The organism is Bifidobacterium tibiigranuli (genome assembly GCF_009371885.1).
GTDB lineage: Bacteria > Actinomycetota > Actinomycetes > Actinomycetales > Bifidobacteriaceae > Bifidobacterium > Bifidobacterium tibiigranuli.
The window spans coordinates 115,343-173,013 of sequence record NZ_QLZA01000006.1 but is presented as its reverse complement, the minus strand read 5'-3'; the positions used below and the strand labels follow the sequence as shown (position 1 = coordinate 173,013).

Here is a 57,671-nt window from a genome sequence, read left to right as displayed (position 1 = left end):
TGTGCAGGTGCTTGCGCCGATAAGCGACAATCTGGCAGCTCCTTTCCGCAAGGACATGGGCAAGTACACGGTTCAGGCGGGCGACGGCACGGACAAGTTCGTGCTGGCCTTCAACTCCAAGGGCGCGAAGACCTCGGACAAGCGCGTGCGCCAGGCCATACGCTACGCGATCGACCATCAGGCGATCATCGCCTCGCGCGGCGGTGCCGACAAGCCGCTCGGCGGCCCCATCCCCAGTCTCGACCCCGGCTACGGGGACCTGACCGGCCTGTACCCGCATGACGTTGCCAAGGCGAAAAGCCTGCTCGCGCAGGCCGGATACAGCCCGTCCAAGCCGCTGCAGCTGAGCCTGACCTATGCGAACGTCTACGGCACCGAGCTGGGCGACCAGCTGCGCTCGCAGCTCAAAGCCGTCGGCATCGATCTGAAGGTCAACGTCGTCGAATTTTCCACCTGGCTGCAGGATGTCTACACCAACAAGAACTACGATCTGTCGCTGGTCGACCACAACGAAAGCCACGATTTCTACCAGTGGGCCACGCCGGACTACTACTACAACTATGACAGCAAGGACGTGCAGGCGCTGTACGCGAAATCCCTCGCGGCCACGAGCGACAAGGAACGCGACGGGTATCTGGCGCAGGCCGCGCGCCAGGTGAGCCAGGACGCGCCGGCCGACTGGCTGTTCAACTACCGCGTCACCACGGCCTGGGCGAAAGGCGTTGAGGGCTTCCCCGTGAACCTGAACCAGACGCTGCTGCCGCTAGCCGGCGTGGTCTACCGGTCGTAACGGTGGCATGCTTGGGTTTGAGGGCATAGGGCGCGGCATATGAGCATGGCATCCATGCGGTTTCTTCTTCGCCGACTGGCGTTGTTTGCGGTGGCGCTTGTCGTCATCTCCGTGCTGGTCTTCGTGGCGCTGCGCATTCTTCCCGGCGACGTGGCTTCGGTTATGGCTGGTCACGATTCCCCGCCGGAGCGGGTCGCCGCGCTACGCATGCAGCTCGGACTCGACCGGCCGCTGACCCAGCAGTATGTCGACTGGGCTGTGGCGCTGTTGCACGGCAATTTCGGCGTGTCGATGCTCACTGGGCGCACGATTTCCGAGCAGGTCGGCGCGCGGGCATTGGTGACTTTCCCGCTTATTGTCATGGGGCTGGCGGTTGCGCTGCTGATTGGGATTCCGCTCGGCTGCGCCTCCTGCCTGGCGAAAAGCGAGCGTGTGCGCGGGCTGTTTCATCTGGTCGCCATCATCGGAGGCTCGATTCCTGCGCTATGGGGTGGGCTGCTGCTTATTCTGCTGCTGGGCAAAGGCATCGGGCTGGTTGGGCTGTTTCCCTCTCAGGGTTTTCCGCAGGATGGTTGGGCGGCGTTTCCGCAGGCCGTAGCTTCACTGGCGCTTCCGGCGCTGGCGGTCGGCATCATCGTCGGCGCTGGTCTGATGCGCTATACGCGCGCGGCGTTGGAGGAGCTGATGACAAGCAGCGCCATCGATATGGCGATGTCCTGCGGCATGACCCGCACACGGGCCATGCTTACCGTGGGGCTGCGGTTGGCGATGCCGCAGCTCGTCTCCGTGATCGGGCTGACCTTCGCCGAGATGATAACCGGCGTGATGGTCATCGAGAACCTCTTCGACTTGCCCGGCCTTGGCGAAGGACTGATAACCGACGTGGGCAATCGCGATTTGATCGCTGTGCAGGGCGAGCTGTTCATGCTCGCCGCATTCTTCCTGACCATCGGGCTGGCGGTTGATCTGCTACACCGCGCGCTCGATCCGAGGCTTAACGATGGCGAAGGGCGGGGGCTATGACCGAAGGCTTCGACTATCACAGGGCAGGCGAGGAGCGAGACGATTGCGAAAGGGGGCGGCTATGACTGTGCTGAAATCCATCTGGGCGCATGCGCAGGGCCGCTACGCGCTGATCGTGCTCAGCGCGTGGGTGTTGATTGCGTTCGTATCGCTGCTGTGGACGCCGCATTCGCTCTGGGCTACCGACGGCTATCATGTCTGGGCCGCGCCTTCGGCGGATCATTGGCTTGGCACCGACGGCACCGGGGCCGATGTGTTCAGCTGGCTGATGGCCGGCTCGCGCACGAATCTGCTGATTGTCGTGCTGACCATCGGCGTCTCCGCCGTGATCGGGCTGCTGCTCATAGCCGCTATGGTATCGAGCGCCGCAATGCTGTCGGGCGTGACAGTGGTCGCCGTGGACGCGCTGATTTCGATTCCCACCGTGTTGATCGCCCTGATTCTGGCGGTGCCGATGGACGCGTCCATCGCCGTTATTGTCATCGCATGCGGGCTGGGCTATGGCCTCAATCTTGCTAGGGTCGCGCGGCCCCAGGCCTTGCTCGCGGCGCGTTCCGACTACGCCGAGGCGGCCCGAGCCGCTGGCGTTTCGCCGTTGCGTGTGCTCGTAAGCCATATTGTGCCCAATGCCTTACCCACCATGTCAGTGCAGCTTTCGCTGTCCGCAGGCACTGCGGTACTGGCAGAGTCCGGGCTGACCTACTTGGGCATCGGCGTGCCCTCCGGCGTGCCGAGCTGGGGGCATTCCTTGGCGACTTCAGTCAAATTCATCAATGTGTACCCGCTCACCGTGCTGTGGCCGGGATTGATAGTCACCTGCGTGGTCGTGGCGCTGAACCTGTTTGGCGACGCGCTACGTGAGGCCGCCGATCCGGTGGCGAATCCGCTCTTGAGACAGGCGCAGGTGCGGCAGGCGCAGCCGATGGAAGCGGCGGTGGTGCAGCCGCAATCGGAGCAGGTGGTTTCGCAGCCGCCGCAACCTAAGCAGGTGCGCCCATGAGCGTAGACATTCAGGGACTTTCGATTGCGATAGGCGGCGTACCGATCGTCAGCGACGTGAACCTCCATATCGGCGACCGCAGCCGCGTTGGTCTGATAGGCGCTTCCGGCTCAGGCAAATCGATGATCGCCCGGGCGATGATGGGCCTGCTGCCGCCGACCGCAACGTGTTCCGGCTCGATTCGCTACGAAGGTGAGGAAATCATCGGCATGGGTGAACGCGGGCTTGCCGACCTGCGCGGCCGGTATGTCTCGATGGTGTTCCAGAATCCCGGCAGCGCGCTCAACCCGGTCTTGACCGTCATGCAGCAGGTGATGCTGCCGCTGACCTTGCATTTCGAGCTTTCACAGGCGCAGCGCAAGGCGCGCGCGATTGCGATGCTCGCCAAAGTGGGGCTTGATGCATCGGTCGGCAGCCGGTTCCCGCACCAGCTTTCCGGCGGGCAGCAGCAGCGCGTCGGCATCGCCACTGCGCTGGTGGGTGCGCCGAAGCTCATACTCGCCGACGAGCCGACCACTGCACTGGATTCCATCACCCAACGCCAGATTGTGCGGCTGCTCGTGTCGCTGGTTGACGAAGCAGGCGCTTCGATGCTGTTCATCACGCATGACTTTTCGGTGCTCGCGCACGCCACCGACGACTGCTATGTGCTCGATGCGGGCCGCATCATCGAATCCGGTTCGACGCGCGCTCTGCTCGACCAGCCGCGCACGCCGCAGGCCCGGCAGCTCGTGCATGCCGCCCGCGAGCTGACATTGCACACTGCTCCGGATGAAGCGACAGCGTCGAGTCATAAGAAGGAGCGCCGATGAACGCGAATATCGATTCTGGATTTTCGGCTGATGCGATGTCCTCGGAGGAAATCGCTACTGGTGATGTTGCCAATAGTGCTGCCCGCGATGAGATTGCCATGATTCACGCCGAGCATATCAACAAGCGCTTTGGACGCGATGCTGCAGGTCGTCAGGCCCTTTCCGATGTGTCATTGCAGATTCGTCGGGGCGAATCTGTGGCGATTATCGGCGGATCGGGATCCGGCAAATCGACGCTTATCAGAATTCTGCTCGGGTTGGATAGCGCTGACTCAGGAGCGGTGGAGTATCGCGGACAGCCGGTTCGTGGCAAGCGCTCGCCCGGCTGGCGGCTACTGCGCCGCGAATCCGGCCTCGTGCTGCAGAATCCCTTCACCTCGCTCGACCCGCGTTGGACAGTTGCGCGTTCAATCGCCGAACCGCTGCGCAGTGCCGGGGTGCGCGGCCGTACTGACGTAACAGCCGCAGTTGAATCGGCGCTGCAGCAGGTCGGGCTGAAACCTAGTCACTTTATACCGCGCTATCCGATCGACCTTTCCGGCGGCCAAGCACAGCGCGTCGCCATCGCCCGCGCCATCGTGGCTGGCCCGTCGCTGCTGGTCGCCGACGAGCCGATGAGCGCCATCGATGTGGCCGCCCGACTGCAGATTCTTGAGTCCTTCAAAGCATTGCGTCGCGCACACCCGAGTATGGCGTTGATTATGGTTTCCCATGACCTCGGGGTAGTGCGCCGCATCGCCGAGCGCATCATCGTGCTGCACGAGGGCGTGGTGGTCGAGTCTGGCTCGACCACCGCCATCCTCGAACGTCCGCAGCACGACTACACCAAACGTCTCATCGATGCCGCCTCGCTGTAGGAGATTTCCGCACCGATTGTGTTGTACCGGGACGCTGCAACGAGAGTTTTGTAGCAACCACCGTCATTTACTAAGCACATTGTGCGCAAAACGACCCGCACACAGCCTTTTCGTTTCGCGTCGTGTCTTCGAGATTGGCGGAATTCCAAGGATTGTGTGAGCGCTGCAGCAGCCGTATACTTTCGCATCTGCCTAATAGACGAATAAAGTGCTTAATAGATGACAATTTTGATTTGTCGAATCAGATGTTGCTGCGTCTGGTGGAATTAGCCTGTTGGAATCACGTATTAAGCACTTTTTTCGTCTATTAGGCACTTCGCAAAGTAGACCTCGAATATATCTCGAAGGTTTTTGGCGTCATTTCGCCATTTCCACGTTTTGGCGCTGAGACGAAAATGGCGGAATGTAACGGAATTTTCCCAAATCTGCTGAGTAAATCGATGCTGAGCCCCAGAACGCATGTTCCGAGTCATACGGAGCCTGAATCAGACTTCAGTTCGCGACGTTGAAGGACTCGCCTGTGAAGTACGCGGCAATCGACTGCGTGACCTGCTTGGTAAGGCTCTCATATGCCGCCTCGGCGCGCCACGCGACGTGCGGGGTGAGCACCACATTCGGCAGCGCGCGCAGCGGGTCGTCGTCCGGCAGCGGCTCGACGTCGAAAACGTCCAGCCCTGCGCTGATGTCGCCGCGCTGCAGACGACTCGTCAATGCGCCCGGCTCGATGACTTCGGCCCGTGCCGTGTTGACGAATATGGTTCCGGGCTGCAAATGGTCCAGTTGCTCCGACGTGATCACTCCGGCGGTGTCCGGCAGCAGCGGCAGGTGTAGGCTGACGATGTCGGCGCGTTCAAAGAGCTCGCCCATATCGTCCACAGGCGTGGCTTCCAGATCGTGTACGGCCTGAGCATCGAGATGCGAATTCCAGACAAGGATGTGCATGCCGAATCCGCGCGCGATGCGGGCCACATGCTGCCCGATGCCGCCGAATCCAACCAGTGCGATGGTCTTGTTCTCAAGCGAGATGCCGTCCTCGCCATGCCAGCCGCCGATGTGCATCGCAGCATCCATCCGCCCGGTGCGCCGCGCCAGCTCCATGATGAGGGCGACAGCGTGCTCAGCCACCGCACCGTTGCCGTAATGCACGACATTGCACACCCGGATGCCGCGCTCGCGGGTCGCGATGAGATTGATGTAGCTGGCGACGCCGGTGCCGCCGAACGCGAAGCACTCGACATGGTCGCTGACGCGGTCCAGCATCGCATCGCTCACATGGAAACCGATGACGATGACGGCCTGCGCGTCGTCCATACGCTCGACCAGCGTGTCTTCGTCCAACGTGGGCTCGGTGTAGATGCGCACGCGCGCGATGTCGTGTAGGAGATCCAGCGTACTGGTGAACGGCTCCACCATGGAATCGACGATATTGGGGACCGAAAGAAGCGGCAGATCGGTGCGCTCCGGCTGTGTTTCGATGATGCTCATGTCAATACCCTAAGCGATGCCCTGCACGAGCGGCGCATGCGCCCACTCTCTTTTCGCGTTCCAGTGAATTGCGGAGTGTTCCGAGATGCCCTGCGTAGTGGCGATCCTCGTAGTATTGTCACGCAAACCGACTGTTTTACGTGACGACACTACGAGAAGCGGACGATTCCAGTACGACCACGAATGCTTGGCGAGTAAGGTGGGCAGTTATGTACCACGAGGACGCGTTGATGGGGAATAGGGCTTCGCGGGCTTTCGTGCGCGGCGTCATGATCGACTGGTCGCAGGTCGACGCGGATTCGTACCTGCGCCGTATTCCGGCGCTTGCGGCACTCGATGAGTTGCGTTTCGATTCCCCGGTGACGATGTTCTGTGGCGAGAACGGCACCGGCAAATCCACACTGCTTGAGGCCATCGCTGTGGCCTACGGCTTCAACCCGGAGGGCGGCACGCTCAATTACCGTTTCTCGACCTACGACGATGTGTCGCAGCTGGGGTCCGCGCTGACCTTGGTGCGCGACCGGGCGCGCACCAAGTCAAGCTATTTCCTGCGTGCCGAAAGCTTCTTCAACGTCGCCACGAAAGCCATCGAATACGATGCGCACTACGGCAATCGCGACCTGCACGAGCAGTCCCACGGCGAAAGCTTCCTGTCGTTTTTCAACGCATTCGATAGCGCTGGGCTGTACCTGATGGACGAGCCCGAGGCCGCGCTTTCGCCGCAGCGTCAGCTCGCCCTGCTAGTCAAAATCCACGAGCTCGCTGCCAAAGGAGCGCAGTTCATCATCGTCACCCATTCCCCGATTCTGCTTGGGCTGCCCGGAGCGCGGATTCTTGAGTTTGGCGAGCATGGCTTGCAGCCCTGCGATTGGGAGGATACCGACAGCTACCGCGTGACCGAGCTGTTCGTGAACCGGCGTGAGACCCTGTTGCGCAGGCTGTTTGAGTGAGTCAGGAAAGTGATCTCGTCTATTCGGCGCTGTCTGTTCGTTTCATCTCTGTTTGCTTCATATCTGCCCGTTTCACCATCGAGAGGATGATATCGGCGGTATCCTCGATCACGATTTCCCTGTCGTAATCCACCTCGGGCAGCTGCGGCCACGACAGCTCATTCTGCACGGCGTCGACCAGCATGCTCGCCAGCATCGATTGCTCTCTGGGATGCCGCAGGACATAACCGTGGGCTTTGAGCTTGTCGAGAATCGCTTCCGTGAGCACAGCGATGGTGGAATCGAGGAACGCTCCGATTTCGGCGTCGCTGTATTTGAGCGACATGAGATCGTCATGGTATTTTCTGCTGTACTGGTCGTGTGCGTCCACAAGGATGCCCAGAATGTCGCGCACGGTCTGCCGCAGATCGTTGGTAGTTTCCAGTTGATGCAGTTTTTCGGTGAAGTCAGCTAGCCGCTCATCGCGGAACTGCTGCATGCATATGAGCAGAATGTCGCGCTTGTCGTGGAAATAGGCATACACCGTCCCGGTCGAGATGCCTGCGCGCTTCGCGATCTGGGGTATGGTGACGGGGAAGTAGCCGGATTGCGCGAAGGCGGTGCTCGCGGCCTTGACGATGCGGTGCTTCTTCTCGATCGAGCGTTTCTGCACGGGAACGCGGATCTTGGTGTGCGGCATCGCAAAACCTCCCTATGTTGGCGCAGCTCGAAGCGCTTATTTTTCTATCTAGGGCAATATCGTACCCGCAGCTCGGCCAATCACAATTATATGAAATAAGTTTCATATTCACTTTACAAACAGCAAAACCATCGCTAATATACAAATATGAATTCAGTTTCATATATAGCAGTATATGAAACTACGCAAACGCGGCTGCATGCCGCACGCCTCTACAGGAGGAGCATGATGACGAACAAGAACAGCGCTGAAAGCAGGTCGATAGTCGACACGATGCCGTTAAACACGACGGCGTTAGGCGCGACGGCTTCGAAAACGACGTCAATCAGCGCGGAATGCCACACCGCCAACGAAGAAACGGGTGCGGCGTCCAGCACAGGCGGCCGAATGCGGCGCGTCTTCGGTTTCATCGCGATTTGTCTGGCGATGTTCGTGGTGATGCTTGACACCACCATCACCAACATTGCGCTGCCTGACATCATGGATTCCTTCCGATCGACGCTGAATGACGCGAGCTGGATCAGCACGGTGTATGTGCTCGGCGTCAGCGTGCTCATCATCCCTATGGCCCGCATCGCGGACCAGTTCGGGCGCAAGAAAGTGCTGACCGTCGGATTCGTCCTTTTCGGCGCGGGCTCGGCGTTATGCGGTGCCGCAGGATCGCTGCCGTTCCTTATCGCGATGCGGGCGCTGCAAAGTATCGGCGGGGCTATCGTGCTGCCGCTGGCCGTGCCGATGGGCCTGGCCATGTTCGGCATGAAGCGCATGCAGGCGATCTCCGGCGTGGTCGGCGCGACGACTGCCGTAGCCGCTGCGGGTGGTCCGGCGATTGGCGGACTGCTGATTCAGTGGTTCGGCTGGCGCAGCATCTTCTACGTGAACGTGCCGTTCGTGCTGCTCGCCGTCGTGCTGTGCATACTGTGCGTCGACGAATCATATGACGACACCGCCTCGAAACGCGTCGACGTGCTCGGCATGGCGTTCCTGGCTGCGACCCTGTTCCTGCTCACCTTCGCCCTGCTCAAGGGCAAGGACTACGGCTGGGGGTCGGCCACTATCATCACGATGTTCGCTGGTTCGGCAATTTGCCTCGCTGCGTTCATCGTCACTGAGCTGCATGTTTCGGCTCCGATGATGGAGTTCTCGCTGTTCCGTGAGCTCACGTTCACTGCTTCGACCATCTCGTATTTCATCGGCGGCTTCGCCATAGTCTGCCCGGCGCTGATTCTGAATTTCTTCCTGCAGAACGTGCTCGGCTACACGGTGCTGCATGCCGCGCTCATCACCATGTGGATGTCCGCTACTGTGGTTATCGCCATGCCGCTGGGCAATGTGGTCGCCAGCAAGGTCGGCGACGCGCGTGCAGTCAATCTGCTCGGCCTGCTGCTGCTCAGCCTTGGCTGCTTCCTCATGGCGCGAATCGGCGTGGATACGTCCAAAACGGTCATGATTGCGGATATGGTCGTGTTCGGCTTCGGGCTTGGTCTTTCCGCCCAGTCGATTATCACCGCCGTTAAGCATCTTCCCATCGAGAAGAGCGGCATGGCCTCCGGCATTGTCAACTCGATGCGGCAGATCGGCACCTGCCTTGGCATCGCGATTCTCGTCACCTTGCTCGATGCGAATATCACCACCGCGCATAGCGCTATTGAAAGCACGGCCTTGCAGACGGTGTCGCAATCCAGTCTTGCGCCATCGGTCAAAAGCGTGGCGTCGAAGGATATCCGCACGCTGTTGGTGGATGGCACGGATTCCGGCGCTGGTTCTGGCGGTGGTGCGAGCGCGACCTCATCAACCGACAAGCTCAAGCGAGACCTGACCGGCAGCATCAATGCGCTGCAATCTACTCCGACCCCGGAGGATGCTCCGCTGCGCACGTTGTATCACGGCTCCCAAGCTCTCGGGTCATCGGCATCGAAACTGGCTGGCGGGCAGGACAAGCTCGCCGCAGGATCATCAACGCTGGCGAATGGGATATCCGGACTTGCAACCGGTTCGGTGACATTGTCGGGCAAACTCAATCAAGCGGCCGACGGCTCGGCCAAACTCAGCAGCGGCATCGACGCATATACAGCAGGCGTGGCCAGTGCGGCATTGGGAGCGGCGACATTGAATGCGAAGTCCGGCGAAGCGTTGAATTCGCTGGCATCGGGCGCTTCGACGTTGGACGCCGGCGCGCAGCAGTTGTTGGCGCAGATGAGCGCGGGTTCCGCAACGAACGGTGCTGCGGGTAGCAGTGCGACGAGCGGCGCCTCGAACGGTTCGAACGCGATAGCAGGCAGCGCGTCAGGCACCACCATTCGAGACGGAGCCGATGCTCTGGCCTCCGGAGCATCCCAGCTCTCGCAGCGCATGGCTGAATACACGAACGCTTCGGTGGCGATGTATTACACCATGATCAGCGCCAACCCGAACTCTGCGCAGCTGCTCAAGGCCTATACGGCCCAGCTCACCGCCTTGCAAACCTCGTGCACGAAAACCGCGACCAAAGCTGTGGCGAGCAACTGCGAGCAGCAGATTCCTATGTTGTCAAATCTTGTCGCGCTGTACACGGCCGGCACCAGCAGCGGCGTCACGAATGAGTCCGATTTCGTCAAAGCCTTGCAATCGCAAGCATCGGCTTCTGGGCAGGGCAACATCGTTGCCGCTGGCAGCTCGATCACCGCGGCCACGGCGGAGCTGTCCAAAGGAGCCGACAGCCTTTCGAGCCAGTTCCAGCCTGACGGCAAGTTTTCCCAAGGAATCGCGGCACTCGCGCAGGGAGCCCAAACCCTTGACGCTGGCGCGGCTCAGGCCCGAGACCAGCTGCACGGCGGCATCGGTCAGCTTTCCAATGGTCTAGATAGGCTCAACCAGTCCGGAAGCGCACTGCAATCGGCGTCATCGTCGCTTTCTGCGGGACTCACCACGCTCGCACAAGGTTCCAGCACGCTCGGAGCCGGCCTGGCGTCTGCGCAGCAGGGCAGTAGTTCGCTCGCCGAAGGAAGCAAAACTGCCGCACGGGGCGGCCAAGCCCTTGCCGAGGGCACTGGAAAACTGACCAGCGGCATCGGCAAAGTTGACCAGGGCAAAACCCTGAGCGCCGTGTTCGATTCCATCAGCGACACCAAAAACAACGAGATCTCACACGCTTTCGGCAAAGTGTTCACCGTAGCAGGCATCGTCCTAGGCCTGACCAGTATCATCGGTATCTTCACCGATCGCAAGGCAGCAGAGTCGCCCGAGTCGGCTGGCGCGGCATCGGCCAGCACATCAAATTGAGGTACCTAAGCCAGAATCTGGAACAACTGCCACTGGTGCTGGGTCGTGGCAAAGGTTGCGCTGGCCTTATATACAGAGCAGACAAAATAAAATGTATTTTTAACTTGTGACGTTTTTCAACATAAATAAAATACATTTTATTTATGTTGAAGTATGGGCTGTTTTCTCTGCAGACGGTGCGCGACAATTATCCGAAAACGCTGATCACGCTTGATGATGAGCGGCCTTCCTTCCATGAAGGCATACGACAGGTGTATGCCTTGGATTGGCTGCTGGGCCAAGGCGCTGGGGAATCCCAGTAGAATCTAGGAGACACGCGGGAGCGCGGGGCTGTGCTATGGTATGAGACATGAGTTATATCTTATGTTGTTGTTGTCTCTGACCGACGCCACTGAAGGCGGACGGGCAACGATGCATAATTGAAGAGACGATGACTCAAGTCACATACCTGCCAGAGTGAAGCATTTCTGGATTGAAGCACATGATTCTTGATTAATGGTTCGTAATTTGAACGAATCACAATCATCGAATGAGCGTTTTCGCGGTGTTGTAGATAGCTGACATTGTAGAGTACGGCGATATAGAGAATTCTGTTGTTTTGGATTCGTAATACTTACATTCCGCGGTATTAGACTCGCAGTGTTTTGCCCATATGCTGCATGTGCCGAGGTTGTGCAATGGCATGAGCTGGAATCCAAACGGCGGACGACACGGCTTAGATTGCTGCGATTCGCTGGTTATGGCATGCGAAGCATAATCGACTGCACATGGCATTGCCGCGGAATTGCGGCACTGTTTTGGTTGTTGTGCTGCTATTGATATCATCTACTTTTGTCATTGTCTCGACTCGTATATCGTTTGCCTATCGTCTTCCCTCGATGCTGATATCGCACAATCTCCGTCCATCGCCCTCGCATCTGCGGGCCACGGACAGCACAGAACCCCAAGACTGCAAGACTTGAAATATCAAGCGATGAGCACCAAGCGCATCGCGGAAAACGAGACGATGATGACCATTCCTGCCACAATCGATTTCACTATCCATTCCGTTGCTGATGAGCCTGCTGACGACTCTTCCGATACCTCTGTCTCAGCCGCGCACTCTGACGACACCCGCTCTGCTGGCATTGCCTTCTCGGTGACCGAACTCATCGGCGACACGCCGCTGGTGCGGCTGAATCGCATCGCAAGCGACGTCGACGCGACCATCGCGGTGAAAGTCGAATACCTCAATCCCGGAGGGTCGAGCAAGGACCGCATCGCGCAGCGCATCATCGAGGCTGCGGAGCGTTCCGGGCAGCTGGGGCCCGGCGGCGTCATCGTCGAGCCGACCAGCGGCAACACCGGCGTGGGGCTGGCGCTGGTGGCCCAGCAGCGCGGATACCGGACCATATTCGTCCTGCCCGACAAGGTCTCGGAATCCAAGCGGGCCGTGCTGCGCGCCTACGGTGCCGAAGTCGTGGTGACCCCGACGAACGTGGAGCCGCAGGATCCGCGATCGTACTATCAGGTTTCCGACCGGCTCGCGCGCACGATCCCCGGCGCATTCAAGCCGAATCAGTATTCCAACGAGAACGGCCCGTTGAGCCATTACGAGACCACCGGACCCGAGATCTGGCGCGACAGCGAGCATCACGTCACCCATTTCGTCGCTGGCATCGGCACGGGCGGCACGATTTCCGGCACTGGTCGCTACCTCAAAGAGATCTCCGACGGTGCGGTGACAGTCGTCGGTGCCGACCCGGAAGGCTCGATCTACTCCGACCCCACAAACGTGCATGTCTATGACATCGAAGGCGTGGGCGAGGACTTCTATCCCAAGGCTTTCGACCAGTCCATCCCTGACAGCATCGTGCAGATCAGCGACGAGCAGGCCTTCCTGATGACTCGGCGGCTGGCTCGCGAAGAGGGCCTGCTGGTCGGCGGGAGTTCCGGCATGGCGGTCGCGGCGGCCGTGCAGTACGCTCGCGAGCATCATCTCGCCGCAGACGACCTCGTGGTCGTGCTGCTGCCCGATTCGGGCCGTGGCTACCTCGACAAGATCTTCGACGACGAATGGATGCGGGCGCACGGCTACGCGGATGTCGTCGAGGCGACCACGCCCGAGCCGTTGGTCGGTGCGGATGGTGAGGCGCGCGTGCCGGCGGGTGTTGCAGGCGGTGCAAAGGAGGCATCGTCTGTGAACTCATAGATTCCAACGCAAACTTTTAACCTACATAATTAATCGTTCCAATAACCGCAATTACCAATACTTACAAGCGTTCCAACATAACCATCACAAGGAGCAATTCATAATGACCACCGAGAACATCGCCACCGCCGCATCCGCCGCCCTCTCCACCCGCGCCATCCACGCAGGCCAGGAGCCAGACCCGACGACGGGCGCAGTCTCCACGCCAATCTACATGACCTCGACCTTCAAGCAGGATGGGGTCGGCGGCCTGCGCGGCGGCTACGACTACAGCCGGTCCGTCAACCCCACAAGGACCTCCTTCGACGAGCAATTGGCGGCAGTGGAGGGCGCGAAGCATGCGATTTCCTTCGCCTCCGGACTGGCCGCCATCGATGTGCTGCTGCGTGCCACGCTCAAGCCCGGCGACGCGATCCTGCTCGGCAACGACGTCTACGGCGGCACCTATCGGCTGCTGTCCAAGGTGTTCGTGCCGTGGGGCATCACGCTCGACGTCGTCGACATTACCGACCCCACGGCGGTCAGCGCGGCGCTGGCGCAGCGCCAGTACGCCTACGTGTGGGTCGAGACGCCCAGCAACCCGCTGCTGAGCATCACCGACATCGCGGCCACGGCGGCGCTCGCACATGCGCACGGCACCAAGGTCGCGGTCGACAACACCTTCGCCTCGCCGGTCCTGCAGCACCCGCTGCAGGATGGTGCCGACGTGGTGGTGTATTCGACCACGAAGTACATCGGCGGCCACTCCGACGTGGTCGGCGGCGCGGTGCTCGTGGACGACGACGAGACGGCCGAGAAGGTCACCTTCCTGCAGAATGCGGCAGGCGCAGTGCCTTCGCCCTTCGATGCATGGCTTGAGATTCGCGGACTCAAGACGCTTGAGCTGCGCGTCAAGCAGCACAGCAAGAACGCGCTCGCCATCGCGCAGTGGCTTGAGCAGCACAGCGAGGTGGAACATGTGTGGTACCCGGGTCTGGAAAGCCATCCGGGCCACGACATCGCGGTGCGCCAGATGCACGGCGGCTTCGGTGGCATGATCTCCATCCAGCTCGCCGCCGGGGGAGAGGCCGCGCGCGCCTTTGCCGCCGCGACGAAGATCTTCACGCTCGCCGAGTCCTTGGGCGGGGTCGAATCGCTCGTCGAGCACCCTGCCGCCATGACGCACGCCTCGGTTTCCGGCACGACCTTGGAAGTGTCCGACAATCTGGTGCGCCTGTCGGTCGGCATCGAAGGCGTGGACGATCTCATCGCCGACCTCGATCAGGCCTTCGCGGCGATTGCGCAGTAGCGCTATAAGTTCAGCAGAACACTGCGCTGCCTCACGCTCAGCGTACGTTTTCCATATCGAAAAGGCTTCGGATGTCGGAAAACGTACGCTGACGCATGGGCATCGTACGTTTTCCAATACGTCCTTGGTGAACGTGCCAAATAACGTACGCTGAGAGTTGCTGATTGCTGGAACCTGCAATCCGCATGAGATTTGTGCTTGATGCGACAAGGCTGCTCGTGGCGAAATAAGGACGCGGCTATAGACTCGAAGGCATGACACCGTCGCATTCAACTGAGTCGCTTGTAGCCGAGCCGCAGCAGATCGAATCGCCCCGTGCTGAATCGCGCGAGGCCGAGCCGTATAGCGCTCAATCGCAGCAGGCCGCGCTTGATGCGCTGCATCGGTATTTCGGCTACGACTCGTTCCGTACTGGGCAGGCGGGGCTTGTCGATGCGATTCTCGCTGGGCGCGATGTGCTGGGCGTCATGCCTACCGGCGCGGGCAAGTCGATCTGCTACCAGATTCCCGCTACGCTGCTGCCTGACCTGACCATCGTCATTTCGCCGCTCATTTCCCTGATGCGAGATCAGGTCGATGCTCTGAACGACCTCGGCATTCCGGCGGCGTACATCAACACCACGCAGGATATGGACGAGCAGGGCATGGTGCTCGCCCAGGCGGCGCGCGGCGACGTGAAGCTGCTTTACGTTGCGCCGGAACGCCTGGAAACCGAGCGGATGCGCTCCTTCGCGGCACGAGTGCCGATTTCGCTTATCACTGTGGATGAGGCGCATTGCGTCTCGCAATGGGGCCAGGATTTCCGCTCGTCGTATCTGGGCATCGGCGAATTCATCGCAGCCTTGCCGAGCTGTCCGACCGTGGCCGCGTTCACCGCGACCGCCACGCAGCATGTGCGGCGTGATATCGTCGCGCTGCTGAATTTGCAGCACCCGCAGGTGACGGTGACCGGCTTCGACCGGCCGAACTTGTTCTTTGATATTCTGCGCATGCCGACGAACACCAAGAACGTCTGGATCGCGAACTACGTCATCGACCACGCCGACGAGTCCGGCATCGTCTACTGCGCCACGCGCAAGGAGACTGAGGCGCTCGCGGGGCTGCTGTCCGAGCGCGGCGTGCCAGCGGTCGCCTACCACGGCGGCATGTCGGCGCAGAACCGCAATGACGCCCAGCGCGCCTTCGTCACCGATGCCGCGCCAGTCGTCGTGGCCACAAACGCGTTCGGCATGGGCATCGACAAATCCAATGTGCGTTACGTCATCCACCACAACATGCCCGAAAGCATCGAGGCCTACTATCAGGAGGCTGGCCGCGCCGGGAGAGACGGCGAACCGAGCCGCTGCACACTGCTATGGAACGATAGCGATATCGTCACGCGCCGCCGCCTGCTCGACATGGATTCGCAAAACGACCGCATGAGCGAAGACGAGCGCGAAGTCGTGCGGCTGAGCCATCGCCGGCTGCTTGATGCGATGATCGGCTACTGCCGCACGACCGAATGCCTGCACGCCTATATGACGCGGTATTTCGCCGATCCCGATGCGGCGCAATCCGCGCCTCCCCAAGACGAATCATCGCATGCCGCTGCTGACAACCAAACGAGCAACGACCCGGCACCAGCCAAACCAAACGGTTGCGGCAATTGCGCCAACTGCCTGAGCACCTTCGCCACCATTGACGTCACCGACATCGCGCGCTCAATCAGCCGATGTGTGCATGACCTCAATCAGAGCTTCGGCATGGGCAAGATCGTGGCCGTGCTGCGAGGCTCGAAAACCCAAGATCTGCTCGCTCGTCACCTCGACTCCTGCCCGAGTTATGGGGTGCTCGAGCAGGTGCCGCAGGCCCGCGTGCGCGATGTGCTCAATCAGATGACCACCGACGGCTTCCTGACCGTGTCCGAAGGGCGGCTGCCCGTCGTGCATTTCGGACCGCGAGCCGCAGCGACGGCCAGTAGCGATTTTCATTATGAAATCAAGCGCGTCGAACGGCCTGCTGCGGTTGGCGGACGAACCGGTCAGGTGAAGCAGTCCGGACAGACGCTTGGCTCGGATGCCGGCATGGATACCGAAGTCGACGAGCCGCTGTTCGAACGGCTGCGGGTTCTACGCCGCGATATCGCACGCGAAATCGGCAAGCCGCCCTACATCGTCTTCTCCGACAAGACTCTGCGCGATATGACCCGCATTCGCCCGGTGACCAATGCGCAGTTCCTCGCAGTCAACGGCGTGGGGGAGAACAAGCTCAACCTCTACGGCAAGCGCTTCATGGAAGCCATCCGCTCGTTCGAGGAGTAGTAAATGGCACTGCATAGATGGCACTGCGTAAATGGCACTGCGTAAATGGCGCTGCGCGGATGGACGCTGCGTAAATGACACCGCGCAGCTCGAACGTTGCGCGGTCGGAACACTGCGCGGGGCAAACACATCAAGTCCGGCATTACTTCCACATATAGCCAGTCATAACATTTGCTGTCCTTGCTGAGCGAAAACTTGGCTGCACGCCAAACCATGCACGGCGTAGGATGCTCATAGTGACGAATTCTCCGTGCGGGATATGCCGGGGAGCCGAATGTCGCTTATGCACGAACGGAGGAATCATGCCAACGGATACCGCAACCAAAACAGCCGAGACGGAGGGCACCAAGCCGCAGCCGGAAAGCTTCCAGCTCGACCACACCAAGGTGAAGGCGCCTTACGTGCGCTACATCGACACCGAAACCGGCCCGAATGGCGACGTGATCTCCAACTACGACCTGCGCCTCGTGCAGCCGAACGAGAACGCCATACCGACCGCCGGCCTGCACACCATCGAGCACACCATCGCCGTGCTGCTGCGCGAGCGCATTCCGGGCTACATCGACTGCTCGCCCTTCGGCTGCCGCACCGGATTCCACCTGCTGACCTGGGGCGAGCATTCCACCGTGGACGTAGCCAAGGCACTCAAGGAATCCTTGGAATTCATCGCCTTCGAGGCCACATGGGACGATGTGCCGGCCACCACGATCGAGAGCTGCGGCAACTACCGCGACCACAGTCTGTTCACCGCCAAGGAATGGTGCAAGGACATCCTCGCCAAGGGCATCAGCTCCGACGCCTTCGAGCGCAAGGTTGTTTGAGGGCACCGTGGTCTAAGGGTGCCATATTTGAATATGCCGTGGTCTGAGGGCGCTGGAATCTGAAAATATTGTGATTTAGTCGACTCGATGGGAGCCTGCACTAGGAAATGGCTTGCTGCTGAGTCGTATCTCGCTTATGTGAGGCGTTATTCCAAGCCCGCGGAGGTCTTTCTGCGTTATGTGGGGCGTTAATTCCACGGCACCCCAAGTATCAATGGCCCAAAACGGCGGTTCTGATACTCGGCCCTCTAAGAAATAGCGCCTCACATAACGCAGAAAGACCTCCGCAGCACGCCCATAGCGCCTCACATAAGTGAGATAGCTGGCGATAACATGCTGAAAACGGAGCTCTGGGATCTCTGGGGCCAATACCCGTTGGGGAACAGGCCTAAACACCCTTGTGACAGCATGCTGGGAGGGTGGCGTGATAGCCTAGCGGCCGATTCTTTCCATTGTTCTGTTTGGCTCAAGGTGGTTGTGGTTGTATGGGCAGTATTGCGTCCTCTCGTCGGTTCCGTCATGCGACTATGCGCGATTACGAGCGCATCCAGCGCATCTATGCGTACGCTCGCGCGATAATGGCGGCGAATGGCAATCCGACTCAGTGGGGTGATTCCTTCCCGCGCGAAAGCACTGTTCGCGCCGATATCGCCGAAGGCCGCACGATGCTGCTGATTGATGACGGAATCGATGACGGAATTGATGACGGTGCCGAAGGCGACGGCGAGCGCATTCTGGCCCAATTCGCCCTATGCCCAGGCGAGGACCCGACCTACCGCGATATCGACGGCAGCTGGCTCGACGACGACCCCTATGTGACCATCCACCGCATCGCCTCCTCGGGGCAGGCGGGGCATGTGGCCTACGACTGCATCGACTGGGCAGCGGAGCACTACGGCAACGTGCGCGCCGACACGCACCCCAACAACAAAGCCATGCAGCATGTTTTCGAACGCAGCGGCTTCGTCCGGTGCGGCCTTATCGCCCTGCTCGACCGCGACACCGATAAGACGCGCATCGCCTATCAGCGGCACGAGTAGTAGGGCGCGGGCGGTGGCGGGAACACGGATCGTTGCTTCATGGGCCGAATTGGGCGGTTTGTGGCATCGTCGTCAATGATGCGAGTCACAATGAAGCCATGACTGCGAATGCATGCGAACCATGGCCCTTCTCCTCGCCCCAAGGCATAGCGAATTACGAAGCCGCGCTGCGGCAATACCCCGGCCAGGCGATTATCGATCTGGCCGCGCTGCGCGACAATATGCGCCACTTGGTCGAGGTGGTGGGCGGGCCGAAATCCGGCACGGCGGTGATGGGCGTGGTCAAGGCCGACGCTTACGGGCATGGGCTGGTTCCTGCGGCGCTCGCGGCGCTGGCAGGAGGTGCCACATGGCTGGGCGCGGCGCAATCGCATGAGGCGCTGGCCCTGCGCAAGGCCGGCATCGGGCTGGATCGCTGCCATATTCTCACCTGGGTCTACAACGGCTTGGCGGTGCCGTTTGACGAGCTTATCGCCAACGACATCGATATCTCGCTCGGCTCGCTGGCCGGCATCGATGCGCTGGCTGATGCGGCTCGGCAGTTGGGCCGCCCCGCTCGCGTGCATATCAAGGTGGATACGGGCTTTGGGCGCAACGGTTTCACCGAGCAGGGCTTTGACACGTCTTTGCGCAAACTCGTCCCATTGGCCAAGGAAGGTGCGTTACATATCGTCGGGCTGTGGAGCCATCTCGCCGTGGCTGATGCGCCGGACGTCCCCGAATTCGTGGACTCCACCGACCGTCAGATCGAGCATTTCCATGATTTTGAGCGCCGTATGCGCGCCGCCGGCATCGAACCGGAGATCCGGCATCTGGCGAACACCGCCGCCACGTTGACACGCCCCGAGATTCATTTCGAATTGACCCGGCCCGGCATCGGGCTGTACGGCTACGAAGCCGACCCGGCGATGGGCACGCCGCAGGATTACGCATTGACGCCCGCCATGACCCTGCAGGCCCAGCTGGGCACCGTCAAGGATGTGGAGGATGGGCACGGCATCTCCTACGGCCGCACCTATATCACCGAAGGCGAGACAAGCACCGCCATCGTGCCGCTGGGCTACGCGGATGGCATTCACCGCTCGGCCTCGGGATTCGACGAGCGCGGAGCCAAGCATGCCGTCAAGCCCGGAGGCCCCGTGCGCGTCATGACTGCCGCAGGACCGGAGCTCATGCACGTTTCGGGGCGCGTGTGCATGGACCAGTTCATTCTTGATCTGCATGGTTCGGCCGCGCATCTTGGCATCCACGAAGGCGATACGGTCAAGCTCTTCGGCCCCGGGCGTGGCGAGGAATTCGCCGAGCCGACGGCTGACGACTGGGCGCGCGCCGCCGACACCATCAGCTACGAGATTTTCACCTGCCTGCGCAACCGCATCCCGCGGCTCTACCTGCATGCGAACGAGGTGCTGGGTGCCGATGACCTTGCCAAGCTCGACCCCGCGAGTGTGCTGTAGGGATTGGTTGTAAGGCTCGCACTTTTTTGACCGGCCTCGAAAAAGTGTGAGCAGAACGCACATTTCATGTGCGTTTATTTCGGGTGACAAACGTTGAAGCTACGCCATTTGCAGTGCGGGAAACTAACATTTCCATTGTTCATTTGACTCGCACTTTTTCAAGGCCGGTCAAAAAGTGTGAGCCGTAAACGCGGCGAAAGTCCCATGCTCTCCCCAAACGCGGGGTGTGGCCCTATGCTGGTGCTATGGGAACAACGCGAGATGGCGAGCAGGTGCTGGGCGATGAGGGCTACGATGCCTTCGATGAAGAGCGGTGGGCGGTCGAACCGCCGAAATCGCGCTCTCGTACCGCTTTTGAACGCGATCGGGCACGCCTGATTCATTCCTCCGCATTGCGCCGGCTCGGCGCGAAAAGCCAGATTCTGGTGGCTGGAACAGACGATTTCGCCCGAACCCGGCTTACTCATACGCTCGAGGTGGCGCAGATCGGCCGGCAGATCGGCATGATGCTCGGCTGCGACCCCGACGTGGTGGACTGCGCCTGCCTGGCGCATGACCTCGGCCACCCGCCCTTCGGACACAACGGCGAGAAGGCGCTGGCCGCCATCGCCGCTGATATCGGCGGCTTCGAGGGCAACGCGCAAACCCTGCGACTGCTTACGCGCTTGGAGCCCAAGGTCTTCCACGCCGACGGCCGCTCGGCCGGCGTCAATCTGACCCGCGCCTCGCTGGATGCCGCCGTGAAATACCCGTGGACGCTGGCCGAGGCCGCGCAGCACCCCAAGGGCGAGCGTAGTGCCAAGTACTGCGTGTACCCCGACGACGTCGACGTGTTCAACTGGCTCAAACAGGGTGCGCCGAAGGCCACGAAACCGATGGAATGCCAGGTGATGGACCTGAGCGACGATATCGCCTACAGCGTGCATGACGTCGAGGACGCAATCGCGACGGGGGCCTTCAACCCGATGGCGCTGGCCGACGCGCGCATCATCGACGCGCTCATCGAGGACGCGCGGGCCTGGTATGGCGCGAAATGGGATGCCGACAAGCTGCTCGCGGCCTTGCAACGGCTGCAAGGCGAGCATATGTTCCCCACGCATTTCAACGGTTCGCGCGGGGCCTTGGCGCAGCTCAAGAACATCACGAGCGCCCTAATCGGCCGCTTTGCCGGGTCGGTGGAAGCCGCCACGCGCGAGCGCTACGGCGACGGCCCGCTGACGCGGTACAGTGCCTCGGTCGTCATCCCTGAACAGACCGAGTACGAAATCGTGATCCTCAAAGGCATCGCCGTCTACTTCGTGATGGAGCCGCGCGAGCGCGAGCCCATGCACCAGCAGGAGCAGGCCATTGTCGAAGATCTGGTCGATGTGCTCATGGCTGACTCCCCACGGCCCAGCGACGCGCTGGAAGCCGTGTTCCTGCAGGACTGGAACGAGGCCAGTAATGACGACGAGCGCCTGCGCGTGGCCGTCGATCAGGTCGCCAATCTCACCGACGGCTCGGCGCTGGCGATGCATTCCATCCTGTGCTAGGCGCGTTTCGGTTGCGAGTTCCGGCGAGCCGCCCGCTTCACTGGGGTGGGGTATTGTAGGGCGCTATGGCTGGAATGATTCTGAAGGAAGATGTGGAGAAGGTGCGCGCTGCGGCGGACCTGTACGACATCGTGTCTGCGTCCGTGACGCTCAAGCCTTCGGGAACCGGCACCTACGTAGGGCTGTGCCCCTTCCATGACGAGAAGACGCCAAGCTTCTCGGTGCGGCCGTCACTGGGCGTCTGGCATTGCTTCGGCTGTGGTCTGGGCGGCGACGTGTTCGGCTACGTCGAGCAGCAGGAGAACATCGACTTTCGCGAGGCCGTGGAGCTGCTGGCCGACAAATACCATATCGAGCTGCATTACGAAGCCGGGTCGGGCCGCGAGGAGCACTCCGGCTCGAAGCGCACGCGGCTGCTGGATGCGAACGAGGAGGCGCAGCGCTTCTTCGTCTCGCAGATCATGAGCAAGGAGGCGCTCGCGGCCCGCAAGCTGCTCGGCGGGCGCAACTTCAGCCAGGCCGACTGCGAGCGCTTCGGCTGCGGATATGCGCCGCAGGGCTGGGACAATCTCGTGCGCTACTTGGCCGCCAAGGGCTTCACCCAGCAGGAGATGCTGGACGCCGGGCTTGCGCGCCAAGGCCAGCGCGGCGTCTACGACTACTTCCGCGGGCGGGCGACCTGGCCCATCCGCGACTCCACCGGGCGCACGCTGGGCTTCGGCGCGCGAAAGCTCTACGACGACGATACGATCGGCGCGAAATACATCAACACCCCGGACACGCAGCTCTACCGCAAAACGCAGGTGCTCTACGGCATCGACCTGGCCAAATCCGCCATCGTGAAGAAGCGCCAGGCGGTTATCGTCGAAGGCTACACGGATGTGATGGCCTGCCATTTGGCCGGCATCGACACCGCCGTGGCGACCTGCGGCACCGCCTTCGGCGCGGAGCACGCCAAAATCGTGCGTCGGCTCATTTCCGACGATTCGCTTGGGGCCGTGCAGCTCATCGGGCCGCTCAATGTGGAAGGGCAGTCGCTCAGCTCGCGCATCGTATTCACCTTCGACGGCGACGCGGCGGGGCAGAAGGCGGCGCTGCACGCCTTCGCGCTTGATTCCGCATTCCTCTCGCAGACCTTCGTGGCGGTCGCCGACGGCAATCTCGATCCCTGCGATCTGCGCCTGGAGCAGGGCAACGAGGCGGTGAGCTCGCTCATCGAGCATGCGAAGCCGCTGTATGATTTCGTGATTGAGGCCGCTATCGCGCGCTTCGACACGTCATATACGACCGGTCAGATGGGCGCGGTGAAGGCTGCGGCCCCGCTGATTGCGCAGATACGCGACCGCTCGCTGCTGGACATTTACACGCGCAAGGCGACGCGTCGCATCGGCGTGGACCTCGACATCATGCGCCGTGAAGTCAACGCCGCACGTCGGCAGCTCAACGTGCGAGACGACGATGCCTATGCGCCGAAACGGCGCTTCGGTGGGGCGGCTTCGGGCAGCGGCATGGGCGGCTCAGGCGCTTCCGGCGGTTTTGCGGGTCGGGGCGAGCGTGGGGAGCGCGGCGAGGATCCGTATGCGAATCCGGCCCGGCGCAAGGCGCTCGAGCGCCGCGATGCCAATGAGCAGACCTACTATCGTATCGATGACGCCGTGTTCATCTGCGAGCAGCAGTTCATGGCTACGCTTATTCAGGTGCCGCGCGCCATCGACCGCGCGTGGTTCGCACAATTGAGCCTGTCGAACTTCATGACCTCGGTGTTCCGTTCGCTCTTCCAGGCGGTGGCTGCCGCAGGCGGTTTGCCAAGCGATGACACGCCGCAGGGATTGTGGATTCACAACCTCACCAAAGCCGGCGGGCCGCTGCTCGAACAGGTCATCAACGAGCTGGCCGTCATGCCGCTGCCGTTGCCGCCCAATCCGCGCGACAGCTCCAATTCGACAGCGAATTCATCGGCCCAGAACGGCCAGAATATGCAGAACGGTCAGGCCGCGCCTGTGCAGCTGCGCGCGCCCAGCCCAGCCGAGCAGCGCTACGCCTCCGAGCTTTTGGCGCGGCTGCTCGATATGGGCTTCATGCGCCGCATCGGCGCCGCCAAGCGCAAGATGTCACAGCTGCCTGACGGCAAGGAGAAAATCACGCTGCTGGGCGACATCACCACGATGGAAACCGCCCGTAAGGACCTGCAAACCCAGGTCTACGGCAACGTGGCCTGAATGGCTCTTCAGGCTTTTGGCAACGCTGCCTGATTTGCGGCTTCGGCGCGTGGCTCTCGATCTACTCCTCGTAGGCTCCCAGCGGCCCGATCGACAGCGCGTCGTCGTGGGTGCGGCCGGAGTGGATGGCGTCGTTGATGCCGGCGATCTGGGCTTCGTCGACGTCGTAGGTGCGCCCGTCAAGCGCGGATACGGGGATGACCCAGCCACCGTGCGTGATGAACAGCCGGTCGGCCTCGCGCAGCTGGTCGATGGGCAGCTTGGCATACTTGATATCCAAGCCTTCCTGCCGCGCCCAGGCGAACATCTCGCGCTGCGAGGTGCCGTTCAAAATACCAATGCGCGGGTCGGGGGTGATGAGGCCGTCGCCGTACTGCGCCACGACCGACGAATTCGGGCATTCGAGCGTGAAGCCGTCGGCGGTATAGGTCACCGCGTCATCGACGCCGCGCCGCCGGCATTCGCGGTGCATCGCCTGATTGACCGCGTAGCTCAGGGTCTTCGCGCCGTTGAGCAGCCACGGCGCGCGGGCGGTGATATCGCTGGCATACCCTCGGTTGAGGGAAGTCAGGGTAATCGGTGCGGTATCGTGCAACGTGCCGCGTCCGTCCAGGAACATCCACACGCTGGGCGTGCCGTAGTCCGTTTTGCCGATGCCGGTGTCAGGGTCCATGCCGCGCGACACGAGGATGCGCAGCAGGGGAGCCGGCTCAGGGTCGTCGTACTGCGCGATGACTTCGTTGATTGCCGCGATGAACGCCTGATGATTCGGCTGGGGCATGTCCATCAGCCGCGCCGAATTCGACATCCGCTTGAGATGGTTCTCCAAGGAAATCGGGTAGCCGTGCCACACCGTGGTCGCCTCGAACACGCCGTCGCCGCGCAGCACGCTCAGGTCGAAGGGCGATACGCAACGGTAATACGGGTCGACGATGCGCACCAGGTCCTCGCCGAAATCCTTCGGTGAGGTACCTGCTGGCGCGAATAGGCCACTGCCGCCCACACCCAGAATGATCGAGTTCATGACGCTCCTTCTCCTTCAGATTCACACATAAGGTAACGCATTGACATTACCGGTGCGCTCCTTGGCGTGTGTCGACGCGTAACCGGCACAGTCGAGATATAGCATCTGTAGCGGGAGAGCTACAGGACTGCTGCCGCACGACACAGTTAACACATGTTTCGATAATGGTAATCCGTGTTTAATCTTTCGTGCTTACCGTGAAGTGTAGCGCGACGCAGAAGGGACCGCCTGTCGCTTGCGCATGAATTCTCGACTCGAAGGACAGATAATTCGTATGGAACACATTTTGCTCGACGCTTCCGCTTCACCCGCTCAGGCACGGCGTGCTTTTAGGAATGGGGAAGCATGCCCGACCTGCGGCATCGCACGGGGATATGCCCAGGCGAATATGATCAGTCTGCCGAAGGAATACGCCTTTGATTTTCTGCTGTTCGCCCAGCGCAATCCGAAGCCTTGCCCGATTTTGGAGGTGCTCGACCCGGGATCATATGAGCCAAAAATTGCTCCGGGAGCCGACATTCGCACGGATATCGGGCGCTATCGTATATGGCGCGACGGCGAGCTGGCCGGCACTTGTGATGATATCCGCGATGTTTGGGGCGAACATAGCGATCTGGTCACCTTCCTGATCGGATGCAGCTTCACCTTCGAATTCCCGCTGATGGATGCTGGCATACCGGTACGCCATATCCTTGCTGGCTCCAATGTGCCGATGTACGACACCTCGATTCGCTGTGCGGACGCGGGACGGTTCAGCTCCACCATGGTCGTCTCGATGCGCGGCATCCAGCCCAGCCAAGTAGCCGAGGCATCGCGCATATCCGGCCGTTATCCGGGCGTCCACGGGGCCCCGGTATGGGTGGGCGACCCTGCGGGCATTGGCATTGACGATATCGCCCATCCCGATTACGGCGACGCGCCCGTTCTTGAACAGGGCGACATCCCCATGTTCTGGGCGTGCGGCGTCACCCCGCAGGCTGCGGTCATGGCTTCACGTCCGCCCTTTGCCATCACCCATGCGCCGGGATATATGTTCATCACCGACGTTCCCGACCGCCAGTACATGGCGTAGTAAGTACACGACACAGACACATGCTCCGGATAGTCAGAGCGAATGAGCATCGTGTGCAGCAATGCTTGTGAAAGGGGAAAACCAAGTGAATAATGACGAGAGCGGGGCTGTTTTCGGCTCAGAGCGCCTAGCATACAGCGATAACAACAGCAGTGCTCTTAACAGCATTGATTTGAATAGCGATATGGGGGAGAGCTTCGGCCGTTGGACGCTGGGCGATGACAAGGCCTTGCTTGATGTGGTGACCAGTGCGAACATCGCCTGCGGATTTCATGCGGGCGACCCCGCAGGAATCCTACGCACAGCGTCTCAGGCTGCTGCCAACCATGTGTGTATCGGCGCCCATGTGGCTTACCGTGACCTTTCCGGGTTCGGGCGGCGCTTCCTTGACGAGCAGCCGGAAGATCTCAAGGCCGACATCATCTACCAGATCGCGGCGCTCGCAGGCATCGCCGCAAGTGTGGGAACCAGCGTGTCGTATGTCAAGCCGCATGGGGCACTCTACAACCGCATCGCTGTGGACGAAACGCAGGCTCGCGCCGTCGTTGATGCCATCGCGGCCGTCGATTCGTCACTGGGATTGCTCACGTTGCCTGGCTCGGTCGTTGGTCGTATCGCCGTCGATGCTGGGCTGCACGTCTTTAGCGAGGCCTTCGCCGACCGCGCCTACATGCCCGACGGTCGACTGGTCCCGCGCTCGCAGCCTGGCGCAGTCATCCATGACGTAGACGAGGTAGCTGATCGCATCGCAACGCTTGTATTAACTGGCACTATCGAAGCCGTCGACGGGACGATGATTCGTATCGACGCCGACTCCATCTGTGTGCACGGCGACAGTCCCAGCGCCGTGGACATGGCACGGGCGGTGCGTAGCCGCTTGGAATCGGATGGCATCACCGTGGCATCGTTTACAAGTAGCGGGCAACCATGCGTTTCCTGAACGTCGGCACTTCGGCGCTGCTCGTAGAACTTGACGACAGGGACGCGCATGATGCGATGAGTCTGTTCGATGCTATCGTCCAACAACAGCGCAACGGAGATTCCAGCTTGTCGCAGCTTATCGAAATCGTGCCGGCCGCGTGCACGCTGCTTGTGCGTTTCGATCCGCTGGAAGTCTCGCGCAGATCGATCGAATGTGCAATTCGCGATCTTCGCAGCAAGGAGTCGCGGGCGACTCGTGTGAGCCGCACTATCGAGGTTCCGGTTATTTACGATGGCGAGGATTCGGACGCAGTCGCAGCCATGCTGGGCATTTCCTCGCAGCAGCTGATTGAGCGACATGTGGCATGTTCGTGGACGGCGGCTTTTGTCGGCTTCGCGCCGGGGTTTGCGTATTTGACAGGCGACGATCCATTGTTCAACGTGCCACGCCGCCAAGAACCACGGCTGCGCGTACCGGCGGGTTCCGTCGGTCTCGCCGGAGCGTACAGCGGCGTCTACCCGCGTGCAAGTTCAGGCGGCTGGCAGCTGATCGGCTTCACGCCAGCCCTGATGTGGGACGAGCAGCATGACCCGCCAGCGCTGATACAGCCGGGAGACAGCGTCCGATTCTGCGTATCCCATGAGCACATCAGTGCCGTCAACGGCAGTGTTGCCGAGCAACAGACTCGACAGTCGCCTGGGTTTGCGGCTAAGCCGTCTAAGTCAGCGCCAGCGCCGATACAGGCACGCGGTCTGCACGTAGATAGACCAGGTGCTTTCGCCATATTCGAGGATGACGGCCGCATAGCTGCGAATATGGGCGTGACAGCCTCCGGCGCAGCCGACCCGGCCTCGTTGCATCGGTCCAATATCCTCGCGGGCAATCCTGCTGGCACACCGGCAATCGAAATCACCGGTGGCGGGGCACGCTTCACCGCCGTAGGGGAAGTGGTGGTCGCTCTTGCTGGCGCTCAGGCACCGATTGCCGTCCATGGGAAGGACGGCTCCTACACTGGCATAGCGCGTCAGGAGGCATTCCTCTTGAATGATGGTGACACGGTGGAACTCGGGGTGCTGTACGACGGCTTGCGCGACTATCTCGCTGTGCAAGGTGGCTTCGTGGCTGATGAGGTGATCGGCAGCGCTTCAGGCGACACAATGTCACATATCGGCCCTGCACCGCTTTGCGCTGGTGACTTCCTGGCCTGTGCCGACGGGCCCCATACAGTGACTGGGCACGCCGTCGACTGGTCGCGGCTGCCGGTACGCGGTTCCCTCACCGAGCTGACAGTGGTGCTTGGGCCACGCGACGACTGGTTCACCACGCAGGCCATCGATGATCTGATTGGTCAGAGCTGGACGGTGACGCCGCGCTCTGACCGCGTCGGTCTGCGGCTGAGTGCCGCTCGGCCGTTGGAACGGGTCGTGGCAAGGGAGCTGAACAGCGAAGGCACGGTGACCGGGGCTATCGAGGTTCCCAGTAATGGTCAGCCGGTGCTATTTCTGCGCGACCATCCGGTGACCGGCGGCTACCCGGTGATTGCCGTGCTTGACCCGGAGTCGCTGGCGCTCGCAGGCCAGCTGCCAACAGGTGCTTTGGTGCGGTTTCGTACGGTTTATAGTGATGCGCCGGCCGAAACAGCGCAAGTGGTGAATGACAAGAACTATGGCGAGAACGATAGCGAGAAGCATGACATCAGCTATGACTCTGCGCGCAACGAACACGCCTTACGAATGCAAAGGGGATAAGGGAATGCAGCGGATTCTGATAGCCAATCGCGGGGAGATAGCCGTGCGTATCATCCACGCCTGTCATGACGACGGTCGCACGGCGATTGCCGTATACGCCGATGATGATGCGGATGCACTATTCGTCAATCTGGCCGACGAGGCCTACGCCCTGCACGGCCGCAGCATGCAGCAGACCTACCTGGGCATCGACGCGATCATGCGCGCCGCCCGCGCCGCCAAGGCCGACGCGGTGCATCCGGGCTACGGCTTCCTGTCGGAGAACGCCGATTTCGCGCAGGCGGTAATCGATGCCGGCATGATATGGATAGGCCCGAGCCCTGACGCGATTCGCGCGTTGGGCGACAAGGTGCAGGCCCGCGCTATCGCCGCCGAGGTCGGAGCGCCTATGGCTCCCGGCACCACGGCGCCGGTGCAGGACCCTACCGAAGTCGTGGCTTTCGCCAAGGAATACGGGCTGCCGCTGGCGATCAAGGCCGTGCATGGCGGCGGCGGTCGCGGACTTAAAGTCGTGCGCCGGCTCGATGAGGTGCGCGAGGCGTTTGCGACAGCGACTCATGAAGCCGAACTCGCCTTTGGCAATGGCGACTGCTTCATCGAGCGTTTCCTGGACCGGCCACGACATGTGGAGGTGCAGGTGCTTGGCGACTCCTCCGGTAAGGTAATTGCCGTCGGCACAAGGGACTGCTCGCTGCAGCGGCGCAACCAGAAGCTTATCGAGGAAGCTCCTGCGCCATTCTTAGATGACGAAACAACCACGCGCCTCGAAGATGCCGCCGTGGCGATCTGCTCGCAAGTTGGCTACGTGGGCGCCGGTACGGTGGAATTCCTCGTCGCCGACGACGGGACGATGTCCTTCATGGAGGTGAACACACGCATTCAGGTCGAGCATCCGGTCACCGAACTGGTCAGCGGCATTGATCTGGTTCGCGAGCAGCTGCACATCGCCGAAGGCGGGTCGCTCGCCAGATTGCGACCGGAACAACGCGGGCATGCAATCGAATGCCGCATCAACGCGGAGGACCCCGCCCGAGGCTTTGTACCGTTCCCCGGCGTCATTAGCGTGCTGCGCTCGCCGAGCGGACCCGGCGTGCGTTTCGATACCGGCATCGCGGCCGGTTCGAGCGTGCCCGACCAGTTTGATTCGATGCTGGCCAAGCTCATCGTCCACGCCGATACCCGCGCGGAATGCATCAGACGGTTGCGGCACGCGCTCGACGAGCTGCGCATCGAAGGCGTGCCCACGGTCGTGCCATTCGACAAGGCCGTGCTGAACGAGCCTGATTTCGTCGCTGACGACGGGCGCTTGGGAATCTACACCCGATGGATCGAAGAGGTGTTCCTGCCGCGCACGGATCCCGAGTCGCTTGATGGCGGGACTGCAGGGATGCGCGCAGGCAGCGAAGCTGTGACACGAACCTGGATTGAACTCGATGGCAGGCGCGTCGAACTTGGTCTGCCTGCGCAGCTAGGTGCCCGACCGAATAGTACACAGTCAGGCACGCTTACAGCATCGGCTGGCGGGCAGGCAAGCGATGCGGCGCAGAGCAGCCAATCAGACCATGCAGTAGTCTCCCTGCTTGCCGGCACAGTGGTCCGCTGGCTTGTTGAGGATGGCGCGAGCGTGAACAAAGACGATCCTGTCGTCGTCATCGAAGCCATGAAGATGGAGACACAGGTTGCTGCTTCTCGTGCCGGGGTGCTGCGCAGTCAGGCGGCGGTAGGAGATTTCGTCGAATTTGGCCAGCAGCTGGGCGAAGTGTTATGACCGAGAATCGTAATGAGAGGGAAAACAGTGTCCGCGAGGGCAATGTCCGCAAAGACAGTGCCCTCAAAAACAGTGCAGCCCAAAACTGTGCAGCCCCAAACGATGCCATCATAAACGGAGTCCTCGCAAGTGCAGTGCACGCTGGCACAGGGAATGGCATACGCCCCTTGTGGGCGTCGCTGGGCGTGTGGCGGCATTACCGCAATGTGACCGGCATCCAGACTATGGCCGCTCACGATGTAGGCCGCGGCAGCGAAACACTCATGACCTTCGTGAAGGGCGATCTGTTCCGGGCTGCACGCTGGCTTTCTTCAGGGGCCAGACGGAAGGCTCTAGTCGTGACTGGCTTCTACATTCCGCATGCCCAGCACCCGGCCGCCGAATCCGACGGTCCCGCAGGTGCTGTGGAACTGTGCTCCGCACTACGCTCCATAGGAGGCGATGCGTGGCTGGTGAGCGACGTGTGGTGCGAACCAGTGGTCGCTGCAGCAGCGCAGAACACCCTGCCCGATGATCATGTGCTTATTGCACCCGGAGGCGACCATTTCGCCGCGTGGCTGGAGTCCGTTCGGACACTGGTGCGAGCGCGGTCTATTGACACGGTCATATTCATTGAACGCGTCGGCCCGGCGCTCGACGGTATACCGAGGAACATGCGCGGCATGGACATCCTCGAATGGACGGCCCCGCTCAGTCGTTTGGCCACGCTTGGCCTGCACACCATCGGCATCGGTGACGGCGGCAATGAGATCGGCATGGGGCGTATCGCACGATTCGCCATCGAAGGGGCCGTCGTGGACGGTACCCATATCGCCTGCAGCGTCGCCACGCGCGAGCTCATCGTGGCGGGCACCTCGAATTGGGGAGGGCATGCGCTGGTGTGCGCGATGTACGCTCTGGGCTGCCGCAGCCTCGAGGCGATGCTCGACGAAACGTGGCACCGCGATCAGCTCGCGCGAATCGCTGCGGCCGGTGGTTTAGACGGGGTGACGCTGCGCAACACCCCCACCGTTGATGGCCTGAACGAGGAGCACTACTACGCCCAGATACGGGCCATGTCGCATCATGCTCGGATTCGCCTGCGGTCCTTGAGATTCTAGACAAACTCGCACATGCTGCGGATGTATGCCGTGTACCATGTGCGAGTTTACTATCAGAACCCCGCTGTGCAGCCCGATGTGTCTGACCGACTCACTCAGTTCACGCAATACCGCGTGGCCCGTGCGCGGCCGATCCTGCGAATCTTGCCCTGCGCAGTCAGGTTGCGCAGCAGATAGGAGGCTTGGCCGTGAATGAGGCCTAGCTGATTTTCGATGTCCTTGCGCGACAAGGCAACGCCCGCGTCCGCCATGACATGCAGCGTCACCTGTTCGAGCAATTGCACATCGTAGGTATGGGGCTGCTCAAGCGGCTGCTGCTGGGGCACTGCTCCGGGCGCGCCGAGCACCAGCGTCGCAAGCGGCGCGCAGCCAATCACTCTGGCTCCGACCAAGGCCTGCGCGTAATCCTGCGTGATGTAGGGCCGAAGTTCGGGGAAGACGTAGCGCTTGGCTGCGGGCTCCGACTTGTCGGCGCCGTTGCCACTGCCATGCGGCGTATCTGCGTCATTCGCGCCATTCACGGCATGCTCGTCGTCCATATCATCCCAGGACTCGTCATCGAGCACCGGCACCGGCAGAATCATTGCCACTGAGGACGGTCCCACGCGCAACTGCGGGCTGGCCGAGCTGGTGGCGTAAGAGTCCATGATGCGCGGAATGCCAGTGCCGTAGTTCTCGCTGATTCCCAGCGCCGTGGCGGTCAGCACGAGCCAGGCATTGCGCGGCTGGCAGATGCCGTTGAGCAGATCGTTGATCTGCAGGCCGCGGACGAGGCCACCCAGCGAGACGATTTCGACGCGATTGGAAAAGATATTGACGAGAATCGGCCCCGAATACTCATAGTCGCGGTGCAGCACGGCGTTGATAAGCGATTCGTGGAGCGCCGTCTCGGGCCACTGGCCATCGGTGTTGTGCTGGTTGAGAAAGAGCGCGGCTTCATTGAGCTGGCGCAGCACCGAGCCGTGAATCTCGGCGCGGTCCGTAAGCTTCGTTTTGGTGTCTCCTTCAAACACCGCGCATTTCACCGAAAAAGGATTCTGATCGGAAAGCAGCAGCGCGGCCCCAGTGAATGCGCCGTGGGCGTCGCGCAGATGGAATGCAGCAGGGTCGAATGCGTCCCAGTCCAGACCTGCCGTGGCGTATGCATGCTGCAGGTAGACAAAAGTGAGGTTTTCCTCGTCGCAGGGGCGGTAATCGTATGGCGTGGGAGTCTGCGTCGACTCGTCCGCAGCGGGGCTATGCCCGCCGCCTGCGCCATCGTCATGTGGCTTTTCCTTATGCATCCCCATGCTGCTCATGGTATCGATGCGATACGACACGATGCAAAATTCATCGCATTTCATCGATTTTCATCGATTATCAGTTTCTTGCGATTAGGAGTGTATGGCAGTCTTGTACAGCAAGCCAGCCTTTTCGGGCTTCAGCGTTGCTGCATCTCAGCACTACAGGATCTCAGCGCTGCGTCATCTCAACACCTGTGTCGTCTCAACATTGTGGCCGCTTCACGATAGTGGGATCGCTGCCCCAATACGCGCCCGAACCGATGTGCTTCGGCGCGTCGGGCACGTTCAGTTGCTTGCGCCGTTCGCGCCAGCTCTGCGCGGTGAGCGCGAGCACATCCTCGTCCCGGATTTCGCCGAGCGAGGGGAAGGAGTTGTCGTATTCGGTGTGGTCGTAGGCGAAACCGCAATGTTCCAGCAGAATGCGCGAACGGGTGTTGTCCAGAAAATGACGGGCGTACACGGTGCTGAGATTCAGATTCTCGAAGCCATAGCGCAGCATCGCCCCAAGCGCCTCCGGCATGAAGCCGCGGCCCCAATGCGGCTCGCCCAGCCAGAAGCCCACTTCGCGGCATGCAGCTGGATCGCCGCCGTCCGGAAGCTTCTGGGCCTGGGGCAGCGGTTTGAACGCGATGGAGCCGATCGGCATGCCGGTCTGCTTGAGGATGATCGCGAAGCACTCCGGGTCGGGTGCCTGAACCTTGTCATGGTAGGCGCGGCATTCCTCGATATCGTCATAGGGCGCCCAGCCGCTGGCCCGGGTGACATCCGGATTGGTGGCGTAGGAGTATTGTGCGGAAATCTCGATTTCATTCCCGACTTGCCAGCGGCGCAGGATCAGTCGGGGCGTGTGCAGCAGATCCGATTCTTCACAGGCGTTCTCGTTCATACCTATACGTTATAGCAGAGCTTGGGAGCATGCGCAGGTAGAGGAGTGCTCGCGTCCGTCCATTCGGTGCCGTTCGTGCTGCCTGCGCTGTGTCGATGCTGTGCTGTGCGGAATTGCGTCAACGCCTGGACTCCATGCGAACCGGCGATAGGGAGGTGCTGCTAAAGTATCGTTTCGTTGTTTGGCCCCGTAGCTCAGTTGGATAGAGCAGGAAACTTCTAATTTCAAGGTCGCCGGTTCGAATCCGGCCGGGGTCACCAAAAGACATGGCTTTCCGCCAAGGAAATGCTATGTCTTTTTTCATATCATAAAGTATCCTAATATTCTTCAGGACAAACAGAAATTCTGTGGGGGTGATTCGCATAAACAATTTGGCCAATATGATAACCGCTACTCGCATTGCAGGTGCTGTCATACTCCTGTTTTACAACGCCCTTTTCGCTGCCTTTCTGGGGAATGTATCTATACTGCGGCATGAGCGATATACTGGACGGTCTGCTTGCCAGAATCCTGAAGCAGGAGAGTGATTTGGGGGCAAAACTTGACAGCATAGCGGATATGGCGTTTGTTTTTTCGGTTCTAATCGCTATTGTTCCGGCTGTTGCTATTCCAATGTGGCTCTGGATCTGTGTGGTGATTATCGCGTCCATTCGGATGGCAGCATATTTAATCGGGTACAAAAAGTACCATGTGTTTTCTGCTTGTCATACCTATGCCAATAAAGCCACGGGGGGGATTATTATTCTGCGCACCGGTTTTCGTTTACTGGTTAGGAATAACACCTGCGGGAATTATACTTTGTCTTTTCGCCGCACTGTCCTCCTGCGAGGAGCTACTCATCGCGGTGCTGTCAAAAGAATTGAACCGTAACCGCAAGAGTTTGTTTAAGCAATAGCTTCCTAGTCGCCTATTGGGTTATGTGCCCCTGTTATTCTGAAAATCTTTTTACCACAGTTTTTCCATGATTGCGTCGCCTGCATGGGTGATGAAGCGATTACATAGCAATAGGTCCCGAGGAATCAGATTCCTCGGGACCTATTCATGAATGCCGTGGCGCTCATCGCGCCGGCAGAAATCAGGCATTTGGCCTTTTGCCGTGATTGGCGGCCTTCTTACGGCGATCCTTGCGCTTGCGTCCGCGCATACCCATGATGGACTCCTTTACTCAACGTTTATTAGCCTAGGGGATTATCGCACACCCGCACGACGTTGACAAGACAGCGTCCGTGCTTCGCCACAGCCGTAGCGTTTGCGTTTGTTGCGTCTGGAGGTTTCAGCGCTGCTCGGCGTGAATGAGCAGCGACGTGGACGCCGTATCTCCCGGTTCGATGGTAATCAAATCCTTGCCGGTATTGAACGTGTTCGCATACGCGGTCTGCGGCTCGATCGCCACGCCGGAAGGGTGCTTGAACGCCGGGAAGCCGGTTCCGGTGCACACCTGGAAGGATGTGATGCTCTCGTCGCCGATGACCTGTACCGCGAGCCCGTCAGGGCGTTCGAACTCGGCGGTCGTCGTGCCATCGGCATCATGGTGCAGATCGGTCCACGCGTCGTCATAGGGCTGCTGGTTGAGCAGCTGGCCTTCGCGCAGATCGTATTTCGTGCCATCCACTGGCTCGGTTCCGGTGGGCAGCAGCCGCTCATCGACGGTCACATGCGTATCGCCGGGAATCGTCACGCGGCACTGGGCGTTGAATCCATCGATCTCGTCGCCGTAGCCGCCAAATCCGTTGGCGAACCACGGGTGTAGCCCGAAGGCCCACGGCGCGCGCTGCTTGCCGTGATTCACAGCGGTGATGCGCAGATGCAGGCCGTCGTCGGCCAAGCGGTAATCGGCGGTGACAAGGAGATAGAACGGATATCCGGATATCTGCGGAACGCGCCAGGCGAGCGTCACCCGATCGTCCTCAAGCGTTTCGAGCTCCCAGTACGAGCGATAGCCGTAGCCGTGGATGGCGTTGCGCCGTTCGATCTCGTCAATGGAGAGCTGGTAGGTTGTGCCGTCGAAGGTGTACGCGCCGTCGGCGATGCGGTTGGGGAAGGGGATGAGCACCCGCCCGTTGCTGCACGGCGCGGTCTCGTCGGCCGGCCATGAGCAGACGACCTCCTTGCTTCGGTATGTAAGCTCGCGCAATGATGCGCCGAGTTCGGTGACCACTGCGGTGTAGTCGCCATGCTTCAAGGAAAATTGCCGGCCCGAGCGAGGAGGCAGGTTAGCGGATGTCATATCGCATCTCCCATATCGTTGTGGATGACTCACGGCGAATCGTTGCCGCGGTCCATGATGATTGACAGTGTCACTCTACTGCGAGCAATGGTCTTACCGAGGGTTTCCGCTTGCGCGTCGTGTTGGTACATCATCAGGTCGCGATGGAAGCGGTTGCTGCGCGCAGCAGCGTGACGAGATCCGCAGGATTGACCGCAACGTCGAGGCCGCGCTTGCCGCCTGACACGAGAATAGAGTCGAAGTCTAGTGCGCTTTCGTCAAGCACGGTGCGGTGCCGGGTGCGCTGACCAAATGGCGAAATGCCGCCGAGTACGTAGCCGCTTTCGCGTTGCGCCACATCAGGCCCAGCCATGGCGGCCTTCTTCGCGCCGACTGCTGCGGCCAGCGCTTTGAGATCGAGATGCCCGCTGACCGGCACGATGCCGATGACGCGCTCGCTGCCGGTGTCCGCCATCAGCGTCTTGAATAGCTGATGCGGGTCCATCCCGAGCCGTTGCGCGGCCTCGACGCCGTAGCCCTCATCCATATGATCGGCGGAATGCTCGTATTCATAGATTTCGAATGGCACGCCGGCTTTGCGCAGCTGTGCGATGGCAGGAGTGCCGCCTTTGGCAGCTGTGCCTTTGGCTCCTTCGCCCTTGCCATCCGATGTACGCTTGCTTCGTTTCGCCATGCCACCCGTTCTATCGCATGGAGACGATATTCGTGCCATGCAACGTCTCGTGCCACGGGCTGGGCTATCGCGTCGGCTTAACTGGCGCGAATCGGCCGCTGACGAGCGCTGAGCGTCCGTTTCGGGCCAGTAGCCGATACTGTTTGGCACGAATCGGCCGCTGACGAGCGAACAGTGGCTCTTTCGTGCCAGTAAGCCGAGGCCAGAGTCGCAGCCGAAACCTCATCAACGACTTCGCCCCTGCCAGGCACGAGCATAATGCTCGATGCCCGGCAGGGGCGAAGCGGCAGACGGAAAGTCTGCGATCAGTCAGTCAGCTGGCGGCGATGCGGACGAGCCGCAGCGCCGCTGGGAGCTCACTTGGAGAGTTCCGCGAAATACAGCAGCGTGCGAATCATGTTGCAGGTGAAGCCGTTCTCGTTGTCATAGAAGGAGACGGTGCGCACGAGCTGGGTGTCGCCAACGGTGTTGACATCGGTCTGCGTCGGATCGAAGACGCCGCCGTGGGTGTCATCGATGATGTCGGAGGTGACGATGCCATCAGGGTTGTAGCCGAAGTAGTCGGTGTCGGAGTATGCGGCCTTGAAGGCGTCGTTGATCTCGTCGACGGTGACCGTTTTCTCCAGCACGGAGGTCAGCTCGGTGACGGAGCCATCAATCACGGCGACGCGCTGGGCATGGCCCTGCAGCTTGCCGTTGACCGAGGGGACGACCTTGCCGATGGCCTTGGCGGCACCGGTGGAGTGCTCGATGGTGTTCGCAGCCGCGGCGCGGTTAGCGCGCACGTTCTTGCCGCGAGGTCCATCCTGCAGCACCTGGGTGGCGGTGTAGGCGTGGATCGTGGTCATGAAGCCCACCTTGACGCCGAACTTGTCGTCGAGCAGCTTGACCATGGCGGCCAGCGAGTTCGTGGTGCAGGAGCCGGCGGAAACGATATTGTCCGAAGACTTCAGAATCTCGTGGTTGACACCGTAGACGATGGTCGGCGTGGTCTCGTCCTTGGCCGGAGCGGAGATGAGGACCTTCTTGGCACCGGCGTCGAGGTGAGCCTGCGACTTCTCGGCGGAGGTGTAGAAGCCGGTGCATTCGAGCACGAACTCGACGCCGTCGTTCTTGACCCACGGGATGTTGCTGGCGTCGCGCTCAGCGTACACGGTGTAGGACTTGCCGTCCACGACGATTGCGGTGTCGGTGGAGGTGACCTCGACCGGGGTGCCGTCGTCATGACGGAAGTTGCCGTGGGCGCTGTCGTACTTGAGCAGGTAGGCGAGCATCGACGGAGTGGTCAGATCATTGATGGCTGCGACCTCGATGTCACCGGCCTGGCCGCCACGAGCCTGCAGCTCGAAGATACGACGGAAGGCGAGGCGACCGATGCGGCCGAAACCGTTGATACCAATCTTGACTGTCATAAAATTACTCCCTTAGGGATCAGGCTCGGGCGCGCGCCTGCGCGCCCCGGCCATTGTTTATCAACGCTGCCTACTCTATCCCGTCGTCTGTACTTGCCAGTGACGTGCGCCACACTTCAGGCGCAAAACCGACCAAAATGCCGTGAGCGGTCACAACGATGGGCCGCTTGACGAGCATGCCGTCAGTGGCAAGCAATTCCAGAGCCTCGTCATCGCTCATCGCGGGCAGCTTGTCCTTCAGCCCGAGCGCGCGATATATCTGTCCGGAAGTGTTGAAGAAACGGCGGATTGGCAGGCCGCTGGCGTGGTACCAGGCGGTGAGCTCGGCCTTGGTGGGGTTGTCGGTTTTGATATCGCGCTCGGTGAACGCGATATCGTGCTCGCCCAGCCAGCGCCGCGCCTTGGCGCAGGTCGAGCAGCGAGAATAGCAGACGAACAACAGGGCATCGGCGTTATGGTCGGTCATGGAACCTCCTGATTTCATGGTTGCTGAATTAACGATTGAATGCGCGATTGGTGAACCGGGAGTCCAGAATCGGCGAGATCTCGGTATCGAGCGGCCCCAAGTCGCCAGTGAATTCGCGGTAGCGGGTGATTCTCGGCATCGGCGCTGTGATGGGGAAGGTCACGATAAGCGTGCCATCGTGCACATTGATGGCGCTGGCGACGCCGGGCAGGAACTCATTGCTCACGCCCTGCACGACGCTGTTGGTCAGGGTCGCGTGCCGCAGCTGGTATTTCAGCCCCGGCTCGTTCACGTCACGGGCCATATCCGACTGCGCGAACACCGACACCATGCCGCCGGGCATCGCGTCATGTGCTTCGAAAGCAAGTTCGCCGTCAGTTATGGCGGTGACGATGGCACCGTCGCCATACAGGAAGCCGACGCCGCCATGCTGAGCCAGCAGACCCATGAGCTGGATGTTGGCAATAGTATGGTCGATTCTCCCTCCTAGGCCGCCAAGTATATGCAATTCGCGCGCGCCGCGATTCCAGCCGACCTTGAGCGCCGAAAGCATGTCGGGATCGTCCTTGAGCGCCGGAAGCCGCAGCGTGCGGTCGTCGTCGGGGACGCTGCCCTGCACGGAATCGAAGTCGCCAATCACGATGTCGGCGCTGACTCCTTCGGCGCGCGCATGGTCGAGTCCGGCGTCGGCTGCGATGACCAAGGGACGGGAAAGCCCTGCAAGGAGGTCTGCGGGCACGCCCGGCGTCGGACCATAATATTGTCCCGCCGCGAAGATGACGCATACGTGGTTCGTCTGGTTCATGCTGCCACTCTAGCCCACGCGCCAACTGGGCAGGTGCGCATTTTCTTTGATTTGGACAGACGCAATCGTCGGTTTCGTATGCATCTGCGTTATGTGAGGCGCTAATTCGCCTTTGCGGAGGCCTATCTGCGTTGTGGAGGCGTTAATACTGTGAGTCTCCATATACTAGTGGTCGAAAACGGTGGTTTTCGGCCACCTGGTACTCGACGCTTTGTGAAATAGCACCTCACATAACGCAGATAGACCTCCGCAGCACACCCATAGCGCCTCACACAACGTAGATACCCGATTGCCAAGGCAGCGAAGCAGATGCATAATGCGGCATATGGGTTGCGGTACATGGACTTTTGACGGAATGGAGATTTGATGGAGGATACGTACTACGATGCGTACGCTGATACGCCGAGCGGGCCGGCGTCAGCAGCCCGCCGAGACCACGATGAGTTGACTATCGAGCCGATTATGCCTGCCTATATGGGCAAAAAGGCTCAGGTACATAGCCAAACTTGGCATGAAACCTATGCGGGAGTGCTGCCGCAGCCCATGCTTGATCTCGTCACCCCTGAGTTTGCGTTGAATGTCACGAAAGCCCATGATCCCAGCACTGTGTTCATCGCGCGTTTCGGCGACGATGTTGTCGGTTATGCGGAATTCTGCGATACCGCACGGCCGCCGGTCACTTACCCGTATACCGCTGAACTTGCCGCGATTTACGTGCTGCGTCGCTGCCAGCGGCGGGGCATAGGCTCAGCGTTGATTGAAGCGGTTCGCAATGCGGTTTCCACGCCAAGGCTTGTGCTGTGGGTGGCTGAAGGCAATGTTGATGCGCAGCAGTTCTATGCGGCTATGGGTTTTCACGCCACCGGGGTGCAGCAGGTCGAGGATGACGGGGCGATGCGTGAGTTGGAGTTCGCGAACTCTGACGAAACCGCTGAGCTCGGGCGTCATGAAGCTTGATGCGAACGGCGTTTCGTGTGAAAGTAAGGGCAGGAATACCGCCATTAACGTGACGCGACCAATGGCGCTGCTAGGCTGAAGGCTGCGAATATGAATACGATATGCTGCGAATATCCCATGCGTTTCGAGGAGAAAGAATTGTTATGTGCGGAATAGCCGGGTTTGTGAACGACGCTCCCATCGATGCCAAGGAACGCATCCTCAAGAAGATGACCGATATCATCGCCCACCGTGGGCCCGACAGCGAGGGGCACTGCATCGACGAGCATGCGGCGCTCGGGTTCAGGCGGCTGAGCATCATCGACCTCAAGGGCGGCGACCAGCCGATCTACAACGAGGATCGCACGATGGCCATCACCTTCAATGGCGAGATCTACAACTTCCAGCCGTTGCGCGAGGAGCTTATCAAGCTGGGTCACACCTTCTCCACGAAGGCCGACACCGAAGTCATCCTGCACGGCTACGAGCAGTGGGGCGCCGGCGTGCTGACCAGGCTGCGCGGCATGTTCGCCTTCGTGATCTGGGATTCCAAGACGAACGAGCTCTTCGGCGCGCGTGACCATTTCGGCATCAAGCCGCTGTACTACACCGTGATGAACGGCACCTTCATGTACGCCTCCGAGATCAAGAGCCTGCTGCAGCATCCTGATTTCGTCAAGGAGCTCAACGACAAGGCGCTCAAGCCCTTCCTCACCTTCCAGTACCCCGCCACCGATGAGACCTTCTTCAAGGGCGTGTTCAAGCTCAAGGAGGGACATTACTTCACCTATCGCGACGGCAAGATGGATACGCACGAATACTGGGATGCGGCATTCGGCGAAGGCAATCAGAAGCTCGATGCGCTGGTCGAGAACATCGACCAGTCGGTGATCGACTCCGTGAAGGTGCATGAGATCGCAGATGTGGAGGTCGGCTCCTTCCTGTCTAGCGGCGTCGATTCCAGCTATGTGGCCGCCGTCGCGCGCCCCGAGCACACGTATTCGGTCGGCTTCGGCGCGGGCTACAACGAATCGACGCAGGCCAAGGAGCTGGCCGACAAGCTCAAGCTCTCCAACACCGCCGAGATCATCGACGAGGAGGAGGCCTTCTCCTACTTCCCGCAGATTCAGTGGCACTTGGACGAGCCGGATTCGAACCCCTCCTGCGTGCCGTTGTTCTTCCTGTCCCAATTGGCCGCGCGCGATCTCAAAGTGGTGCTGAGCGGCGAAGGGGCCGACGAGCTGTTCGCCGGCTACGACGACTACGGCTTGCACACCAAGTCGAAGGTCATCACGGGCGTCACCAATATGCTCACCCATCTGCCGGCCGGGGCGCGGCACGCCATCGCGCACTGGGCGAAGGACAAGCATTTCCACGGGGCGACGCATCTGTATGCGAACCTCGCGCCATCCGAGGAATTCTTCATCGGCCAGGCCAAGATATTCGATGAGAGCGAGGCGCAGCAGCTGCTCACGCCGCATTACCGCCAGGCGCCCGGCGTCCATGACATCGTCGACAAGACGTATGCGCGCATCGAAGGTCAGGGACTCTCCGAGATCAAGAAGAAGCAGTACCTCGATATCCACCAGTGGATGCCCGGCGACATCCTGCTCAAGGCCGACAAGCTTACGATGGCGCACTCTCTGGAGCTGCGCGTGCCGTTGCTGGATCAGGAATTGATGAAGGTCGCCGAAAAGGTGCCCACCAAGTATCTGATTCGCAACGCGCTCGCCAAGTACGCCTTCCGTCAGGCCGCGGCGCGGCATCTGCCCAAGGCCTCGTCCGATCGCACCAAGCTCGGCTTCCCCACGCCGGTCAAGATCTGGCTGAGCGAGGAGAAGTACTACAAGCAGGTCCGCGCGGTGTTCCAGCGCGACTACGCGCGCGATTTCTTCGATCAGGACGCGCTGCTGAAAATGCTCGACGACAACTACGAAGGCAAGACGAACGACCGCCGCAAGATATGGACGGTGTACACTTTCCTGACTTGGTACGACGTGTACTTCGTGCATGACGGCAGCAAGCCCGAGCCGCTGGCCGAGCAGTAACGTTGCTGGGGGGTAACGCTGTCGGCCGAACGGTAATGCCGTCGCCCGAAAGCCAGGGCAGGAACCAGAGCGAAAACTGGTCCAACGCCGTGCCCTGTCGGGTTTGTCCGCGGGCATGGTACACTAGTTGATTGGCTTGAGTAATCAAGAAAGTGGGGAGACCCCACCTGGAAGCTTGTTATGGCTTCGGGTTCACGGCATGAGTCGCGCAATCGGCATGCGGATATGATTCCGCGCTGAACGATGCGCAGGCAACAGCATGGCGAATGCGCATATGGGCGTGTTCTCAGGCTGAAACGAGCCTGTTTCATGTCATGAATTCGAGCAGTTGCATGCCTCCGCTTGGGTCCCATGAGAAGGAACATAAGGATTGGAGTCATTATCAGCGACGAACCACGTATCAACGACGAGATTCGCGTCCCTCAGGTGCGCCTGATTGGGCCGAACGGCGAGCAGGTCGGCGTCATCGCGACCACGGTCGCATTGAATCTGGCCAAGGAAGCAAACCTTGACCTCGTCGAGGTGGCACCGGACGCGAAACCTCCGGTCGCCAAGCTCATCGACTACGGCAAATTCAAGTACACCGAGAAGATCAAGGCCCGCGAGGCCCGCCGCAATCAGAACACGGCGGAAATCAAGGAGATTCGCTTCCGACTCAAGATCGACGAGCATGACTTCGAGGTCAAGAAGGGCCATGTGACGCGGTTCCTGAACGGCGGCGACAAGGTCAAGGTCACGATTATGCTGCGCGGCCGCGAGCAGTCCCGCCCGATCGGCGGCGTCGAGCTGCTGGAGCGCTTGGCCGACGAGGTCGCCGAATACGGCAGCGTCGAGTCCTACCCCAAGCAGGAAGGGCGCAACATCATCATGACGCTGACGCCCAAGGCCAAGAAGGTGCACACGCAGTCCGAGCAGCGCCGTCGCGGCGCTGAATCGCGCGCCGAGCGTCAGGCCCGTCAGGCCGCACGCCTGGCCGCCAAGAACAGCGCGGGCGAAGCCGAAGAGGCTTCGAGCGAGACGCCGGCAGACTAAGCTTCCGAGCAGGACGCGAAGAAAGCCTGAGCCGGAAGGCCGAATACCGAAAACTGTCACGCCGGAGTTGATTCCCCGGCTGATCACCGAGTCATCGGATAGTATGCGATGGCGAAATATTTGTGCAGTAACCACAAGGAGGGCAGCAATGCCGAAGATGAAAACCAATTCCGCAGCCAAGAAGCGCGTCCGCGTCACCGGCTCGGGCAAGCTCATGCAGGCCGGCAGCGCCATGCGACACAACCTCGAGCACAAGTCCGCGCGCAAGCGCCGCGCATTGAAGGCCGATCAGGTGCTCGCGCCCGCGCAGAGCAAGAACATGAAGAAGCTGCTCGGCCGCTGAACCGCGACGAGTGTATAGACGCTAGACAAAGAAAGAAGATACTACTATGGCACGTGTCAAGCGCGCGGTGAACGCTCATAAGAAGCGTCGCGTCGTTCTCGAAAGGGCTTCCGGCTATCGCGGCCAGCGCTCTCGCTCCTACCGCAGGGCCAAGGAACAGCTCCTGCACTCATTCAACTACAACTTCCGCGACCGCAAGGCGCGCAAGGGCGACTTCCGCAAGCTGTGGATCCAGCGCATCAACGCTGCTGTCCGCGCCGAGGGCATCACCTACAACCGCTTCATCCAGGGCCTCAAGCTGGCGGACATCGATCTCGACCGTCGCGCTCTGGCCGAGTTGGCCGTCTCCGATCCCGACACCTTCAAGGCGATTGTGGAGCAGGCCAAGGCCGCGCTTCCCGAGGATGTCAACGCCCCGGTCGCTGCCTGATTGCTGATTTCGGCTGGCAGTGTTCGGTTTCGGACACTGTGTAAATTGGTACTGTGTAATTGACCACTGTGTAAATTGGCACTGCGTAATTAACACCGTGTAACTGACACCGCGCAGCCTGATAAAAGCCCCATGGTGTGCATGGCATATGTCGTGAGATATTGCGATATATGGTGTGCATGGCATGGGGTTTCGCATATGTGCTGCGCTTTTGCCTAGGATAGGTCGGTATGGAACGGAACGGATTCGATGCGCTGCTTGAGCAGTTTCTCGCGCATATCGATGTGGAGCGCGGGCTTTCGCGGGCGACGGTGAAGGCATACGAATCCGATATCCGCCGGTATGTCGACTGGCTGCGCGGCCGTGGAATCGACACGCCGAACGCCATCGCCAAACAGGATGTAGAGGATTACGTCGCCTTCCTTGATGCAGCGGGGGAGAGCGCACGGAGCAAGGCGCGTCGGCTCGCCAGCATCCATGAGTTCCACAAGTTCGCGCTCGCGCAGCATGCGGTCGCCGATGATGTCGCCGCAGCGGTGAAGGCGCCGAAAGCCTCAAGCGATCTGCCCGATGTGCTCAGCATCGACGAAGTGGGGCGGTTGCTGGATACGGCGGCGATGCATGGCAGCGATGATCCGGTCGTGCTGCGCGATCATGCGCTGCTCGAATTCATGTACGCGACCGGCTCGCGCGTCTCGGAGGCGGTCGGCGCGGACCTGAATGACATCGATATGAATGAGCATGTCGCGCGGCTGACGGGCAAAGGTTCAAAGCAGCGGCTGGTGCCGGTCGGAAGATATGCGCAGGAGGCGTTGACCGCGTATTTCAATGCCGGGCGCTCGGCTTTGGAACGCAAGGCCAAGGGCACCCCGGAGCGGCGGGCCATATTCCTCAATAAGCGCGGCAGGCGGCTGTCGCGCCAGAGCGTGTGGGAGATCATCCGGCTCGCGGGGGAGCGGGCCCATATCGACCGTCCGCTGCACCCGCACACCCTGCGCCACTCCTTTGCCACGCATCTGATTCAAGGCGGCGCAGACGTGCGCACCGTGCAGGAGCTGCTCGGCCACGCCTCGGTCACCACCACGCAGATATACACGCATGTCAGCCCCGAAAATCTCATCGAAACCTACCTGACTTCCCATCCGCGGGCGCGATGACGGGCAAAGCCGTCTTCGGTGTTTCTTGGAATTCGCAGTGCCTCTTGGAATACATGTTGTCTCTCAAAAATTCGCAGTGTCTCTTGAAGTACATAACGTCTCTTGGAATTCATTATGATATTCCCTATAATTCACTTTTCGTCTGCTGAGAAGACACTGTGAGAAATTATCTTGAGATATGTGAAATCTCTCAAATATATCAGTAGGGCGGCCACTGCGGCCGCCGTCTCCTTGATAACCATCGGCAGCTTCGCCATGGTTCCTGCGGCCTTCGCAAGCGGCACCCAGACCACCGACACCATCACGCAGACGGGACTGAAGCCCGGCCAAGTCAAGCACGTATGGACAATCGTTCTCGAAAACAAATCATATGACGCGACCTTCACCGGCCTGAACCAGAACAGCTACCTCTGGAAGGATCTCCCCGCTCAGGGAGCGCTGCTCACGAACTACTTCGGCACCGGCCACTACAGCCAGGACAACTACATCTCCCTGGCATCCGGGCAGGCCACTTCCAACGATCTGCAGTCGGACTGCAGCTACAAGAACTTCGATTTCGGCACGAATAAGAATATCGTCGCAAGCCACACCGGCGCGAACTTCGGGCGGACCGACAACTTCGGACAGCTGCTCTCCCCGGCTGGCGCGAATGCCGCGAACGGCGAGAACGGCTGCACCTTCCCGAAGGACATCCCCACGCTGTTCAACCAGTTCGACGCGGCAGGCGTCAGCTGGAAGGGCTACGCACAGGATCTGCACAACCAGCCCGGACGCGAGGATGCTCTTGGCGGCGGCCCCGGCACCGCAGCCAACAACCCCACCACCAATCCTAGGGTGATGAGCACTTCGGCCAGCGACAAGGCGAACGGCATCACCTCGTTCACCGGGGCGCAGTCGAATGACCAGTATGTCGCCAAGCACTTCCCATTCCCGTGGTTCCACTCAATCATCGGCGACGACAACACCGGCAAGGACGCGCTGACCGCTCCCGCGGGCGGCACGATGACCGACGCGAACCACATCGCCAATCTCGACGATCCCAGCCTGGGCCTGATCTCCGACCTCAAGAAGCCCGCCGACCAGGTGCCGGCGTTCAACTGGATCACGCCGAACAACTGCTCCGACGCGCACGATCCCACCTGCGTAGGCAACAACCTCTCGGGCGTGTTCGACGCGAACGGCAACCCGAATTACGCGCTGCCGCTGACGACGCCGCCCACGAACCACACCGGCGGACTGTATGCGGCGGACCTGTGGCTCAAGTACTACATCCCGCTCATCGAGCGTTCGGCGGCCTTCAAGGACGGCGGCCTGATCGACGTCACCTTCGATGAGGCGAATCCGCCCTTCTACAGCATGTCGTTCAACAACGCGACCGACCAGACCAAGGTCGCGCAGGACGCGGCGGGCAACGAGCGGTACAGCTACAAGACCCCGACGATCAAGGACTTCGCCGAAGGCTATAAGCAGTACTCCGCGAACACCTTCCCGGCACCCGGCCCGATGGCCCAGAACTACATCAAGGCGGATCTCGCCGGACAGAGCATCAACGGAAAAGGCGTCGACTGGGAGCCGACCGGCCCGAACACGCCGCTTGCCGCGGACGAGAACGGCAACCAGCTCTACCCTGGCCCCGGCGATAACGGCTACATCACCCGACCGCCGTCATGCGAGCAGGACACGACACTCGTGAACGCCGACAAGAGCAACTGCGTCTCGGGTGCGAAGAACACGAGCTCCTCCTTCTCGGGCGCCAAGGATCTCGCCGTCACCGCTGCGGCCGGCACTGACACGCTGCAGGGCGCGGTGAGCGTCTCCGACATCGGCCGTGCGGTCACTGGCGCGGGAATCCCCGCCGGCGCCTTCGTCGGCTCCGTGGCGAACGAAGGTCCGAACCTCGTTGTCAAGCCTTCGGATCCGGTGACGAACGCATCCTTCAAGCTCGTCGATCAGCAGGGCAACGCACTAAAGACGACCGCAGCGGTCGCTGACGTCACGCTCTCCGCGACCGGCGTTCCCGGCCACCTGAACCCCGGCGAATCGCCGCTCTCGACCTTCGACGCGCAGGATGCGACCCCTGGCGGCGGCGACTCCGGCTCCGTGCTCATCTCCCCGCTCATCAAGCCCGGAACCGTTTCCAGCACGTACTACAACCACTACTCGTGGCTGCGCACGATGGAAGACATCTTCCAGGTTGTGAAGGGCAATGATACAAAGCAGCTGACCGCAGGCAGCGTCAGCGGCGGTCTCGACGGCCTCGGCCACCTTGGTTTCGCGGCGCAGGATGGGCTCACTCCCTTTGGCGCTGATGTGTTCACGAATGCAGCGGTTGACCAGACTGCGAATCCGACTCCGACCCCGACGAAGACCACGCCAGCGGGAACTCCGACGCAGACCGCGCCGCAGGGCACCTCGCCTTCGAATCCGGCCAGCAAGCACCCTGAGGTGAATGCCGCCGCGAAGCCTCAGGCCAGCGGTCCGCTCGCTTCTACAGGCGTCGATATGACCACTGGCATCGCGCTTCTCGTGGCAGCGCTCGCCCTGATTGTGGGTGGCGTCACGGTCCTGCTGGTTCGCCGTCGTCACGAGGCTCACGAGGCATGATGCGCAGAATAGTGAAAACAGCCGGACTGCTCAGCGCGATGGTCGCCATGACTATCGCACTGGGTGCGTGCGGCGGTGCCCAATCATCGGCATCCATTGCGAACTCGATCGGCGACATGCCGAGCTACCTGCCTTCGGCTCGCTCAGCATCGATTGCGCACGGCAGCGCCGACAAGCCTGCGCTGTCGTACCCTGGCAGTCCAGTGCTCGTATCGGTAGGCAAGACACAGCTGAAGATCGATATCGCCGGCCCTGAGTATCCAAGCGATACGAAGGAAGAGGCGACCGACATACCGAGCGTATTCACTGCCACGCTCACGAACACCGCGGCCCCGGGCGGCGCTGATGTCCCGCTCTCCGCGAGCGTCTTCGACATACTCGACAACGCCGGAGCCACGCACGCGCTCATACCGACCCCAGGCCTGCCCAAGAAGCTCGCAGCCGGGCAGCAGCTCACGATAAAGCTGCGCACGTCGCTGCCGGGCGGCGAAGGGCTGCTGCGCTTCCACCCGGATGGCGGTCCCTCAGCCGCCGGATGGGATTACGTGCTCGAAGACGACTGATTTCGTCCTCTCAGGCGTTATCTTCCTATAAGGATACTGAACCGCAGCCGCGAGTCGGCCGGGCTTTCGAGCTTGGCCTTCTCTCGGCTGCGGTTCTCTGTTTTGGCAAGTCCGACGCAAAGCATGCGGGATGGGGCGAGCTCAGTTTGCGGCGCTGCGCCGGGTCTCGCACACTGCACGTACTACGCGCGGCTGAATATACGGCTGAATGAGCCGCGTGCGTTACGATGTGCGCGTTATGATGTTCCTTTGTGAGCGATAATCGTCTGCGATGGTGAGCATGCCAAGATTGGCGAGAATCATGTCGGTGAAAGGCATGTCGCTGAGAAACGCATGTCGTTGAAAAGCATGGAACGGAGGGATGATGCCGTACGAGAGCCGGTGGGCCGCTGAGGTTGCCAAGGCAGCCAAGGAGCCGCGCGATTCGGATGCTTCGCAGTCGAATGCTCGCCGTGCGCATGCTGTGCAGGCGCAGTTGCCGATCTCGGGCACCCTGCGTATTCCGGCCGTTGACGATGCAGACGATATGCCCGGTGCGGCTGATTCGGCGCGTGGGGCGGTGAACAGGCCTCTTGATATGGTGAAGAATATGCCTACTGATCTGCTTGGTCGCGAATATGAGACCTTTCCCGCGCCAAAATCCCTGCACCAGCATGGTCCGGCACGGATTATCGCCATGTGCAACCAGAAGGGCGGCGTAGGCAAGACCACCAGCTCCATCAACATCGGCGGGGCGCTGAGCCAGTACGGCAGGCGCGTGCTCATCGTCGACTTCGACCCGCAGGGGGCGGCCACCGTAGGTCTGGGCATCAACGCGAACACCGTTGAGAACACGGTATACACCGCGCTGTTCGACACCTCGATTGATGTGCACGAGATCGTGCAGCATACCGAATTCGAGAACCTTGACATCATGCCGGCCAACATCGATCTGTCGGCCGCCGAAGTGCAGTTGGTCACCGAGGTCGGGCGCGAGCAGATTTTGGCCAGCGTGCTGCGCCAGGTGCGCAATGAATACGATGTCATCATCATTGACTGCCAGCCCTCGCTTGGCCTGCTGACGGTGAACGCGCTGACGGCCGCTGACGGCGTGATCATCCCCGTGGCCGCCGAGTTCTTCGCGCTGCGCGGCGTGGCGCTGCTCATGCAGTCGATCGACAAGGTGCGCTCCCGCATCAATCCCAGCCTCGAAGTCTACGGCGTGCTGGTCACGATGTACACGCGCACCCTGCATTGCGAAGAGGTGCTGCAGCGCATCTACGAGGCCTTCCAGGAGAAGGTCTTCCATTCGGTGATCTCGCGTTCCATCAAGCTGCCCGATGCGAATGTCGCCGCCGCGCCGATCACGGTGTACGCGCCCGGGCACAAGACGGCGAAGGAGTACCGCGAGGTCGCGCGCGAGCTCATCGCACGCGGCATCGTCGCATAGCGTGTGATGACGCTTGCTGCCGAGGAGATGCCGGTTTCCGGCTTTCAAGTAGACGTCGAAGGCTATGCCGGGCCGTTCGACGTGCTGCTGGGCATGATTGCGAACAGACGGCTTGAGGTGACCGAAGTGTCGCTTTCGGCCATCACCGAAGAGTTTCTGGCGTATGTGCGGCGGCTTGGTTTGGCGGCGGGGCAGACTGCGACATCGGACCAGTCGGTGGCGGCGGGGCAGTCGGTGTCGTTGGACCAAACAGTGTCGCCGGATCAGGAAGCGTCGCCGGAGCAGCCAACCTCGTCAATCCAGTTCGCGCAGCATATGGACGAGGCCAGCGCCTTCCTTGACGTGGCTTCGATTCTGGTCGAGGCGAAAAGCGCCGCGCTGCTGCCGGGCGACGAGCAGGGCAAGCGTGACGAGCAGAGCATCGAGGCGCTGCGCGAACGTGATCTGCTCTTCGCGCGACTCGTGCAATACCGCGCCTTCAAACGCGCCGCAGGGGACTTCCGCGCGCGCTTCGCCGCGAATTCCGGACGATTCCCTCATCCTGCGGTTGTGGATGACGCGGTTGCGGCCATGCTGCCTGAACTGGTCTGGACGCTGGGGACCGATGAATTGGCGGCGCTTGCTGCCCATGCGCTCGCCAACGCGCCCGTCGACCAGGTCTCGCTGCACCAGTTGCATGTGCCGATGGTGGATTTGCAGGCCCAATCGGCTTTGGTGCGCGACCGGCTGCGGGCGTTGGGGAGCGAGGGAAGCATGACCTTTGCCGCACTTAGCGCTGATGCGGCGTCGCGCATCGAGATCGTCACACGATTCCTTGCCCTGCTTGCCTTCTTCAAACAGGGTGCAGTGCAATTCAAGCAGTCCGGGCCGTTCGAAACCTTGCATATCCGCTGGGCTGCGGATGCCGACGAGCACGCCGAACTGACGATAAGCGAGGGGGATTTCGCATGAGCGATGAAACGCAGACACCACAGGGGCCGCAGTCTGAGCCGAACTCGTCCGCAGCTACGACACAAGAGCGCGAAACGCCGCCAGCCCGTCCGGAATACGTCGATTTCGATGTCGAGGATTTCCCGGGCGGTCTGCGCGGGTGTCTTGAGGCGATTCTCATGGTTGCCGATCAGCCGCAGCAGTCCGCCGATCTGGCGAGGGTACTTGCCATCGACGAGGCTCAGGTCGATGATGCGTTGACGGCGTTGCAGGCGGACTACGACGGGCGGCTAGGCATAGCGGAGCACGGTATTGCGGGCCGGGGCGACGACTCCGGCAGCTCCAATGACGCCAACGGTTCGGCTGGCATATTGCGCGGCTTCGAGCTGCGGCGCACCGCGCGCGGCTGGCAATTCGCCAATCGGGCGGATTACGAGCCGGTCGTCGCCGCATTCGTGACCGATGGACAGACCGCGCGCCTGTCGCAGGCGGCCCTTGAGGCGCTGGCGATCATCGCATACCGTCAGCCGGTGACCCGCGCCCAGGTCGCGGCCATCCGCGGCGTGAATTCGGATGGCGTGATTCGCTCGCTTGTCGTGCGCGGGCTGATACGCGAGGAGGGAATCGACCCGGAATCCCGTGCCGCGCTGCTAGTGACCTCGGGGCTGTTCCTGGAGCATATGGGCTTGGATTCGCTCGACCAGCTGCCCTCGTTGGCCCCGTTCATGCCGCCCATCAGTGAGATGGAAAACACGGAAGTGGAACACAGTGAAATGGAAAATACGGAAATGAAACATGTTGAAATGGGCGAGAACGCAATGGAGCTGAACGGTTCGGATGGGAACGGCGACATCATCTGAACGACGCCACCTCTCGCGTGTCACGCGATGATTTGATTTATAGTCATGATGACTATAAATAATGAATCGGGCGTGAAAGGCGGCGGGAGATGGGTTCAGGCAATGTGACCGAGCGACGCCGGCAGCAGCCGCTGATTGGCGTATCCACAGTCATTTTGGCGCTCGGGGGAGGAGCCAGACCCGAGTTTTGGCTGCCGCTGGTCCGTCGGGTGCGCCAGCCCTTCCTCGGCGACTGGGCGCTGCCAGGCGGCGGTGTGCAGGCGAATCGCTCATTGGAGGAATCGGCGTTCGAGGCGCTCGCCTCCACGACCGACCTGCGCCCCAGTTACCTCGAACAGCTCTACACCTTCGGTGATGCGCAGCGCTCACATGAAGGGCTGCCGATGATTTCCGTCGTCTATTGGGCCTTGGTGGGCACGGTTGAGACCCAGAACTTTCACGAGGCGAACAACGTCGCATGGTTCGCGGAAAACGACCTGCCCGAGCTCGCCTTCGACCATGGCCGCATCATCACTTATGCATTGGAACGGCTGCGCTCGAAAATCGACTACCCTGACATCGTCGCCAAACTGGTCGGGCCGACCTTCACCCTGGCCCAGCTGCATAACGTCTACGAGGCGGTGTCCGGCAATTCGATAGACCTCGCTAATTTCCGCAGACGCATGCTCGCTTCGGGGCAGCTCGAAGCCACAGGTGACAAGGTGCGGTACGGGCGTCAGCGTCCCGCGACCTTGTATCGATACGCGGGCACTCAGGCAGGTGACGACGATATGTATAGCTTGGGTACCGACGCAGATGCCAATGGAGGCGACAACGGCGAATCAGACCGAGCGAGCCGAGAAGTGTGGCAGCGTCCCACGGCATTCGACGTCATGTGGCATGGAGGAAACGGCGCATCGGAGTCCGACCTCGAAGAGGTGCTTTCGGTACTGTCGCCCGAGCTGCGTCCAAGGGATGCGTCATCGAATGTGCCGCGCGATGCTATACGCCAATCCAACTTCAACGACAAGGAGTCGTTATGACCTCCCAATCCGTTCTACCAGCTCCCGAGGCTGCACAAATCCCTGATTCCAAGCAGTCTGTTGGCGCCGCGCAGACTCAGAAACGACCGTTGACGCGCAACGAACGATTGGACCGGCTGCCCTTCAACGCGGCGCACCGCAAGCTGCTGGTCGCCTCCGGCATCGGCTGGGCCTTCGACGCGATGGACGTCGGCCTCGTCTCCTTCGTCGTCGCCGCAATCGCTGCCGACCCGCATTTCGCGCTGAATAATACCGAACGCTCGTGGGTGCTGTCCATCGGCTTCGTCGGCATGGCGATTGGCGCGGCCCTCGGCGGCTTCATAGCTGACCGGGTCGGGCGCAAAACCGTATTCACCGCCACGCTTGTCATCTTCGGCCTGGCCAACGGGGCTATGGCCTTCGCATGGAGCCTGGCGGCGCTGCTGGTCGCCCGTTTCGTCATCGGCCTGGGGCTGGGCTCCGAGCTGCCGGTCGCCTCGACGCTCGTCAGCGAGTTCGCGCCGACCAAGCACCGCGGTCGCATGACCGTGCTGCTCGAATCCTTCTGGGCCGTGGGCTGGATCATCGCCGCTGCGATTGGCTTCTTCGTGATTCCGGGCACCGGCGACTGGGGCTGGCGCTGGGCGCTGCTTATTGGCGCACTGCCGCTGCTATACGCCATCGTCGCCCGCATGCACATCCCCGAATCGGTGCGCTTTCTTGAAGCCCACGGCCGCGACGCAGAGGCAGAGCAGGCCGTGCGCTACTTCGAAGCCGCCAGTTCCGTGGCGCCTGTGGCCTCGCCCACCGGCGTGCCGCTGCCCAAGATACCCACGCGCACCCTGTTCGGGAAGCGCTATCGCGGGCGCACGATAGCGATATGGCTCACCTGGTTCTTCGTCAATTTCTCGTACTACGGCGCCTTCACCTGGATGCCCTCGCTGCTCGCCGATCAGTTCGGCTCCCTGACCAAATCATTCGGCTACACGCTGGCGATATCCCTGGCCCAGCTTCCCGGGTATTTCCTCGCCGCATGGCTCGTCGAGGTCTGGGGCAGGCGCAAGACGCTGAGCATCTTCCTCGCGGTGTCCGCAGTGGCCGCCTTCCTCTTCGCTCAAGCCGGCACTCCGGCCCTCGTGCTCGTCTTCGGCATGCTGCTGTCCGCCGCGAACCTCGGTGCGTGGGGCGTACTGTATGCGGTGACGCCGGAGATCTATCCCACGCGCCTGCGCGCCGCCGGCTCCGGGGCGGCAGCAGCGGTAGGGCGCATCGCGGCCATCGTCGCGCCATTGCTGGTGCCGTGGCTGCTGACCATCGCCGGTGGCGGTAAGACGGTCGCGTTCATCGTGTTCGGCGCAGTGTTCCTCTTCGCCTGCCTTTCGGCGCTCGCCTTGCCTGAGCGCGCGGGGAAGGAGTTGGAGAACTAGCAGCAGCGTGCCGGGTTGCCGCCGTGCTTGGTGAATAAGGCGAATAATGGCCCAGCCGTCCTCTCATGCTGCGCTGTCGTGCCGCATCGCTATTGTGGTGAAGGTTTGCGGGTAAATACAGGTGGAAACTCATTCGATGTTGGGCCGGTATGCAACGGCAAGTGGAACGCTAGAAATTTAGCTAGGAAATTTTAAACCATTAAAGAGAGGTTTTCGATGGCGGTACGTGGTGATATTCGAAATGTGGCGATTGTGGCTCACGTCGATCACGGCAAGACGACGCTCGTCAACGCGATGCTTCAGCAGTCGCATGTGTTCTCGGAGCGCGAAGAGGTTCCGGATCGTGTGATGGACTCGAACGATCTGGAACGTGAGAAGGGCATCACCATTCTCGCCAAGAACACGGCCGTGCAGTACACCGGCCCGCTGGCCGAGAAGTACGGCCACCCCGAAGGCATCACGATCAACGTCATCGACACCCCCGGCCACGCCGATTTCGGCGGCGAGGTGGAGCGCGGCATTTCGATGGTCGACGGCGTGGTGCTGCTCGTCGATGCTTCGGAAGGCCCGCTGCCGCAGACCCGTTTCGTGTTGCGCAAGGCGCTGGAAGCCAAGCTGCCCGTCATCCTGTGCGTCAACAAGGTTGACCGCCCCGATGCCCGTATCGAAGAGGTCGTAAGCGAATCCACCGATTTGCTGCTCGGTCTGGCTCAGGATGTGATGGAGGAGGGCGTCGATCTTGATCTCGATGCGCTACTCGACCTGCCGGTGATCTACTGCGCTGCCAAGGCCGGATATGCTTCGACCAACGTGCCGGAGAACGGCGGTCTGCCCGACAACGACGATTTGGAGCCGCTGTTCGAGTCGATCATCGCCAACATTCCCGCGCCCGAATACGAGGAAGGTGCGCCGCTGCAGGCGCATGTCACCAACATCGACGCCTCGGAGTATTTGGGCCGTCTGGGCCTTATCCGCATCTACAACGGCACGCTGACCAAGGGCAAGCAGTATGGCCTTTCGCGTGTCGACGGCTCCATCGAGAACTTCAAGCTCACCGAGATCCTGCGCACGCAGGGTCTGGACCGTGCGCCGGTCGACGAGGCCGGCCCTGGCGACATCGTCGCTGTTGCTGGCGTGAGCGACATCATGATCGGCGAGACGATTGTCGACCCGAGCGATCCGAAGCCGCTGCCGCTGATTCACGTTGACGAGCCGGCCATTTCGATGACCTTCGCGATCAATGATTCCCCGCTGGCTGGCACTGAGGGCAAAGACCACAAGCTCACCGCCCGCATGATCAAGGATCGTCTTGAGCATGAGCTCATCGGCAACGTGTCGATTCACGTCCTGCCGACCGACCGCCCCGACGCCTGGGAGGTGCAGGGCCGCGGCGAACTCGCGCTGGCGATTCTCGCCGAGCAGATGCGCCGCGAAGGCTACGAGCTGACCGTCGGCCGCCCGCAGGTGGTCACCAAGACCATCGACGGCAAGATCAATGAGCCGATGGAGAACGACACCATCGACGTGCCCGAAGAGTACATGGGCACCGTCACCCAGCTCATGGCCGACCGCAAGGGCCGCATGGACTCGATGAGCAACCACGGCTCCGGCTGGATCCGTCTGCAGTTCACGGTTCCTTCGCGTGGCTTGATTGGCTTCCGTACTGCGCTGCTGTCCGCCACACGCGGCACTGGCATCTCCAGCTCCATCTCCGCCGGCTACGCTCCGTGGGCCGGCCAGATCGTGACCCGCCAGAACGGCTCGATGGTTTCGGACCGCGCCGGCGTCGCCACACCGTACGCCATGCAGCGCCTACAGGCACGCGGCAACTTCTTCGTTGACCCGCAGAGCCAGGTCTACGAGGGCCAGGTCGTGGGCGTCAACAACAAGCCCGACGAGCTCGACGTGAACGTGACGCTGGCCAAGCATATGACCAATATGCGCTCCGCGACCGCCGATGTGCTCGAAACCCTGACCCCGCCGATCAAGATGAGCCTCGAAGAGGCGCTTGACTTCGCGAACGAGGACGAATGTGTCGAGGTCACCCCCGAAGCCATCCGCGTGCGCAAGCTGCTGCTGAACCGCGATGACTGGTACAAGTGGCGCTCCAAGCAGCGTCGCCGCGACGGCAACAAGTGAGTCGGTGATTCCGGACTCACATTTGCTGTGACCGTGTGCCTCGTGCCTTGGAAAGGTTCTCGTATGGAGAGCTTTTCCGAGGCACACGCATATCTGGGCGTTTCGGGCGCTTTCGGGTGCCCATTGCCACCTTTGCGCATTGCAGCTTTCGCATGTCGTGGCGATTCCGGCTCACATTTGGCGGGTCTGGCGGGCTTGTCGGGTCCGCTTAAAAAGGTGCTTAACAAGTGCTTAACAGTGCAAGCCGAAGTTTGATGCAGCCGGCTTGACTAACGGCTGAGGCATACTGATAGCCATGACCCAAGCCAGCACAACCAATGACCGAGACGCGCACAACGAGTCAGTTCGCTTCCTACCGTGGTCTCATCAGCTCGATGCGCCGCTTCGCGCGCTGATCTGCGTGGTGGCGGGGATGGGCGTCGCCATAGTCGGCACCTTCGCGCACCGCATGGGCGCGGCGCAGAACATTCCCTATGGCCTGGTGCTGGCGCTGGTGATTGTTGGCCTATCGACATGGTGTGCACGGTCGCGTTCAGGCGCCATCGGTCTTGCACTGCATCTTATAGCGTCCTCGGCTGTGGCATGGCTTATGGCGATGGGCTATCCCCACGGCGATGTAGTCACCCCAATAGGATTCGGCGTTCCGATGCCGTATTTCAGCGAGCATGTCGGATATTTCTGGCTGTTCGGCATGATTGTGGTGCAGGTCGCGCTGCTGATGATGCCTGCGCGGCTGTTCATAATGCCCGGCAGACGGGCTGATGATGACTATGACGCGGCGGACAAAAACTCTAAGAATTCCAAGGACTCCGTCTCAGCAGCGGCAGCGCCCGCATCCGGCGCTGGGATTGGACTGTGATGGCAAAGCAGGCACTGTACTATCTGGGGCCGCAGGGCACCTTCACCCATCAGGCGGCAGCCGACGCCGAACGGGCGTTACAGGCGTATGCGCCCGAGGGCACCGAGCTCATCGCTGCCGAAGACGTGCCTGCGATCATTCGCATGGTGCAAGGCGGCCGGGGATGGGGCGTCATCGCCTGGGAGAACAACGTCGAGGGGTACGTGGTCCCCAACCTTGACGCGCTGATCGACGTTCAGGGGGTGGCGGGTTTCGCGCGTATCGGCGTTGACATCAGCTTTGACGCCTTCACGCTTGCGGGCGATTCGACCGTGTCTCACATGTCGCCCGTTGCCGCCGATTCAGTTGCGGTATCAGAGGATGTGACGCGCAATGGGCAGACTCATGAAGAGCATGCCGTTTCCGCGATGCCCAACGTCGACGCCCTAGCACGTCTGGAAGTCAGCGCCCACCCGCATGGATTGGCGCAATGCCGCCATTTCATCGAGCAATACCAGCTGCTGCCGGTTCCGGCGACCTCCAATGCCGCCGCGTGCCGCGACCTCAAACCGGGGCAAATCGCGCTGGGACCGGCTATCTGCGGGCCGCTGTACGGCCTGCACACCTTTGCTGCGCAGGTGCAGGATTATCAGGGCGCACGCACGGAGTTCCTGATGCTTGGCCCTCGTGATGAGGCTCCCGATCTGCTGCAGGCGGCCAGAGTGCAGGGCGTAGCCGAATTCGAAAGTATTATCGCGTTCATCCCGTTGAGCACTGGGCCGGGCGTGCTGGCGAATCTGCTCGACGTGCTGCGCGACGCAGGGCTGAACATGACCAGCTTCA

Annotated in this window: 48 protein-coding genes, 1 tRNA gene and 1 pseudogene (2 of these 50 running past the window's edge); 39 read left to right on the top strand and 11 right to left on the bottom strand. The window is 61.1% G+C overall.

Annotation, left to right across the window (positions count from 1 at the left end; all coding sequences use genetic code 11):
- The 5 genes from DDF78_RS06710 to DDF78_RS06690 form a co-directional block, all read left to right on the top strand.
- Window positions 1–790, top strand: the end of a protein-coding gene (locus DDF78_RS06710) for an ABC transporter substrate-binding protein (RefSeq protein ID WP_152581014.1). It extends 905 nt beyond the left edge of the window; only the last 790 of its 1,695 coding nucleotides appear in the window; its start codon lies off the left edge, out of view; the stop codon is at window positions 788–790.
- A gap of 54 nt (window positions 791–844) precedes the next feature.
- Window positions 845–1,813 (top strand): ABC transporter permease, encoded by a 969-nt coding sequence (locus tag DDF78_RS06705; RefSeq protein ID WP_152581013.1) that lies wholly within the window; start codon window positions 845–847, stop codon window positions 1,811–1,813.
- Between the two features lie 61 nt (window positions 1,814–1,874).
- The gene (locus DDF78_RS06700) at window positions 1,875–2,813 is read left to right on the top strand and encodes an ABC transporter permease (protein ID WP_237564590.1); all 939 of its coding nucleotides are present in this window, start codon (window positions 1,875–1,877) and stop codon (window positions 2,811–2,813) included.
- Complete coding sequence (locus DDF78_RS06695; RefSeq protein WP_152580963.1) at window positions 2,810–3,625, top strand: ABC transporter ATP-binding protein; 816 nt, start codon at window positions 2,810–2,812, stop codon at window positions 3,623–3,625. Before DDF78_RS06700 ends, DDF78_RS06695 begins: the two co-directional genes overlap by 4 nt.
- Window positions 3,626–3,723: 98 nt before the next feature.
- Window positions 3,724–4,482, top strand: a complete 759-nt coding sequence (locus DDF78_RS06690) for an ABC transporter ATP-binding protein (protein ID WP_237564593.1) — start codon at window positions 3,724–3,726, stop codon at window positions 4,480–4,482.
- Window positions 4,483–4,974: 492 nt separating this feature from the next.
- Here DDF78_RS06690 and DDF78_RS06685 read toward each other — a convergent pair whose 3' ends face one another.
- Window positions 4,975–5,967 (bottom strand): D-2-hydroxyacid dehydrogenase family protein, encoded by a 993-nt coding sequence (locus DDF78_RS06685; protein WP_152580962.1) that lies wholly within the window; start codon window positions 5,965–5,967, stop codon window positions 4,975–4,977.
- A gap of 209 nt (window positions 5,968–6,176) precedes the next feature.
- Between DDF78_RS06685 and DDF78_RS06680 the strand changes: the two genes are divergently transcribed.
- Window positions 6,177–6,917, top strand: coding sequence for an AAA family ATPase (locus tag DDF78_RS06680; RefSeq protein ID WP_237564589.1), 741 nt, complete (start codon window positions 6,177–6,179; stop codon window positions 6,915–6,917).
- A 19-nt stretch (window positions 6,918–6,936) separates the two neighbouring features.
- On the opposite strand, the gene DDF78_RS06675 is transcribed toward DDF78_RS06680, so the two are convergent.
- Window positions 6,937–7,596: a TetR/AcrR family transcriptional regulator gene (locus tag DDF78_RS06675; protein WP_152580961.1), complete on the bottom strand. Its 660-nt coding sequence runs from the start codon at window positions 7,594–7,596 to the stop codon at window positions 6,937–6,939.
- A 228-nt stretch (window positions 7,597–7,824) separates the two neighbouring features.
- Here DDF78_RS06675 and DDF78_RS06670 point away from each other — a divergent pair, with 228 nt between their 5' ends.
- From DDF78_RS06670 to dnaG, 10 genes are all read left to right on the top strand, one after another.
- A complete protein-coding gene (locus DDF78_RS06670) occupies window positions 7,825–10,857 on the top strand; it encodes an MFS transporter (RefSeq protein ID WP_162000929.1) in 3,033 nt (1,010 codons plus the stop codon).
- A gap of 143 nt (window positions 10,858–11,000) precedes the next feature.
- On the top strand, window positions 11,001–11,159 hold the full coding sequence (locus DDF78_RS11980; protein WP_154677514.1) for a hypothetical protein: 159 nt from the start codon (window positions 11,001–11,003) through the stop codon (window positions 11,157–11,159).
- 656 nt (window positions 11,160–11,815) lie between these two features.
- Window positions 11,816–13,048 carry a pyridoxal-phosphate dependent enzyme gene (locus DDF78_RS06665; RefSeq protein ID WP_237564588.1) on the top strand — a complete coding sequence of 411 codons (1,233 nt, stop codon included), beginning with the start codon at window positions 11,816–11,818 and terminating at the stop codon, window positions 13,046–13,048.
- 103 nt (window positions 13,049–13,151) lie between these two features.
- Window positions 13,152–14,336: a cystathionine gamma-synthase gene (locus DDF78_RS06660; protein ID WP_152580959.1), complete on the top strand. Its 1,185-nt coding sequence runs from the start codon at window positions 13,152–13,154 to the stop codon at window positions 14,334–14,336.
- Between the two features lie 254 nt (window positions 14,337–14,590).
- Window positions 14,591–16,636, top strand: a complete 2,046-nt coding sequence (locus DDF78_RS06655) for a RecQ family ATP-dependent DNA helicase (protein ID WP_152580958.1) — start codon at window positions 14,591–14,593, stop codon at window positions 16,634–16,636.
- 302 nt (window positions 16,637–16,938) lie between these two features.
- On the top strand, window positions 16,939–17,457 hold the full coding sequence (locus tag DDF78_RS06650) for an S-ribosylhomocysteine lyase (protein WP_152580957.1): 519 nt from the start codon (window positions 16,939–16,941) through the stop codon (window positions 17,455–17,457).
- 485 nt (window positions 17,458–17,942) lie between these two features.
- Entirely contained in the window at window positions 17,943–18,497 is a 555-nt protein-coding gene (locus DDF78_RS06645; RefSeq protein ID WP_152580956.1) for a GNAT family N-acetyltransferase, read from the top strand.
- A gap of 98 nt (window positions 18,498–18,595) precedes the next feature.
- Window positions 18,596–19,954, top strand: a complete 1,359-nt coding sequence (gene alr / locus DDF78_RS06640) for an alanine racemase (RefSeq protein WP_152580955.1) — start codon at window positions 18,596–18,598, stop codon at window positions 19,952–19,954.
- A gap of 245 nt (window positions 19,955–20,199) precedes the next feature.
- Window positions 20,200–21,486: a deoxyguanosinetriphosphate triphosphohydrolase gene (locus tag DDF78_RS06635; protein WP_152580954.1), complete on the top strand. Its 1,287-nt coding sequence runs from the start codon at window positions 20,200–20,202 to the stop codon at window positions 21,484–21,486.
- Between the two features lie 65 nt (window positions 21,487–21,551).
- Window positions 21,552–23,705 carry a DNA primase gene (gene dnaG, locus DDF78_RS06630; protein ID WP_152580953.1) on the top strand — a complete coding sequence of 718 codons (2,154 nt, stop codon included), beginning with the start codon at window positions 21,552–21,554 and terminating at the stop codon, window positions 23,703–23,705.
- 61 nt (window positions 23,706–23,766) lie between these two features.
- On the opposite strand, the gene DDF78_RS06625 is transcribed toward dnaG, so the two are convergent.
- Window positions 23,767–24,729, bottom strand: a complete 963-nt coding sequence (locus DDF78_RS06625; RefSeq protein WP_152580952.1) for an aminodeoxychorismate lyase — start codon at window positions 24,727–24,729, stop codon at window positions 23,767–23,769.
- Window positions 24,730–25,003: 274 nt separating this feature from the next.
- On the opposite strand from DDF78_RS06625, the gene DDF78_RS06620 reads away from it, so the two are divergent.
- The 5 genes from DDF78_RS06620 to DDF78_RS06600 all read left to right on the top strand — a co-directional run bounded on the left by DDF78_RS06620 (window position 25,004) and on the right by DDF78_RS06600 (window position 31,339).
- Window positions 25,004–25,801, top strand: coding sequence for a putative hydro-lyase (locus DDF78_RS06620; RefSeq protein ID WP_152580951.1), 798 nt, complete (start codon window positions 25,004–25,006; stop codon window positions 25,799–25,801).
- A gap of 166 nt (window positions 25,802–25,967) precedes the next feature.
- A complete protein-coding gene (locus DDF78_RS06615) occupies window positions 25,968–26,741 on the top strand; it encodes a LamB/YcsF family protein (RefSeq protein WP_306452374.1) in 774 nt (257 codons plus the stop codon).
- Window positions 26,729–28,471, top strand: coding sequence for a 5-oxoprolinase subunit PxpB (gene pxpB / locus DDF78_RS06610; protein WP_152580949.1), 1,743 nt, complete (start codon window positions 26,729–26,731; stop codon window positions 28,469–28,471). The genes DDF78_RS06615 and pxpB overlap by 13 nt, the downstream gene beginning before the upstream one ends.
- 4 nt (window positions 28,472–28,475) lie before the next feature.
- The gene (locus DDF78_RS06605) at window positions 28,476–30,239 is read left to right on the top strand and encodes an acetyl/propionyl/methylcrotonyl-CoA carboxylase subunit alpha (protein WP_152580948.1); all 1,764 of its coding nucleotides are present in this window, start codon (window positions 28,476–28,478) and stop codon (window positions 30,237–30,239) included.
- Between the two features lie 167 nt (window positions 30,240–30,406).
- Window positions 30,407–31,339 carry a glutamate cyclase domain-containing protein gene (locus DDF78_RS06600; RefSeq protein ID WP_419465474.1) on the top strand — a complete coding sequence of 311 codons (933 nt, stop codon included), beginning with the start codon at window positions 30,407–30,409 and terminating at the stop codon, window positions 31,337–31,339.
- Between the two features lie 95 nt (window positions 31,340–31,434).
- On the opposite strand, the gene DDF78_RS06595 is transcribed toward DDF78_RS06600, so the two are convergent.
- Window positions 31,435–32,628: an ATP-binding protein gene (locus tag DDF78_RS06595; protein ID WP_237564586.1), complete on the bottom strand. Its 1,194-nt coding sequence runs from the start codon at window positions 32,626–32,628 to the stop codon at window positions 31,435–31,437.
- Window positions 32,629–32,824: 196 nt separating this feature from the next.
- Window positions 32,825–33,508, bottom strand: a complete 684-nt coding sequence (locus DDF78_RS06590; protein WP_152580947.1) for a GNAT family N-acetyltransferase — start codon at window positions 33,506–33,508, stop codon at window positions 32,825–32,827.
- Between the two features lie 183 nt (window positions 33,509–33,691).
- On the opposite strand from DDF78_RS06590, the gene DDF78_RS06585 reads away from it, so the two are divergent.
- Both DDF78_RS06585 and DDF78_RS06580 read left to right on the top strand, forming a co-directional pair.
- Window positions 33,692–33,768, top strand: a tRNA-Arg gene (locus tag DDF78_RS06585).
- 196 nt (window positions 33,769–33,964) lie between these two features.
- Entirely contained in the window at window positions 33,965–34,378 is a 414-nt protein-coding gene (locus DDF78_RS06580) for a CDP-alcohol phosphatidyltransferase family protein (RefSeq protein WP_272869824.1), read from the top strand.
- 205 nt (window positions 34,379–34,583) lie between these two features.
- Here the strand turns inward: DDF78_RS06580 and DDF78_RS12440 are convergent, their stop codons facing one another.
- The 6 genes from DDF78_RS12440 to DDF78_RS06555 form a co-directional block, all read right to left on the bottom strand.
- On the bottom strand, window positions 34,584–34,658 hold the full coding sequence (locus DDF78_RS12440) for a 50S ribosomal protein bL37 (RefSeq protein WP_003817083.1): 75 nt from the start codon (window positions 34,656–34,658) through the stop codon (window positions 34,584–34,586).
- 123 nt (window positions 34,659–34,781) lie between these two features.
- A complete protein-coding gene (locus DDF78_RS06575) occupies window positions 34,782–35,735 on the bottom strand; it encodes an aldose 1-epimerase family protein (RefSeq protein ID WP_152580946.1) in 954 nt (317 codons plus the stop codon).
- Between the two features lie 133 nt (window positions 35,736–35,868).
- Window positions 35,869–36,408: a Cys-tRNA(Pro) deacylase gene (ybaK, locus tag DDF78_RS06570; protein WP_152580945.1), complete on the bottom strand. Its 540-nt coding sequence runs from the start codon at window positions 36,406–36,408 to the stop codon at window positions 35,869–35,871.
- A 356-nt stretch (window positions 36,409–36,764) separates the two neighbouring features.
- Entirely contained in the window at window positions 36,765–37,820 is a 1,056-nt protein-coding gene (gap, locus tag DDF78_RS06565) for a type I glyceraldehyde-3-phosphate dehydrogenase (RefSeq protein WP_152580944.1), read from the bottom strand.
- A gap of 70 nt (window positions 37,821–37,890) precedes the next feature.
- Window positions 37,891–38,286, bottom strand: coding sequence for an arsenate reductase family protein (locus tag DDF78_RS06560; protein WP_202613233.1), 396 nt, complete (start codon window positions 38,284–38,286; stop codon window positions 37,891–37,893).
- Window positions 38,287–38,314: 28 nt separating this feature from the next.
- Window positions 38,315–39,091: a thiamine diphosphokinase gene (locus DDF78_RS06555; RefSeq protein WP_152580943.1), complete on the bottom strand. Its 777-nt coding sequence runs from the start codon at window positions 39,089–39,091 to the stop codon at window positions 38,315–38,317.
- A 366-nt stretch (window positions 39,092–39,457) separates the two neighbouring features.
- Between DDF78_RS06555 and DDF78_RS06550 the strand changes: the two genes are divergently transcribed.
- The 16 genes and pseudogenes from DDF78_RS06550 to DDF78_RS06475 form a co-directional block, all read left to right on the top strand.
- Window positions 39,458–40,048 carry a GNAT family N-acetyltransferase gene (locus DDF78_RS06550; protein ID WP_237564585.1) on the top strand — a complete coding sequence of 197 codons (591 nt, stop codon included), beginning with the start codon at window positions 39,458–39,460 and terminating at the stop codon, window positions 40,046–40,048.
- A 143-nt stretch (window positions 40,049–40,191) separates the two neighbouring features.
- Window positions 40,192–42,075: an asparagine synthase (glutamine-hydrolyzing) gene (asnB, locus tag DDF78_RS06545; protein ID WP_152580942.1), complete on the top strand. Its 1,884-nt coding sequence runs from the start codon at window positions 40,192–40,194 to the stop codon at window positions 42,073–42,075.
- A gap of 363 nt (window positions 42,076–42,438) precedes the next feature.
- The gene (gene infC / locus DDF78_RS06540; protein ID WP_152581005.1) at window positions 42,439–43,107 is read left to right on the top strand and encodes a translation initiation factor IF-3; all 669 of its coding nucleotides are present in this window, start codon (window positions 42,439–42,441) and stop codon (window positions 43,105–43,107) included.
- 148 nt (window positions 43,108–43,255) lie between these two features.
- On the top strand, window positions 43,256–43,450 hold the full coding sequence (rpmI, locus tag DDF78_RS06535) for a 50S ribosomal protein L35 (protein ID WP_024463368.1): 195 nt from the start codon (window positions 43,256–43,258) through the stop codon (window positions 43,448–43,450).
- Between the two features lie 46 nt (window positions 43,451–43,496).
- Window positions 43,497–43,880: a 50S ribosomal protein L20 gene (gene rplT / locus DDF78_RS06530; RefSeq protein WP_152580941.1), complete on the top strand. Its 384-nt coding sequence runs from the start codon at window positions 43,497–43,499 to the stop codon at window positions 43,878–43,880.
- Window positions 43,881–44,110: 230 nt separating this feature from the next.
- On the top strand, window positions 44,111–45,037 hold the full coding sequence (gene xerD, locus DDF78_RS06525; RefSeq protein ID WP_152580940.1) for a site-specific tyrosine recombinase XerD: 927 nt from the start codon (window positions 44,111–44,113) through the stop codon (window positions 45,035–45,037).
- Window positions 45,038–45,217: 180 nt separating this feature from the next.
- Window positions 45,218–47,641 (top strand): hypothetical protein, encoded by a 2,424-nt coding sequence (locus DDF78_RS06520; protein ID WP_202613232.1) that lies wholly within the window; start codon window positions 45,218–45,220, stop codon window positions 47,639–47,641.
- Complete coding sequence (locus DDF78_RS06515) at window positions 47,638–48,204, top strand: hypothetical protein (protein WP_152580939.1); 567 nt, start codon at window positions 47,638–47,640, stop codon at window positions 48,202–48,204. The genes DDF78_RS06520 and DDF78_RS06515 overlap by 4 nt, the downstream gene beginning before the upstream one ends.
- Before the next feature lie 526 nt (window positions 48,205–48,730).
- Window positions 48,731–49,633, top strand: coding sequence for a ParA family protein (locus tag DDF78_RS06510; RefSeq protein WP_237564592.1), 903 nt, complete (start codon window positions 48,731–48,733; stop codon window positions 49,631–49,633).
- A gap of 6 nt (window positions 49,634–49,639) precedes the next feature.
- The gene (locus DDF78_RS06505) at window positions 49,640–50,584 is read left to right on the top strand and encodes a segregation and condensation protein A (RefSeq protein ID WP_237564584.1); all 945 of its coding nucleotides are present in this window, start codon (window positions 49,640–49,642) and stop codon (window positions 50,582–50,584) included.
- Entirely contained in the window at window positions 50,581–51,423 is an 843-nt protein-coding gene (gene scpB / locus DDF78_RS06500; RefSeq protein ID WP_152580938.1) for an SMC-Scp complex subunit ScpB, read from the top strand. Before DDF78_RS06505 ends, scpB begins: the two co-directional genes overlap by 4 nt.
- An 89-nt stretch (window positions 51,424–51,512) precedes the next feature.
- A pseudogene (locus DDF78_RS06495) lies at window positions 51,513–52,253 on the top strand (NUDIX hydrolase); the annotation flags it as partial.
- A 188-nt stretch (window positions 52,254–52,441) separates the two neighbouring features.
- On the top strand, window positions 52,442–53,851 hold the full coding sequence (locus tag DDF78_RS06490; RefSeq protein WP_152580936.1) for an MFS transporter: 1,410 nt from the start codon (window positions 52,442–52,444) through the stop codon (window positions 53,849–53,851).
- 216 nt (window positions 53,852–54,067) lie between these two features.
- Window positions 54,068–55,990 carry a translational GTPase TypA gene (gene typA, locus DDF78_RS06485; protein WP_152580935.1) on the top strand — a complete coding sequence of 641 codons (1,923 nt, stop codon included), beginning with the start codon at window positions 54,068–54,070 and terminating at the stop codon, window positions 55,988–55,990.
- Between the two features lie 295 nt (window positions 55,991–56,285).
- Window positions 56,286–56,849, top strand: coding sequence for an alcohol dehydrogenase (locus DDF78_RS06480; RefSeq protein ID WP_237564583.1), 564 nt, complete (start codon window positions 56,286–56,288; stop codon window positions 56,847–56,849).
- Window positions 56,849–57,671, top strand: the 5' portion of a protein-coding gene (locus tag DDF78_RS06475; protein ID WP_152580934.1) for a prephenate dehydratase. The gene runs 362 nt beyond the window's last position; only the first 823 of its 1,185 coding nucleotides appear in the window; its start codon is at window positions 56,849–56,851; its stop codon lies beyond the right edge, outside the window. The genes DDF78_RS06480 and DDF78_RS06475 overlap by 1 nt, the downstream gene beginning before the upstream one ends.

Bases quoted from the DNA above. Each gene is read 5' to 3' on its own strand.
- rpmI (WP_024463368.1), top strand. From the start codon at position 43,256: ATGCCGAAGATGAAAACCAATTCCGCAGCCAAGAAGCGCGTCCGCGTC.
- DDF78_RS06505 (WP_237564584.1), top strand. From the start codon at position 49,640: ATGACGCTTGCTGCCGAGGAGATGCCGGTTTCCGGCTTTCAAGTAGAC.
- DDF78_RS06645 (WP_152580956.1), top strand. From the start codon at position 17,943: ATGGGCAGTATTGCGTCCTCTCGTCGGTTCCGTCATGCGACTATGCGC.
- DDF78_RS06625 (WP_152580952.1), bottom strand. From the start codon at position 24,729: ATGAACTCGATCATTCTGGGTGTGGGCGGCAGTGGCCTATTCGCGCCA.
- DDF78_RS06595 (WP_237564586.1), bottom strand. From the start codon at position 32,628: ATGGGGATGCATAAGGAAAAGCCACATGACGATGGCGCAGGCGGCGGG.
- asnB (WP_152580942.1), top strand. From the start codon at position 40,192: ATGTGCGGAATAGCCGGGTTTGTGAACGACGCTCCCATCGATGCCAAG.
- DDF78_RS06655 (WP_152580958.1), top strand. From the start codon at position 14,591: ATGACACCGTCGCATTCAACTGAGTCGCTTGTAGCCGAGCCGCAGCAG.
- DDF78_RS06670 (WP_162000929.1), top strand. From the start codon at position 7,825: ATGACGAACAAGAACAGCGCTGAAAGCAGGTCGATAGTCGACACGATG.
- gap (WP_152580944.1), bottom strand. From the start codon at position 37,820: ATGACAGTCAAGATTGGTATCAACGGTTTCGGCCGCATCGGTCGCCTC.
- DDF78_RS06650 (WP_152580957.1), top strand. From the start codon at position 16,939: ATGCCAACGGATACCGCAACCAAAACAGCCGAGACGGAGGGCACCAAG.
- DDF78_RS06620 (WP_152580951.1), top strand. From the start codon at position 25,004: ATGGAACACATTTTGCTCGACGCTTCCGCTTCACCCGCTCAGGCACGG.
- DDF78_RS06590 (WP_152580947.1), bottom strand. From the start codon at position 33,508: ATGAACGAGAACGCCTGTGAAGAATCGGATCTGCTGCACACGCCCCGA.
- DDF78_RS06690 (WP_237564593.1), top strand. From the start codon at position 3,724: ATGATTCACGCCGAGCATATCAACAAGCGCTTTGGACGCGATGCTGCA.
- DDF78_RS06580 (WP_272869824.1), top strand. From the start codon at position 33,965: ATGTATCTATACTGCGGCATGAGCGATATACTGGACGGTCTGCTTGCC.
- rplT (WP_152580941.1), top strand. From the start codon at position 43,497: ATGGCACGTGTCAAGCGCGCGGTGAACGCTCATAAGAAGCGTCGCGTC.
- DDF78_RS06555 (WP_152580943.1), bottom strand. From the start codon at position 39,091: ATGAACCAGACGAACCACGTATGCGTCATCTTCGCGGCGGGACAATAT.
- alr (WP_152580955.1), top strand. From the start codon at position 18,596: ATGACTGCGAATGCATGCGAACCATGGCCCTTCTCCTCGCCCCAAGGC.
- typA (WP_152580935.1), top strand. From the start codon at position 54,068: ATGGCGGTACGTGGTGATATTCGAAATGTGGCGATTGTGGCTCACGTC.
- DDF78_RS06700 (WP_237564590.1), top strand. From the start codon at position 1,875: ATGACTGTGCTGAAATCCATCTGGGCGCATGCGCAGGGCCGCTACGCG.
- DDF78_RS06635 (WP_152580954.1), top strand. From the start codon at position 20,200: ATGGGAACAACGCGAGATGGCGAGCAGGTGCTGGGCGATGAGGGCTAC.
- DDF78_RS06685 (WP_152580962.1), bottom strand. From the start codon at position 5,967: ATGAGCATCATCGAAACACAGCCGGAGCGCACCGATCTGCCGCTTCTT.
- DDF78_RS06550 (WP_237564585.1), top strand. From the start codon at position 39,458: ATGGAGGATACGTACTACGATGCGTACGCTGATACGCCGAGCGGGCCG.
- DDF78_RS06575 (WP_152580946.1), bottom strand. From the start codon at position 35,735: ATGACATCCGCTAACCTGCCTCCTCGCTCGGGCCGGCAATTTTCCTTG.
- pxpB (WP_152580949.1), top strand. From the start codon at position 26,729: ATGCGTTTCCTGAACGTCGGCACTTCGGCGCTGCTCGTAGAACTTGAC.
- DDF78_RS11980 (WP_154677514.1), top strand. From the start codon at position 11,001: ATGTTGAAGTATGGGCTGTTTTCTCTGCAGACGGTGCGCGACAATTAT.
- scpB (WP_152580938.1), top strand. From the start codon at position 50,581: ATGAGCGATGAAACGCAGACACCACAGGGGCCGCAGTCTGAGCCGAAC.
- DDF78_RS06705 (WP_152581013.1), top strand. From the start codon at position 845: ATGCGGTTTCTTCTTCGCCGACTGGCGTTGTTTGCGGTGGCGCTTGTC.
- ybaK (WP_152580945.1), bottom strand. From the start codon at position 36,408: ATGGCGAAACGAAGCAAGCGTACATCGGATGGCAAGGGCGAAGGAGCC.
- DDF78_RS06680 (WP_237564589.1), top strand. From the start codon at position 6,177: ATGTACCACGAGGACGCGTTGATGGGGAATAGGGCTTCGCGGGCTTTC.
- DDF78_RS06695 (WP_152580963.1), top strand. From the start codon at position 2,810: ATGAGCGTAGACATTCAGGGACTTTCGATTGCGATAGGCGGCGTACCG.
- DDF78_RS06480 (WP_237564583.1), top strand. From the start codon at position 56,286: ATGACCCAAGCCAGCACAACCAATGACCGAGACGCGCACAACGAGTCA.
- dnaG (WP_152580953.1), top strand. From the start codon at position 21,552: ATGGCTGGAATGATTCTGAAGGAAGATGTGGAGAAGGTGCGCGCTGCG.
- DDF78_RS06490 (WP_152580936.1), top strand. From the start codon at position 52,442: ATGACCTCCCAATCCGTTCTACCAGCTCCCGAGGCTGCACAAATCCCT.
- DDF78_RS06660 (WP_152580959.1), top strand. From the start codon at position 13,152: ATGACCACCGAGAACATCGCCACCGCCGCATCCGCCGCCCTCTCCACC.
- DDF78_RS06515 (WP_152580939.1), top strand. From the start codon at position 47,638: ATGATGCGCAGAATAGTGAAAACAGCCGGACTGCTCAGCGCGATGGTC.
- DDF78_RS06675 (WP_152580961.1), bottom strand. From the start codon at position 7,596: ATGCCGCACACCAAGATCCGCGTTCCCGTGCAGAAACGCTCGATCGAG.
- DDF78_RS06510 (WP_237564592.1), top strand. From the start codon at position 48,731: ATGCCCGGTGCGGCTGATTCGGCGCGTGGGGCGGTGAACAGGCCTCTT.
- xerD (WP_152580940.1), top strand. From the start codon at position 44,111: ATGGAACGGAACGGATTCGATGCGCTGCTTGAGCAGTTTCTCGCGCAT.
- DDF78_RS06605 (WP_152580948.1), top strand. From the start codon at position 28,476: ATGCAGCGGATTCTGATAGCCAATCGCGGGGAGATAGCCGTGCGTATC.
- DDF78_RS06560 (WP_202613233.1), bottom strand. From the start codon at position 38,286: ATGACCGACCATAACGCCGATGCCCTGTTGTTCGTCTGCTATTCTCGC.